The sequence below is a fragment of the Mesobacillus foraminis genome (assembly GCF_004340465.1).
GTDB classification, from domain to species: Bacteria; Bacillota; Bacilli; order Bacillales; family Cytobacillaceae; genus Mesobacillus_B; species Mesobacillus_B foraminis.
Genome location: NZ_SLVV01000002.1, coordinates 115344 through 172223, shown reverse-complemented (window position 1 = coordinate 172223; position 56880 = coordinate 115344). Strand labels below are relative to the sequence as shown.

Sequence of the window (56880 nt, the reverse complement as noted above, 5' to 3'; positions counted from 1 at the left end):
TGGGCCTCCTGACTGGGGATCATACCTTTCCGGGAATTCTGGGGGTACTTCTTTGTATTGGAGGTATCATTCTTCTATTTAAAAAAAGCAAAGGATTTGGAGAGGCTTCCATGCCAAAAGGTAAAATAAGACTTAAAATGTTACTTTCGATTATGATTCTCCTAATCTATTGCTTTCTGATTGGTATATTGGGGTATTTTCTCAGCACCTTGGCAGCTTTTACCTGTTTGTTCCGCCTTCTTGGGAGCTATCGATGGATAATTTCTCTCTTCTTTTCTGCCACCCTGACCGCTGTTCTGTATGGGTTATTTATTGTTTTGCTAAAAACACCATTCCCGGGCGGTTCTTTATTTTTTTAGAGAGGGGGAAAGCTTTTAATGGACACAGTCGTTTATCTATTCAATGGTCTTACGGAAGTTTTAACCCCAAATAATTTAATGATTGTGCTCATCGGTTCTTTGCTGGGGACCATGGTGGGAGTTCTACCTGGCCTAGGCCCCACATCCGCTATTGCGATCCTTTTGCCGCTCACCGCTGTCCTTGAACCAACTCAGGGAATCATCATGCTGGCAGGAATTTATTATGGTGCCATGTATGGGGGTTCCACGACAGCAATTTTAATGAACATTCCTGGGGAATCCTCATCTGTGCCGACAACACTGGACGGCTATCCACTAGCAAGGCAAGGAAGGGGAGGGGCAGCACTGGGCATTGCAGCAATCGGATCATTTATAGCCGGAATAATCGGGCTCATCGGTCTTGTAGTATTTGCTCCACTGCTGGCAGACCAGGCATTAAAATTTGGTCCCCCCGAATATTTTATCTTAATGCTTATTGCCTTTCTGGTCCTGTTTAATCTGACTGGATTTTCCTTTGTAAAATCCATGCTGATGGGGGTACTGGGTTTCTTGGTTTCACTCGTCGGTATAGGAGTTTCTACGGGGATTCCCAGATTTGATTTTGGCTGGAGCGCTCTGGCAGGCGGATTTGAAATGATCAGTATCATTATTGGCCTTTTTGCCATCTCTGAAGTACTGAAAGGCCTGGAAGAGAACCGCACAACCATTAAGCAGGAGGAAATTAAGAGTATTTATCCCACGAGAGCTGATTTAAGGCAATGTGCATTTCCGATTTTAAGAGGGAGCATTCTTGGGTTTTTTCTCGGAATTCTGCCCGGGATATCAGCTACCATCACTTCTTTTCTTTCTTATGACCTGGAAAGGAAGGTATCGAAGCGGCCGGAAAGGTTTGGAAAGGGGGCGATCGAGGGTGTTGCCGGTCCTGAATCTGCAAACAATGCGACCAGCTCGGGTGGCTTTATTCCCTTATTGTCACTCGGGCTGCCATCTTCGCCTCCATTGGCCGTTTTATTGGCTGCACTGATGATCTATGGCCTGACACCAGGACCCGTTCTGTTTGAACAAAACAGCCAAATGGTCTGGACAGTCATTGCCAGCATGTTTGTCGGGAACATTATTTTATTGATCTTGAATTTACCTTTGGTTGGATTGTGGGCAAAGCTAACCGAGGTGCCGTTTGGAATTCTTGGCCCGATCATCCTGATGATCAGCATTTTAGGGGCCTACTCGGTCAGGAATTCAATGTTTGATGTGATTGTCGCCATTCTTTTTGGGACACTTGGTTATTTATTCCATAAGTTCCATTGGCCTATTATCCCTTTTATTTTATGCCTGGTATTAGGGCCAAAAATGGAAAGCTCATTTATCCAATCCTTAGAAATATCATCCGGGAATGTAATGATCTTTTTAGAACGGCCAATCTCTTTGACTCTTTTAGTTTTAGCTGTTGTCCTGCTGTCCATTTCCCTCTTTTTAATGAAAAGAACCAGGAAAAGGATCGTACAGGAAACAGGAGACCACATGGAATTTTCATAAAAATGGGAGGTGGCTTTTTATGAAAACGTATATTCGTGGAATTGCAGCGGCCTTATTGCTCGTGGTTCTTACATTAGCTGGGTGCTCAAATAACTCTGATTCTGATGGAGACAATAAAGATGAAGCAAAGGTTTATCCTGCGAGACAAATTGAGCTGGTTGTTCCATTTGCTGCTGGTGGGGGAGTAGATTTGGCCGCAAGGGCGGTGGCAGATTACTTAAGCAAAGAGTGGAATCAGCCTATTGTCGTAACCAATAAAACGGGAGGCGGGGGGATTATCGGAGCCCAGTATGCACTCAAAGAATCCAGAGCGGACGGATACACTGTCCTGGTTAATAATAATTCATCCACTACAATGTATGAAGCAGGAAACTCGAATCCTACATTAACGATGAAAGACCATATTCTTGTATCCAGAGTTGCTGAGGGTTCGCTGGCCTATGCTGTGAAGGCTGATGCAGAGTGGAATGATTTTAAAGAATTAACTGAGTGGGTAAAAGCTAATCCGGATAAACTTACCTGGGCAAGTGTGGGCCCCGCTGGTTTTTCTGCATTTGGAGTCGCTGAATGGCTTGATGCTGCAGGAGTGGATTATAAAAAAACGCGTATGGTTTCTTCTGAAGGAGCCAGCGATTCAGCGGCAAAGGTTGCAGGCGGCCATGTAAATCTGGCTGTCCATACGGTTGGAGAGCTTTACCCGCTTCTGGAGGCAGGAAAATTAAAAATCCTCGGTGTTCAATCTCCGGAGCGCAGTTCTCTCCTGCCCGATGTTCCTACGGTCGAAGAACAAGGCATCAAAGGCCTTACAGTGAAATGGTGGACGGGATTGTCATTTCCTGCGGGGACACCGAAAGCGATTGTCGAAAAGTGGGATGAAGCGGTTGCTAAAATGGAAAATGACCGAGGGTTCATAGAGCAAATTGAAAAAATAAAGCTGGAACCCGCCTATCTTAACTCAGGTGATTTCGCTGATGAAGTGCAAAAGGAAACGGAGAGATACACAAAATTGGCGGAAAAAGCCGGGATACGAAAATAAGGCGCAAAGGCTACAGTAAATGTCCTGGAACCTGGCTGATCCCCAGGTTCATTTTTTTATTCTAAAAATTCGTGCTAAGTCACTTTTCCCGGACAGTCATCCGAAAGGACATAAACATCCGCAGGCTGCGAAGCGACTTATGTGATAGGGATGGAGATTTTGATGAAAATAGGTTGTGGGAGTGGGAGTGTTTAAGTAGATATTTCGTCGATGCCAATTCTTTATGTATTCCAATTGGGCCGGACCTAGAACAGAGGCCAAGTTTTCAGCACCAGCCTATTGAGTAAAGGGGATGGATTGTTGCGAGCTTAAAGCATCGTTTCATATTCCATATTGTGGTAAAATTTACAAGGGAACCATTTTCCTTATTTAACATCTGACTTGTCAGAAAACCTGGGGTTGGTTCGATAGCTGAAAATATTGGTTAAATATGTCTGAATGGCAGGGTTAATTCTCGCATGGATAGCGAAACAGTTTGTACAAAGCATAGGGCCTTTTCCATTCAGATTAGGAGTCCATAAATATAATAAAATATGAATAAAAAAGAAACCTTTAGAGGCCGGGGAATGAGGGAGGAGCATATACACTATGGAACAGAAGGGAAAGAACATTTTTATAAGACTGCTTGAAATACATGATGCAGAGATGGCGCTTGCTTTAGAATTGAGAAATCGGGAATTTTTTCAAACCTTTGCAGCATTGAGGAAAGACGATTTTTATACCCTTGAAGGCCAAAGGGAAAGAATCAGGATAGCCAGGAAAAGGAAGGAACTCGATGAATATTATCTATTTGGCATTTTTCTTCATGACTCCAAAGAATTAATCGGGACGCTGATGCTGTCAGAAATTTTAAGAGGGGCCTTGCAGAGCTGCTACATAGGCTATTTCCTGGACAAGGAGCATAATGGGAAAGGCTATATGACGGAAGGTGTTCAATTAGCAGTTAATTTTGCTTTTAATCAAATGAAGCTTCATAGAATAGAAGCTGGCGTTATGCCACATAACTTAGGATCAATTTCGGTGCTTGAAAAATCAGGTTTTCTGAAAGAAGGTATTGCAAGGAAAAATGTTAAAATCAATGGGAAATGGGAAGATCACCAAATTTTGGCTATCATTAACGAAAGTTTGTAATAACACATATGAGTTTTGTTATAAAAAAGACATAAATTAACAATTCCGAATAGTTGATAAAATGTTAAGATAGAAGAAAGGATATACAAGGAGGCGTTACCAATGAGATGGGACACTTACGAAGAAAGGTGCCATCAAGGGAAAAGCTATTTTCATGTTTTGACTACACCTATGGGGCTATATGGAGTTAATTTAACAAATGAAGCCAGTATCTACATCCCTACCGTCGGCGTTTGGTCTGATGACGAGAAAAAGCATTTGTTATCCCTGGTCCAGGAAAGGGTGAATGAAGTCGACGCCTCGGCAACAACGGAATATATCGGAAGACTAAGTGTATTTGTTATTAAAATGGAAGATGAGAGATTTGCGGAAGGCATGCTGGAGGAAGTCAAAGAAGTTGTTGAAGGATATGCGATCGCTAAGCTCCAGCATAACTGAGATACAGAGCCAGAGGCGATTAGGGCTGCTTAACCTAGTGGCCTTTTTATTTTGATTTAATTTACATCTTTCCGCCTTAAAAACTAAATAATAAAGGATATTAGTTAAAGTCAAAGCAGGGGGTTCGATAATGGGTAAACAGGCACGGAGAAACAACCAGACGGAAGCAAAAAGGGAGCCTGAAAATGGTTTCTATGGTGTGGAAGCGAAGGACAGTCTGCAATCTGTTAATTTTGCTACGACTGAAAACCCATACTTAAACGAGCATTACCAGGAAGAGGCGGAGGACTGACCGCCTCTTTTGTGTTTGTCTTTGTACTGCTTCGATTCATTTTTGTCCTTTTATGTTCATAATTAAAAAGGAGGATCTGTGATACACTTAAAGAGTCTAATTTCAGAGAAGATGCAGAGGTGTCAATAGTGAGAACAATTCTTGTAATCGGCGGGGGCATTACAGGCCTGTCGGCGATGTATGAATTACATAAATGGAAAAAAGAAACTAAGTCGGATGTAAGGCTTATCCTGGCTGAAGCATCAAGTGAGCTTGGCGGAAAAATCAGGAGTGTCAGAGAAGGGAATTTTATCATGGAAGCCGGGGCAGATTCCATAGTTGCCCGCAAGGCAGAGACGATGACTTTTATTAAAGAGCTGGGGCTGGAAAAGGAGGTCGTCTACAATGCGACTGGCCGTTCGTTTATTTATACAGAGGGAGAGCTAAAACCGATCCCGGCGGATTCTGTTTTTGGAATTCCTGCAAGTATTGAATCCCTGGCTAGAACAACTCTTGTTTCACCAGAAGGAAAAGTCGAGGCTTTAAGGGATTTTTATTCAGGAATTGGCCAGTTCACGAGCAATGATTCGATTGGGGCATTCCTTGAACATTGTTTCGGCAGAGAATTGGTTGAAAAACAGATTGCTCCTGTTCTGTCAGGAGTCTACTCGGGCCATCTCAGGGATTTAACCATCGCCTCGACCCTTCCATACCTTCTGGGCTATAAAGAGCAGTATGGCAGTATTATTAAGGGATTTGAAGCGAACAAGGATAAATTTAAAGGTGGAGAAAGAAAATTTCTATCTTTTCGTTCCGGTTTAAGCCGATTGGTTGAAGCTTTTGAAAGCCATCTTGAAGACGTTGAGTTACTTAAGAATTCTAAAGCTCTTTATATAGAGAAAAAAGGCGGCCGTTATAGGGCAGGCTTCGAAAACGATCGCATAATCGAAGCCGATCATATCGTTGTAAGCATCCCTCACAGTGCTGCGGAAAAGCTAATTGTCGACAGTGAATTGAAAAAAGAGTTCAGCAAGCTGAAAAATAGCTCACTCATCTCCGTCTATATTGGTTTTGATGTTCCGGACAGTGATTTGCCGGCTGAGGGAACGGGTTTCATTGCAGCCAACACAGAGGAGCTGTCATGCAATGCGTGTACATGGACAAGCCGCAAATGGGATCATACCTCAAAAAGCGGCAATTTACTAGTCAGGCTTTTTTATAAAAGCAGCCACCCCGACTTTGCCGGGATAAAAGGGATGAATAAGGAACAGCTGCTTCAGGTAGCGCTAGGTGATATTGAAAAGAGCATGGGGATTAAGGCCCGTCCTCTTGTAAGTGAGATTACAAACTGGTCCGATCAAATGCCGAATTATTTAATTAGCCATCCCAAAAGTGTAAAAGAAATGGAGAATAGGCTTGCTGCTGCCTTCCCTCAAATCTACCTCGCCGGCAGCTCTTACTATGGGGTAGGAATCCCGGACTGTATCGAAAGTGGGAAACGAACATCAGAGAAAATAATTGAAGCATTAACCAAATAATTTTGCAAAGAAAGACCAGTGATTTCATATGGATCACTGGTTTTTCTTTTGATTTTATTTGGAAGAATGATTAAAAGCGGATTTACCAAGGTAATCAACATTAATTATGCTTTGTTTTAGTTTGACTTTCTGTTTTTGTGTTTGACTATTTGTGTTAAATCTATTAATATAGTTTTTGTGAAAGCGATAACAGTTTACAAAACTGAATGTAAAGAAGGAGGGATGAAAATGGTCAGAAAAGCTTTTGTTATGTCTGTTTACCCTGATAGGCATGAGGAATATGAACTTCGTCATAAGGAGATATGGCCGGAGCTGGTCGCAGAATTACGCAATCACGGGGCAAGCAATTATTCTATTTTCCTGGACAAAGAGACCAGTAAGCTGTTTGGTTATGTGGAAGTCGAAGACGAAGAGAAGTGGCTTAAAATGGCATTAACGGAAATAAACCAAAAGTGGTGGGCCTTCATGGAGCCGATAATGCAAACGTATCCAGATAACAGTCCGGTCTCCATTGATCTAAAGGAAGTCTTTCATATGGATTAACCGAAAATGGGAATAAAGGGGGAGTAGTGGATGGCACAGAACAAAATCGGTGCAAAAAAAACAACTGGCTGGAAAGCGACTATATCGGTTGCGATGGCAAACTATATTGAAGCAGGGTCCATTATCGCGGCCGCCAGCAGCCTGACACTTTGGCAAGCCTATCTTAATATCGATAATATGGGTGTGGGGCTTTTAAGTGCTTTGAGTGCAAACGCTTTCGGCGCTGCGATTGGAGCTTTAATAGGGGGCCCCTTAACGGATAAGTTTGGAAGGAAATTTATTTTTACATATGATTTATTAATTTATATGCTGGGGGTTTTGCTCATTGCCGTATCGGTCAACTTTCCGATGCTGCTGATTGGAACCATCATTACTGGCATTGCCGTAGGTGCGGGAGTGCCCGTTTCCTGGACATACATTGCCGAGGAGTCTCCGACTGATAAAAGGGCAGCCCATGTTGGTACTGCCCAGCTAGCCTGGTCGTTAGGACCTGCTATTACCTTCTTGCTGGCTGTGCTGGCTGCTCCATTAGGGTTATTAGGCTCGAGGCTTATCTTTTTCCATTTACTGATTGTGGCGTTTATTACCTGGTACCTCCGGCAGGGGCTGGATGAGTCGAAGATGTGGGAAGAACAGAAGGCTAAGGATGACCGTGATCACGCTGCAGGTATTCAAAAACGGAATGCGTTTAAAGATCTCTTTACTCTTAAAGTTAACCGACAGTCCTTGTTTCTCTTAATTGGCATTTATCTATTTTGGAATTTAACGGCCGGAGCCATGGGTTATTTCATGCCTTATATTTATGAAAATGTTGGCGGATTAAGCACGATGCAGGCGAACTTGCTTCAGGTTTTCCTATGGTCTTTCACTGTACTGACCACGTACTTTGGATTTATGAAACTGGGTGATAAGGTCAGCCGGAGGGCCCTTTTCGGAATAGGTGCCGGAATGGGGGTCGTTGCCTGGGTGATATTAACCTTCATGCCAATGACCTGGCCAACCCTGATTGCCTTTGTTATACTTTGGGGATCATCTGCTGGGATAGGCGCACAAGCCTTCTATGCATTGTGGACCAGTGAATTGTTCCCAACCATCTACCGGGCAAGCGCACAAGGAACCATGTATTTTATCGTTCGTACCGGTATTGCGGTATGGTCGTTTGTGTTGCCGACCATCATGATGACACTTGGATTTAAAGTAGCGGGAATAGTGATGATTGTTTTCCTTGTTGTTCATATGATCATTGGAATTGCCATGGCACCAAATACACAAGGGAAAAACTTGTCAGAAATTGAAAAAGAACGGTACGGAGACCTGGAGGGATTCGAACATTTAAAAAATGTAAATTAACTGCTATCTTTTTTAGATGTAAGAAATTTCTTGACACAAGACACCAGAATATTGGTTGTCTTGTTTTTTTTTGTGGTTGTTTTAAACAAGTAATAGAGGAGGGTGTAACACTTGTTCAAATTAGTGCTACCTGGTGCGCTCCATTCCGAATCCAAGGGCCCATTTTAAATGGACGAGCATAAGAACTGGGATTAAGAATCAGGTTTGCAAAGGAAGATGTCGATAAAGAGCCTGGGGTGACAAAGCAGTCAGATATACAAGGCCTCCCTGCATTATTGTTAATCGAAGAAGGAGCGTTAAACGGGACGATGAACTGCGGAAAAAATTAGAGAAAGCCTTGGTGGATGAGTAACGGTAGTAAAAAGCTCTAAAGAAGGAGAACTGTCCTTTATAAGGGATTTAATAATGCAATCGAAAGAAGTCTTGACCGGTTTAATCTTTCGTTTGAACGTTCTATGAGAGGGAACATGGTAGAAAAGTAATATTAACCGGGAGGGACTTATGTTTTTTCTCAGCTGGGACAGTATAGTAAGATTGTTGATTGTCGGTGTACTCGCATATATTGGATTGGTTTTTTTATTAAGAATTTCCGGGAAGAGAACCTTGTCCAAATTAAATGCGTTTGATTTAGTGATAACTGTTTCAATTGGTTCTACTTTGGCTACTATACTGCTTAACAAAAAAATCTCATTGCCTGAAGGGATACTGGCCTTTTTCATTTTAATTGGTTTGCAGTATGTTATTACCTTGTGTTCTGTAAAGTCAAAAAAATTTAGTAAGTTAATTAAATCGGAGCCTGTGATCCTTTACGAACAAGGGAATTTCATTGATCATGCCTTACAGGCTGAGCGTGTTCTTAAAGAGGAAATCTTGCAAGCCGCCCGTTCAAATGGGCTGTCAACAATGAAACAGGTTAAGGCAGTAGTACTTGAAACCGATGGCAGCCTGTCATTAATTAAATCTACAGAATCGGAGTTTTCGGATACTTTGGGAAATGTCAAGTGTACAAGGGTGAATAAACGCGAATAAGGTTCTTCTGTCAATCTAACACGGCACCGGAAAGAAAGAAAAAAACCTTGTAAGATAAGTTAACAAGTGAAATGACATCAAGCCACTCATCTACTATTATTCTAATTAATCAGAGATTTTTTCACATGAGGGTAAAATCAGCGGAAGAGGAGAGGACTTGATGGTTATTAAAAAAGCGGATATAGGAGATAAAATCGTTTCAACAAGGGGAATAAAAGGCAAAGTAGAAAAAGTTAATGAGAATTCTGTCATTGTCGAGATTCTTGAAAATTTATCCGGAAATGAATTCACAAATAATAAAACAGTGGTGTCTCATAAGAACTATCAAATCATCTAATTTGAGAGATACATACTTATAAACGAAACAAAACTTAAGCTAGCGGAATCGCTAGCTTAAGTTTTGTTTGCCGATAATAAGGACAGGTTATGTAAGTTAATGCATAAAATATACAATAATTGTTTGAAAATTCTGTCCGCTTTATAAAATGGGGAAAGTAATAAAGGCAAAAATATCAAAAAATATTAGTGTTTTTTAGCTATTGTACAAAATAAAATAATATTTAAAAAAAGTATTGCGGAGAATAATATATGTGTTAAAATACATTTAGATGAATAAATATTAGTTTTCTACGAAAAGTTGTAAACTAACACCAGGGGGACGAAAAAGATGAAGAAAAAATATTTATTGGGCGCAATCGCTGTTGTCGTTATAGGCTTGTTGGCTGCCTGCGGACAAACTGATCATTCAACAGCAAATGGCGAAGAGAAGAAAACAATCGTTATGGGAACATCTGCTGACTTCCCTCCATTTGAGACACGCGATAATAATGGGGAAATTATTGGTTTCGATATAGAATTGGCGAAACAGGTTACAAAAGAATTAGGCTATGAACTGGAAATAAAAGATATGAACTTTGATGGGCTGATAGGTGCTCTCCAAGCTGACACGGTTGATTTTGTAGCATCTGGAATGTCTGCAACCGAAAAGCGGAAACAAAGTGTCGATTTTTCAGCTGAGTATCATCGTTCTGGTGAAATGTTTGTAACTTTGAAAGATTCAAAGATTAAAAGCATGGAAGACTTAAACGGGGCAAAGGTCGGTGTTCAGCTGGGAACCATTCAGGAAGAAGGCGCAAAGAAATTGGCTGAGAGCACAAAAATTGATATTAAAACCTTGAATAAAGTACCAGAACTTATCCAGGAATTAAAATCAAAGCGTATTGATGCAGTCTATCTCGATCGCACAGTTGCTGAAGGGTACGTAAGTGAACTTGGTCTAGCAGCATTTAAGGACGAAAGCTCTGGTACTCCGGGGATGGCCATGGCTTTCCCGAAAGACAGTGAAATTGTGGATAAATTCAGCAAGGTCATTGAAGAAATGAAGAAAAACGGAGAGCTTGAAAAACTTGAGAAAAAGTGGTTGGAAAAAGAATAACATCAAGAAATGAGGTGTAAGGCATGGATTTGGATTTCCTCCGGATCGTGCCTTCTATTCCCTTTATATTAAATGGAATATGGGTCACGTTACTATTCGTACTGGTTTCAGCAATTCTGGGATTTTTAATCGGAACAATTCTTTCATTATTTAAAATTGGAAATATTCGCGGGCTAAAGTGGTTCGCAGATGCCTATACATCAATTTTTAGGGGAACACCCTTAATCTTGCAGCTTATGCTGATCTATTTTGCGACACCTCAGCTCATCGGCTACGATATTCCTGCTTTTCTAGCTGGAATCCTCGCCTTTGGATTAAACTCGGGTGCTTACATATCCGAGATTATCCGCGCCGGCATCCAGGCTGTTGACAAAGGGCAGCGTGAAGCAGCTGAGGCATTGGCCATTCCATACAAGCCTATGATGAAGGATATTATACTGCCGCAGGCTATGAAAAATATCCTCCCCGCTTTATTGAATGAATTTATTACATTAACCAAGGAATCCGCCATTGTCGCCACAATTGGTTTCATGGATATAATGCGCCGTGCCCAGGTCGTCAGTGCAAATACTTATACTGCATTCGAACCGTTAATTTTTGCCGGACTGATCTACTACATCCTGGTCATGGGACTGACGCTCCTTGGCAGAGCTGTTGAAAGGAGGCTGCGCCGCAGTGAGTAATCCATATATTAAAATCAACAATCTTCATAAGTCATTTGGCAATCTGGATGTCTTAAAAGGAATATCGACTACAATTGATAAAGGTGAAGTAATTGCGATTATCGGACCTTCTGGCTCCGGGAAATCAACTTTTCTGCGCTGTTTGAATCTTCTTGAGACTCCGACAAGCGGACAAGTATGGATAGGCAGCGATGAACTGACTGCAAAAGGAACGGATATTATGAAAGTTCGTCAGAATGTTGGCATGGTCTTTCAGCACTTTCACCTTTTTCCTCATAAAACGGTCCTTGAAAATGTAACGTACGCACCGATCACTGTTAAAGGCGTGGAAAAAAATGTCGCCGAGAAGCAGGCAATTAATTTGTTAAAATCAGTGGGCCTTTCCGATAAGGCAAATCAATATCCCAACCGCCTTTCTGGAGGGCAAAAGCAGAGGGTGGCCATTGCCCGGGCACTTGCAATGGCACCGGATGTTATGCTTTTTGATGAACCAACTTCTGCTTTGGACCCTGAAATGGTCAAGGAGGTTCTCGATGTAATGAAATCACTAGCGCATACTGGCATGACGATGGCCATTGTCACCCATGAAATGGGTTTTGCGAAAGAAGTTGCTGATCGTGTCCTTTTCCTTGACGGCGGTGTACTTGTTGAAGATGTTCCGCCTGAGGAGTTCTTTTTAAATCCGAGTAGCCAGAGGGCAAGGGACTTCCTGGATAAGGTTCTTTAGATCACAAAAAATCGAGCCGCCGAGGACATTTCTCCGGCAGCTCTTTTTTACATACGGATCAGAAAGGAATGAATGTGATGAAACAGATTATTATAGAGGAAATCGAACGAAATCAGAAAGAATTTTATGATATCAGCATTTATATTGGCGAGAATCCTGAGCTGGGCCATGAGGAATTTAAGGCGAGCGAAATTCTTACCAGGACATTAAGGAAGCATGATTTCTCTGTGGAGCCTGGGACTTGTAATCTGCCTACAGCTTTCACGGCTACATTTGACAGCGGCAAAGAAGGTCCTGTGGTTGCTTTTATGGCTGAATACGATGCATTGCCCGAGGTAGGCCATGCATGCGGCCATAATCTAATCGGAACAATGGGCATCGCGGCCGGTATCGGACTGAGTAAAGTGGTGTCAAAAACAGGCGGAAAGGTGATCGTTTTTGGTACACCTGCGGAAGAGACCAGTGGCGGAAAAGTGACTATGGCTGAAGAAGGAATTTTTGACTCTGTAGATGTTGCATTGATGGTTCATCCCTTGGACCGTTATACAAAGAGCGGCCCATCCCTTGCAATGGATGCGATACAATTTGAATTCTTCGGAAAATCAGCCCACGCTGCAGCAAGTCCACACCAGGGAATCAATGCACTTGATGCAGTTATTCAATTGTTTAACAGCATTAATGCATTACGCCAGCATATCACGCCTGATGCGAGAATCCATGGGATCATTTCGGAAGGGGGGAAGGCAGCAAATGTCGTCCCTGATTATGCTGTAGCCCAGTTTTATGTTCGTGCCGCTAAGAGATCCTATGTAAATGAACTGGTTGAAAAAGTAAAACACTGCGCGGAAGGTGCTGCCCTGCAGACAGGCGCCACGGTAAAGTCTTCATTTTATGAGTTTTCTTATGATGATATGATCACCAATAATGAACTGTCTGAAGCTTTTACAAAAGAGTTAATTTCCTTGGGAGTTGATGAGGCGGAAATCTTGGACCAACGCGATGGAACAGGATCCCTTGATATGGGGAATGTCAGCCAGGTTGTCCCATCCATCCATCCTTATATTAAAATCACAAACGAAAACTATGCCTGCCATACCAATGAATTCAGGGAGGCAGCCATGAGCGAGCAGGCGCGGGAAGCAATGATACGGGGGGCGAAAGCTATGGCCCTTACCGGGTATGAAGTACTGACAAATCCTGTACTTCTTCGCAAAATAAAAGCGGAATTCAAACAGGGAAAACTATGAGTGAAATTTAAGTTTAAGTTGAAAATGAAAATAATTACCGATTCCATTATGTGGGAAAATGGCTATGGAAACGGGTTAAAAGAACTGCCAGTTAATTGGCAGTTCTTTTGCTTTATGGGTCGAATATTCCTATAACTAATTGGTCAGCGGAAATATCTTGCATCAGCTCTTTAGGACAGAAAAGGAGTGTGAAAAGGAGGGGAACACATTGGAGAGAAGTGTCATTCGTGAGGGATCAAAGGAACAGAAACGGATGACATGTGAGTAAAGAGGTAAATATCGGCTTAAGAGAGAATGAGAAGCGGGTATTTGACAGGTAAAAGGATCTTTCGGGCAAGGAAAAGAAAAAACAGGAAAGACAAGGAGCAATTAAGAACTCTCTTCGATTCATATACTCAATACCTTTCGCATCAGAGGAAATGATGCATATAATATTGTTAGTAATGATGACACCTAATCTTCAATTAAAGGATGTACATAAATAATGGAATGGAAATATCGGCCACAGAAAAAAGACCCATTCTCGGATTGCTTAATGAAATGAATTAAAATGAAGGGCTTTGAGATAAAATTATTTAAACCCGTATCTTTTTCCTCTGGTCCATTCGTTTAAAGGCCAGAGAGGTTTTAAAGGAGTGAAACGAATGACTGCCAGCAAAGGAGCAGCTGTCAAACAGATGAAATCCGTAACTAATAAGGGACTGGAGGAATTGTACCCTGGGCTGAAGCGCTATTGCCGCTTTCTAGCTCAAAACTCATGGGACGGAGATGATTTGGCCCAGGAGGTGGCTTCAAAGGCATTTGACTTTTACAAGGCGGGGGAGATAAGTGCCGCTTTGTTAAACAAAATCGCCTATCATCAATGGATTGACACCTTAAGGAAAAGAAAATATGAGATGGTCGGCATTGATGGGGAAATATCCGTACATGACGAAAAAAGCCGACAGGATACCATACTGGATACGGTTAAAATACTAATTGAAAGACTGACGCCAAAACAATCCGTCATTTTTGTCCTAAAAGAAGGATTTTGCTATCAGGCTAAGGAAATTGCGGAGATCCTTGGAACAAATGAAACCGCGGTCAAGTCTTCCCTTCACCGGGCGAAAAAGAGATTGGAAAAATCCCATACATTCCATACGGTGGATTCATTTTGGCAAGAGGATGAACAACGTCTGCTGTGTGACCTAATGTATCAATCCCTCCAGGAAGGGGATCCTGAAATACTCCTTGAATGGATTTCGACTGTACGATCGGAAGCTGGCACCTTAAAGCTTGCAAATTCGAAACCTTCCTATTCGCCTCTCGGAATGATGTGCATTGCAGCCTAAATATAGGGAGGATTAACCAAATGAGTACAGTTCCTTATGTCATTGAACAATCCAATCGGGGAGAACGGTCCTATGATATTTATTCCAGGTTGTTAAAAGATCGAGTTATCATGATTGGAGATGAAATCAACGACCAAGTGGCGAATAGTGTAATCGCACAGCTGCTGTTTCTTGAAGCTGATAATCCAGAAAAAGATATTTCAATTTATATAAATAGTCCGGGCGGATCGATTACAGCAGGTTTTGCTATTTTTGATACAATGGAGCATATTAAGCCGGATGTTAGTACCATCTGTATCGGTATGGCTGCTTCCTTTGGTGCTATGCTGCTTTTGGCAGGCACTAAAGGGAAAAGATACGCCCTGCCAAACAGTGAAATAATGATTCACCAACCGCTTGGGGGAGTAAAAGGGCAGGCAACCGAGATTGAGATTTCTGCACGAAGAATCCTGAAGCTCAGGGAGCAAATCAATGCGATTATATCAGAACGAACTGGTCAGGCAGTTGAAAAAGTCGCCAGGGATACAGACCGGGACTACTTTATGACTGCTGAAGAGGCTTTGGAATATGGAATAATTGACAAGGTAATCAGCCGGAAAAAGTAATACAAAATGGATTAAAACCAAAAGCGCAGCATAAGCTGCGCTTTTGGTCTGAAGCGGACTTGGTGGGATTTGAACCCACAAGATGTCCAACAGTTATCATTAACCGCTGACTGCTCTGTCCATTGAGCTACAAGTCCATAAACCTATTATTGCCCGTTTCGCTGCTTTCATACATATTTTTCAGTATAGTATGGGGAATGAGTAAAACCTCCATCCATACTAGAAAAACGCCAAATGAATGGCGTTTTTTCATTACTGATTGTCTTGATTATCGTTGTTATTTGTCAGGTTGGTAATAGCGTTTTTTGTTTTGTCCACGGCCGTCATTGCCGCATTTTCAGTGGCTTCAAGTGCGTTATGGGCTGCATGGAATGCCGCTCCAGCCGTATTTTTAATACCCTCAGTAATATTACCCTGATTTTGCTGATTATTTCTTTGTTCAGCCATTATTTCTCACCTCCTAAACAGGATTAGGTTTTGCAGTAACCATGAAAATATGCGGTGAATATTCTGGTATCAGGTTAAGTAGTGAGGTTACTGACAATAATGGTTGACAAAGAATTGTGGGAGGCAAAGCAATGAAACAGACATTTGAATATAGTCAAATTCACTATAATGAAGCAATTTACCATTTGGAGCAAAAATGGGGCAGAAGGCTGAATGAGCATGAGAGGCATGTCTTGATTGAAGGATATAAATTCGGCCGCTTAGTTGAATCAGAAAACCATTTAGCAAAGGAATTCTTGTTTAGTGAACTTGAACGAAAGTCAATATAACAAAAGGGCCAATGGCCCTTTTTCTGATGGCTGGCAGCCGTCATAAGTTCCTCCTATATCTGTAAAGGGTGCCTCCTTCTATGAATTTGTTTTTTGCCTTGAGGATTTCGTACTCAAAAGGTAATCAGGTAGAGTGCCATTCTCTTTTTTTTTCTGAGTGATCCAATTCTTCCATATCATATGATGTGATGATTGAAAGGAAAGAGCCTGGACTAGTATCGTCCATTTGTTTTCACTCCATTTTTTTGTTTAATTGCTTAAGTATTAAAAATTTCTCGATTTGTCCTTTAGTGTGAACAGCTGCTTTTCTTTTTTGCCAAAGGTTTCAAGATGGCTTTTCAAAGAGCTGGAATTAGAGATGAACGCAAACATAGTAATCGTGGAAACCACGGATATCAATGCTCCGGTTACGACATCGAATGGGTAATGGACCCCTACCCATATGCGGGAAACTCCGACGGTTACAGCGAGTATCATCCAAATGTATCCTGTTTTCCTGCTGAAAAGCCAAAAGGTCGTACAGAAGGCGAAAAAGACCATCGTATGGTCACTTGGGAAGGAGTTTCCGACTGTTTTATCGATCAATTGGTTGACATTTGATAGTTCAGCAAACGGCTGTTGATTTGAATGAAGCATTCCCGCAAGTTTGCCGGCAACTTCAGCAAAAATAAAAGAAAGAAAACCGCAGATCACCATCATTCTTTTCCTCAAGCCACGCGACAGCCAAAAGAAAATAACAGCCAGGGCTAAAAAGTAAATTGCATACTCAGTTATAAAAATCATGATTGGATTAATGCCTGGGTATTCCTTCCCCAAGTCATTGATCATTCTAAATATCCTGATGTTTTGTTGAAATAGCTCCATTTTTATCCTCCCTGCTTTTATTTCTGCTAGGAACATTATAGTGAGACCGGAAAATTTACCACAATCGGTTCACATTACATCAGCCTTACAAATTTGAAAGATTGAATCTTCTAAGGAGGCATTTAAGATAATCTTTCCTTCAAAGGAGCACCGAAGGTACAAGATTCACGATGAAGGGTCTGTATAAAAAACAAACGGCCGTATACACAGCCGTTTCCTTTAATGAACTTGTCCATAAACTCCTTGTTTAATCTTTGCTTCCAAGAATTCCTATTATGCGCAAAATGTTAACAAACAGGTTAAGGAAATCGAGATATAGGTTTAAGGCCATCAGCGGGATTTCTTCTGCAGTGATACCATGCTGTTTCATTCTATTAAAATCGTAAAGAACATAACCGCTGAAGACCATGACGCCAACAAAGGAAAATGCAAGCATTCCCGCAGAGCTCAGGGGCCAAAACATATTAAAAATGGAAATGGCAATCAAGGCAATTAAAGCGGCGAACAGCATCCCGCCTAAAAAGGTTAAATCCCGTTTAGTAGTCGATGCATAAATCGCAAGGCCGCTGAAAACAGCCGCAGTTGTCCCAAAGGCCATAATTACAGTGCTGACACCCCCGATTGCCAAGTAATGAGCCACAATCGGATAAGTTGTCATTCCCGAAATAAAGGTAAATAGATATAGAAAACTATAGGAGATTGCTTTTCGCTTTCTTAGGAATAAGGCTCCAATAAGCAATGCAAGCTCAAGGATGACAAGTGGAAGAAACATCGCTGGCGGTATATACACTCCAAGCATTGTACCAATAAATGCTATCCCAAGTGAAAGAGCGAAGGTTTTTTTCATGACTGAAGGCATATAGGAACCGGCTGTAGTTGCATACATAATTTTTTTCTCACCTCTGTAATTTTGGTTATAAAGATTTCTGCCCACGGCAAAATTTCCGATCTTTTCATCAAATAGTGAGTAATACAGGAGCAGGGTGTGGCATTAACATTGTTCCAGCTATTTATACGAATCTCATGTCGAAAGGTTTCGGTTTGGATAAAAAAAACCTCACACTGAGGTCACGGATTGATCATCTCGGTTACAATGCAGGGACGACACTGTTTTTCGGCTGCCGGGGAGTTGACTCTGTATCCAGGGATTATTTTCGGCTAGGGGGAGATCCTGATCATATAGCAGCAGAAAGGAAGTCATAATAATCGTTTTTAACTAAAAATAATGGATTTACTACTGGTAGTGGAAGAAACTGGGGTACCCAAAAAAGGGAGAAAGTAAAAAACACCTTGCTTGAGGTGTTTTTTGCTTTTGGCAGCCATTATAAAAATCAGAGGACCAGGGAATTTAAGCATTCATCTGTTCTTAATCAGCAAGCTTGAGCGCTGTATCAGATACTGTTATATCCACCTGCAGCTGTTTGGTTAAATCATGAGGATGATAGTATCCTTTTGCAACCATATAATTGGTGATTTTTTCATGTGTTGCGATTGCCTCCCGGAGCTGTTCTCTTAAAGCTGCCCTTAATTCAGGCGTCCCAGCTTCTGTGATGGCAACGGCATAATTCCTTACACCAGACTTTGCGGAAATCAGGAAATCCGTGGCGATTACCTGGTCGGTCATACCGCCCATCCCGGTCAATTTTTGGATTAGCTGGTTCATTGATGATCCTCCCGTTTTGTAATGAATTGTTTCAGCTCCAGGATATGCTTTGTGCCGGTTTTCACGTCATCTGCGAGAATATTTTTAAGCTGTTCATCTGTCGCCAAAACACCCATGGTGGCTGCTTTAGTTAAGCATAGATTCTTAAAGGTTAGCAATTCATGAATATCGAGGGTTTCATGTAGACCTAAATACTTTGTCATATACTCACTCCATTTTGCATTTTTCTTTAATTATCGTTTCATCTGTGTTTGAGATTTATTCATTCGGTGTTTTTCATTGTTTTTACATAAAAGTAAAGGCTATTTGGAAAAAATATCTCTGTTGATTATAAACGGAGGTGCAGGAATGGAGAAAGAAACCCTAGCGTTGCATGAGACACTTGAAGCGCATGAAATCCTCAATTTTAAAACCGTTTGCCTGTTGCGATCTAAACTAATGCAGGGAATCTGCTTTGATAATGAGTTAAAAAGATTGATGGAAAAGGACGTCCAGCAATCCATTATGGATGTGAATGAGCTGCTGAATTTTTACAAGAATACTCAATTGCTGCAGTAGGAGGAGTAAACATGGAAGATTATCTTGATCCCCGCAATTCGGAAGGAATGCCAAACCTGGCCGATTCCGCATTTGCAATGGATTTTTTATTAAGTGTGAAAAACGGAATCCGCAATTATGGCTTTGCTATTACTGAGACAGCCAATCCAGAATTAAGATCTGTTCTTTATAAACAAATGGAGGCCGCCATTGACCTTCATGGGGAAATAGCTGAGTTAATGATCAAAAAAGGCTGGCTAAACCCACATGATTTTAAGGAACAGTATCAGGTAGATCTGAAATCGGCTGAAACGGCTGTACAAATTGCTCAAATGAACTTGTTTCCAATCGATACTGACAGGCAGGGAATGTTTGCAACACCCAATAAGTGAGGAGGTGCCAATGTGAAAGCAGTTACCTACCAGGGAATTAAAAACGTCCAAGTAAAAGAGGTAAAAGATCCTGAAATTAAAAATCCTGATGATATTATCATCAAAGTAACATCTTCGGCCATCTGTGGATCCGATTTGCATTTAATCCATGCCATGATTCCAAACACGCCAACCGATTTTGTAATAGGTCATGAACCGATGGGGATAGTGGAAGAGGTTGGACCTGAAGTCACAAAGTTGAAAAAAGGGGACAGGGTCATCATTCCTTTTAATGCTTCATGCGGACACTGCTGGTATTGCACTCATGACTTGACAAGTCAATGTGATAACTCCAACCCGCATGGAGAAATGGGCGGTTTTATGGGGTATTCCGAAACCACCGGCGGGATTGCTGGCGGGCAGGCCGAATATATGAGAGTTCCATATGGGAATTTTACTCCTTTTAAAATACCGGAAAATTGTCAGGTTGAAGATGAGAAATTAGTCCTTCTGGCTGATGCGGCGGCAACTGCTTACTGGAGTGTAGACCACTCTGGTGTAAAAGACGGGGATACTGTTGTCATCCTTGGATGCGGGCCTGTCGGGCTTCTGGCCCAAAAGTTTGCCTGGCTTAAAGGAGCAAAAAGGGTAATCGCCGTCGATTATATCGATTATCGTCTACAGCATGCCAAGCGGACAAATAATGTGGAAATCATCAACTTTGAGAAATACGACAATACAGGGGAATATCTTAAAGAAATCACCCAGGGTGGTGCAGATATTGTCATTGACGCTGTGGGAATGGACGGAAAGTTCACACCGATGGAATTCCTGGCAACAGGATTAAAGCTTCATGGAGGTTCAATGGGGGCCATTGTCATGGCAAGCCAGGCTGTACGCAAAGGAGGGACGATACAGGTAACAGGGGTATATGGCGGCAGGTACAATGCCTTCCCGCTGGGCGACCTATTCCAAAGGAATATTGATATTAAGACAGGTCAGGCGCCGGTCATCCCTTACATGCCATTCCTTTATAATTTAGCCAACGAGGGGAAGGTCGATATGGGCGATATTATCACCCATGTCATTCCATTGAATGAGGCAAAGCATGGATATCAGGTATTTGATACGAAGACGGAAGATTGCATTAAGGTTGTTTTAAAGCCTTAGACAGGAATTTGGCCAATCTTTAATCATGATGAGAGTGAGGAGAGCAAGGATGGATAATAAGGAAAATCTTGATATATTGCTGCGTGAGTATGGGTATCCTGATGAAGCCATTAACCGATTTCTGAGTGAAACGTCTGAAATGGATTATGAAGAGGCAAAAAAGCTGATTATGCCTTATCGGGATATTACTGCAGACCGGAGGCCAGACAGCAGGGATTTATTTGAAGGCCAGGAATAATCTGCGACATTGGTACTAGATCATCTAACCAACAACGGTTTCCAAAGGGGGCCGTTTTTTTTGGGGGAAATTGAAGTATTTTTTTATGTGACATAAGTCATGGGTAAAAACGTCCAAATCAGGCTTGGGAAAATGGTATATTGCAAGTTTCTTAGGATGAATGTTCGATTTTAATCATTAATATCATACTTCCGTAGTAAAACAAGAGTGTAATTTGGTACGATGGATAAGGAAATTTTATCTATCTGTGTTTAATAATGGGAGGTATGAATAACCTATGAGGAAAAATTATTACTTTTTTATTTTATTATTAGCAGCTCTATTCCTTGCAGCTTGCGGTTCAGATGAACAAGTGTCTGGAGAGAATAAGAACAATTCCCGGGAAGAGCAGGAAAAAAAGGCTGATGATGAATCTGAGAAAGCGGAAGAAGAGGTTAAGATTTCATCGACAGTTCCGGAAATTTTAGAAGAAAATCCAGGTCAATATGCTGGAACTAAATACAATACCGCAATTGTACATAAGGAATTGAATGAAGATAATTTTCTAGAAAAAGATAGTTTTGAAATTTACGGCACTTTATTGGGATTAATAGCTGAAGGAGAAAATTATAAACCTCATTACGACTATTTTAAAGATTTCAATCCGAGTATTGAAACGGTCATTAGCCAGGCTCCAGGAGGAATGCAAATTGATGCGAACGGTGAAGTCGGCGTAAATGCCAATATCTCCATCCTGCTTGATGCAAGCGGAAGCATGGCACAGAAAATCGGCGGTAAAACAAAAATGGAACTCGCTACCGATGCAATCAATGAGTTTGTCTCCACAATGCCTGAAGATGCCAATGTGTCACTTCGAGTATATGGACACAAGGGGAGCAACAGTGACAGCGACAAAAAGATTTCCTGCGAGAGCACGGAAATGATATACGATTTGAAGCCTTATAATGCCAGTGATTTTGAAAAAGCATTAGATGCAGCCCAGCCTACCGGCTGGACACCGATTGCAAAAGCGATTAATGAAGCGAAAGCGGATTTTGAAAAAGCAAATAAACCAGGCAAGAATATCATTTATGTAGTAAGTGATGGAGTCGAAACCTGTGATGGAGATCCTGTAAAGGCTGCTAAAGAGCTGCATGATTCGAACATTGAAGCCGTTGTTAACATTATTGGGTTCGACGTTGATAATTCCGGGCAAAAGCAGCTTATTGATATTGCCAATGCAGGAGGGGGACAGTTTGAAACGGTTCAATCGGCAGATGATTTTAAAAAATTATGGGAAGATGAACGAAGAAGACTGTGGAATGAATGGTGGAATTGGAGCAACAAAAACTGGAATGAAATATGGACAGAGCAAAATAAGAAAACGAATGAATTATGGGATGCAAAAAGTAAATTCAACACACTTCATAACGATGAACGGAGCCGTCTGAAAGAAGCATCCTCCTATTTGCAGAGCCAGGAACAAATCAGCTGGGAGACGAGAACTGAAGTAGACAGTCTGATTGATCAGCGCTACGATATTTTAAAAGAGCATTTCGACCCAGTTTATGAGGAACTAAAGGAGGCGGTTGTCAATGAAGGAGAAACAATGAAGGAAGCTGTTAAAGCAAAAGGGGAAGAAATGAAGGAAAAGTATAAGTTTTAGAGACTGATAGCCTTTCATAGGTATTAAGACATATAGAGTGTTAAGAGCGTAAATCAAATAATGGTAAGAGCCGAACTTTTGATTATAAAGGAGTGTCCCTTTAACGGTGGACACTCCTTTTTTTTAGAAATTCTTAAAGAGTCACCGACTCATCCTTTGTGCTGCCAAGGTGCTGTTTTTTTGATGTCTTAAAGTGCAGCAGTTCATAAATCACTGGAATGACAACCAATGTAAGCAAGGTTGCGACAGCAAGGCCGCCGATGACCACCACGGCAAGATTTTGAGAGACTAGAACCCCTGTTTCTGCTTTTTTAAAGAGAAGAGGAAGCATCGCACTGATGGTGGCAACAGCGGTCATGAGTATTGGCCGCATCCGGACTGCTGAAGCTTCCACGATGGCATCACGGATGGTCATTTTTTCTTCATTTTGTTTAATGCAGTCCAATAGTACAATGGCATTGGTGACAACAATGCCAATCAGCATAAGTGCACCCAGCAGGGAAGTCTCGTTAACGGAAATTCCTGATATGAGCAGTCCAAGAATGGCTCCAATAGCTGCCAGGGGCAATGAGAACAGAATGGCAAAAGGTGCACGAATGGTTTTAAAGGTTATAACCATGATAAGAAAGACGATCCCGACAGAAGCGATCATGGTTATGAATAAATCTGCAAAGTCATCTGCTTGCTGAACGCTTGCTCCCCCGACAAGGACCTCGACATTATCAGGAAAGTCCATTCCGTCAGAATCTTTATTGCCAAAAAGGGTTTCATTGATATCTTTGGAAATTTGTGAAATATTCCCGGAATCAATGTTTGCTGTAACCCTCACATATAAATCACCATCTTTGTGAAATTCACTGGTTGACTCTTCGCTTTTATTTAACTTGGCAAGCTCCGAGGCTGGACGTAGACCTGATTGGGTGAGGATTGGGATACCCTTCAGATCCCCGGCAGATTTTGCATCAACGAGTGGCTCAAGGAATACTGAGGTTCGCTGGTTATCAAGCAAAACAGAGCCCAAAGGCGAACGATTAAGCATCATCCCTAACTGCTGTGCTACTTGTTCAGAGTTGGCCTTAGCTGGATCCACTGCAAGGGAGTAGACCGTCTTTTTCTCTTCGAAGTTGGTTGTGACTTTTTCAATACCTGACAACTCGCTTAAATTCTCTTTAATCTCCACGGCTGTGTCTTCAAGGTCCTCAATTGAGTCGCCCAAGATATCAATCGTAATCTGGGTGGATGCAGAGCCCATCATACCCGAAGCTGAAACCATAAGTTCTGCTCCCGGGTAATTTTCTTTTTGCCTTGCAATACGGTCAATAATTCTGTCAGTATCTTCTTTATCCTTCAAAATTAAAGAAAAGCTTGTTTCCGTAGGGGAACCAACTTCCCCGTACTGGGCGGTCTCTGCAGAATTCCCCATTTGGGTGATGGTGTATTTTACTTCTTCCTGATTTAAAATAAAGTCCTCGAAATGGAGTGAGCTTTCCTTTACCTTTTCTATAGGAGTATCGTTGGGATAGCTCAATGTTGCTAGAACAAAATCTGAAGTTGAATTGTCGATTGCGCCTTTGGGCATTATCACATAGGTGCCGATTGATCCAATAAACAATAGAAAGGAAACAGTCAGGACTACCCATTTGTGGTTCAATGACCAAGTAACAAATCTTGTGAAATGACGTGCGGGCTTGTGTTTTGGCATCTTTGTATTTTTAAGCAAGCCTGCACTCATTAATGGTACAACTGTCAGAGCGACAATGAGTGATGCAAGCAGCGAGTAGGTAATTGTGAGGGCAAAAGGCAGGACAAACTCCTGCAATGAGCCACTGACAAGCCCTATTGGAAGGAAGACAGCTACGGTGGTCAGCGTTGAAGATGTAATGGCAGCGCCTACCTCTTTTGTTGCTTCGATAATCATTGGAACTGAAAATTTTTCGTGCTGCATTTTTCTGAAGATGTTTTCAATGACGACTATGCTGTCATCCACAAGCCGGCCGACAGCGACTGCTACACCGCCGAGTGTGAGAATGTTTAGCGTAATACCTGAACGGGATAGCAGAAACAAAGTAAAACATAGTGATAATGGGATCGAAACAATGGTAATAAACGTTGTCCTGAGGTTCCGGAGAAACAGCATAATGACGATGGTGGCAAATAGGGCACCTAGAAGAACTTCTTTGATCATCGAATGGACAGATGTTTCCACCATATCAGAAATATCCATGAGAACCGTTGTTTCTGATTGAGGGTACTTTTTGTTCAGGTTTTCCACAGTCTGATCCATTTCTTTGCTTATGGTTACTGTATTGGAGGAACTGTCTTTTGTAACGATGGCAAATAATCCTTCTTCGCCATTCACATGGTTTACAGTATTTTCTGGCTCCTTGATTGAAATATCAGCAATATCTTTTAATGCGACCTCAGGAGCAACTGGCAAGGATTCCAATTTGTCGAGGCTGTCAATATTGCCGATGACCTTAATGTTACTGGACTTTCCGTCAATGGTTGATTCTCCAATCGCAAGGGAAGAGGTATGACCCTGTAGGATGGCTATTATGGTTTGAAATGGAACCCGTTGCTTTTCAAGTTTTTGATCATCCACCTTGACGGAAATATAAGATGCTGATGTGCCCATCAATTGGACACTTGCAACTCCGTCTATGTCTTTGAGCGCAGGAACAAACTCTTCCTTAGCCAATTCAATATTGCCAGGAGTCAATCCATCCTGAAAGGTTACAGCAATCTGGGATACTGGAATCATCGAGGTATTCAATTGCACTACATTGGGTTTTGAAACATAGGAAGGAAGCGTTATGGCATTGAGAGCTTCCTGTACCTCCTGCTTTGCCTCCTTCATTACAGTTTTTGAATCATAAAAGATATCGATTTTTGAATAACCATCTCCCGTAGTTGAAAAGACATTCTTTTTTCCCTTTACTCCGGCTACAGCATTTTCAATTGGCGAAGTGACTTGTTCCTGCATGGTATCAGAGTCGGTTCCCTGGCCAAGCACAACAATGGTCACTTGCGGATTATCAGCTGCAGGCATAAATTCCATGGGCAGGCTGGCATAACTGAGAACACCCAGACCCAGGATCAGGATTGACATGATGGTAACAGCAGCTTTGTTGCGAAAAGCCCATTTAGTAAACCAAGACATAAAATGATCCCCTTTCAAAATGGAAGAAAATACAAAAGCAGAATTAGCATATCACGGTTGTTCTTAAAAAAGAACGGAAGGGCAAAAAAATTAAAACAGAATTTACAAAAGAGACATTTAAGGCCGCTTCAAAAAGGTGATTTCGTGTCTGAGGAAGAAATTATCCTTGACGAAATGCTGAAAAGCCCCAATCCAAAGTGAATTGGAGCTTCTTGAATACTAATGTAAATGTGCTAAATGAAGGATTCGCCTATACGAAGGGCCCTTAATTTTTCCATTGGCAGCTTTTTACTTTTCCATTCTTTCACTAAGCGATCAAGAGCCTCAGGCCCTGTGTCGTCTGCCAGACGGTAGGCTCCATAATGCATCGGGACAAAGGTTTTGGCCTTTAATTCAATGAAGGCTTGCACGCTGTCTTCTGGGGAAATATTCGAGTCAGCCATGAACCATTCAGGTTCATAAGCGCCGATTGGCATGAAGACCGTATCGATGTTAAATCTCGACCCAATCTCCTTAAAGCCGTCAAAATAGCCCGTATCACCAACAAAATACATGGTATTAGAAGGAGTAGTGCCCTGAAGGATCCACCCGCCCCAATGTGATGTATTCATATCTCCTAAACTTCTTCTCGTCCAGTGCTGGGCAGGAACAAAATGAAAAGTCATGTCTTTGTACTGCCGGTATTCCCACCAGTTCATTTCTGTGACATTCTGATAGCCTTTCCTGTTAAATAGCGTTTTTAACCCGGCCGGTACAAAATAATGCGGAGTTCCTTTCAATTGCTTGAGAGTAGGAAAGTCCAAATGATCATAGTGGGCATGGGAAATGATCACTGCGTCAATATTTGGCAGTTCCTTCAAAGGGATGCCTGGCTCAGTGAGTCTTTTTTGGACACCCATCCTCTTTGCCCAAACAGGATCTGTCAAAATATTGAGTCCGTTCATTTGGATCAGAAAGGTTGAATGGCCAATCCAGGTATAAGAAGTCTTTTCCCTGTTTTCCTTTATCTCGGCGATCTTTTTTTCGGGACATTGTTCAATACTAAAAGCTAAATTCTTCACCTTGCCTCTTCTTTCTTTCATCCATTTCAACATGTCCCTGAAGTTTTTTTTATTTGAGACATCGTTAAGATTGGTATATCTTCTTGGCATCATCCAATCACCTTTTTAAGGAATTTTTATTAATTATAACGATTCCCTTGAGATTTTTAAAATAAATAGACGTTGTGAATACAAATAATGAAGTGGGTTTTGTACCGAGAGTTACTGTGGGGAGGAATATTGGTGAAAGATTTAGAAATCTTAAATCGTTAAGAAAAAATAGAGTATGGAACCCAAAGATTATGCAAGCTTTTTAATGTCCTAAATTTGAGAAATGAATAGCAATAGGACGTCCTGAATGCGTATGATGCCCTAATCGAAGAAACAGATAGGAAAGGGTCGTTATGAATCCGTTTATGATTCCCCAGCTAAAGAGCAAACAGGGAAACCGGTCATTAAGACAGAATGGGATGAAGAAAGAGGAAACATCACGTAGAAAAGATTAAAATGAAAAAGAGACTTTATGTTTAATATAAATATATTATGTAAACATAGTAACACCGAATAAGAAAATAAAAAGGGGAAGGATACTCCCCTCCTCCTTCATCTACGTTTCATTTTCTCCCAATTATGAACGCTGGATAGTGGAAGTCGAGAAGTTTTTCACCATTCTTTGTAAATTTCGATGTCCTTCTCTTAATTTAACCGTTTCTTCAATGATTTTCTGAAATCCTTCCAAATCTCGATCAGATGCATTCAACAGGGATTTAGGTAAATTTTCAACGAGCTGCTGCAGGGTTAAATCCATAGCCACGATCTTTTCCACCTTTCAACATTTTCGTTAGACATCTGATTCGTCTTACTTATTAATTTTCGAAAGGGGAATTTTTTTTCCTGCTGCAAATAGTAAAAACTTCTCTACAATTACCACCATATTCTTTAATAAACCTAGTGTTTTTTTACATTTTACGACGCGGTGCTGCTAGTGTTCGAGCAAAAGGTAAATGGCTCGAGACTTTTTGCATTTAACTTATAAAAATATAGGAGGTTTAAAAACAGGATTTATGATTATGAGATCATATAAACATTAACATTAGGTGGAACCCGTGGCACATTGAAAAGCCTTGATGGAATGAATGTTCAGAGAACAACGCACCGATGTTGGGGCCTTAGCCATTCAGCAGCTTAATGAGCCTTCTATGCATAACACCAATAAAAATGAGAAGATTGGCTTTAAATTTCTGTGTTCTGTCGATCCTGAACAATTGCAGCTCTGCTTAATGGCATTAGCCAAGGCTGTAAGCGGGTCAGCAAGGTTGTGCAAAACAATCCTATGGGAGTTTGGTACGTCCCTTCCGATAGATGTTAAAGCTTCCTTGTCAACAATGTTGGAATATCTCCATGGGAGCTGATAGGCCATTTATGTATGGCAGAAGAAAAGGAAGTATGCTCCGTTAATGCACAAGTACTTCCGTACAAAAACCAACTCTTAATGGTGACTTCACATCCTTTTAATATATTTATGCTACTTTTAACATGTAACGATTGTAGGAAACAATTCTGAGAACAGGATGTGTTGATTAGATGGTTACAAAAGTTTGCATTAATTTTATCCTGATCACCTTACATTTATATATTTTGTAAGGGGGCACTTCTTTGAGGGTTGGTTGCACCGCTAATAATGGGGCATAATAAGGCGGCGTTTCCTTAAAAAAAAGAGGTGATCCCAATGAAAAAGAAATATGACTATCCTTTTACGCCAAGTCCTTTTTTGCCGGAGCTTGATGCATTAACAAATCGGGAAGAACGTAGTTCCGGTTTTACAAAGGCTCAGGATTCAGCAGATTATCCCGAACGGTCATCTGAAAAGGAAAGCCGGGAGGACGTTTTGCTGAAACCAAATGATTCAAGTTTTCCTGAATAGATGGCATGCGTTTTAGAAATACTGCAGAACTTTAATTAATCTTTCCCATCTATCCTTCGTTAATGGAGCCTATCGCTCCTTTTTTTTGTTTTCAAATTTAAGGAAATGTTATAAAATGTAACATATAAAGTTAAAAAATCTATTTTTTATTGTTAGACACATACATATAGGGGGAAAGTAAGTGGAGGAAGTTGGATTGCTTTCGATTTTAAGTCTTGGTTTTATTTTGGGTATTAAACATGCTGTGGAACCTGATCATGTGATCGCTGTGTCAACAGTTGCTGGGCAAAGCAGAAAATTGTCTACTTCGGCACTGACCGGGGTGTTTTGGGGTATTGGCCATACGGCCACTCTTTTTCTGGCAGGAGTTTCGATTATTCTATTGAAGGGGGAAATTCCTGAGAAGTGGGCAATGTCCCTGGAATTCCTGGTGGGGATTATGCTTGTTTATTTTGGAGTTTCTGCTTTCCTTTCACTAAATAGCCGGCATCCAGAATCCCAAAGCCATCATGTAAAGTCTCCAAGGGTCCCATATGGAAAGTCTATTTTTATGGGGTTCATTCATGGATTAGCAGGAAGTGCAGCCATGATCTTGCTGACCATGAGCACTGTCAGCAGCATTTGGGAAGGTGTGCTATATATTATGATATTTGGCGCCGGCACAATCATTGGAATGCTGTGCTTTACCACAATAATTGGCATTCCATTCATATTAAGCACAAAAAATATAAACCTGAATACAGGTTTTGCAAGACTCACAGGCCTGATCAGCGCGGTTTTCGGATTTTACTATATGTACAATCTCGGCGTCACGGAGGGCCTGTTTAAGCTTTGGATTCAGTAGGTAATAAAGGAAATAGTAATCATGATGAAAGGGAGCCACCCATACTCCAGGGGCCAGGAGCAAGAACAATTTACGGGTTGTACTGCTGGTGTCCGTGATTAAATGTTGTAATATTTCGTTTATTATGTATAATGTGATATGACAATTAAAATCACTAGGGGAGCCTTTGATAAGGGCTGAGAGCAAAGTAGGTACTTTGAAACTCTTATCACCTGAACAGGTTAGAACCTGCGTAGGGAAGTGGAGCGGTATTTTCAAGCGCCAAGACAGCCTTTAATTTCCAGTCCACTTTTCTATTATAGGGAAGTGGTTTTATTTTTGAAAAATACGTTTATACAGAAGGGCTGGAAAATACTTATGAAAAAATATTATGACGCAGCCATAATAGGCGGCGGAATCATTGGCTGTTCAATTGCATACTATCTGGCGAAAGAAAATTTAAAGGTTGGTTTATTTGAGAGTGGAGAACTTGGCGGTAAGACAACAAGTGCAGCTGCTGGTATGCTTGGTGCTCATTCGGAATGTGATGATATGAATATATTCTATCCTTTTGCAAGAAACAGTCAACTGGAGTATTTCAAGCTGGAAAAGGAGATAAGAGAGCTTAGCAAGATAGATATCAGTTTGTGTAAAGGGGGGATTTACAAACTGGCCTATACGGAGAAGGAGAAAAAAGAAATGGAATCTTTATGTGCTTTGCCAACTGTTGACTGGCTCGACGCAAATCAAGTAATTTCGAACGAAAGTACCATTTCGCCCTTAATATTGGGAGCAGCTTACATAGAAGACGACGTCAGCGTAGTTCCAGAAGCAGTCTGTAAAGGCCTTGGTATATCCGCAAGTGTGCTGGGAGCTGAGTTGCATGAGTATACACAGGTTTATGATATTCAAAAACAAGAAAGCACCTATTTAATCAAGACCCCGGCAGGAGAGGTAGAAGCGCAATACGTTGTGGTTGCAAGTGGGCTGTGGAGCAATTCATTTTTTGAGTCAATGGGTCTCTCAAACCGGATAGTCCCGGTAAAAGGCGAATGTTTGTCAGTTTGGAATAGAGGAACGGTCCTGAATCATACACTTTTCCATGAACACCAATACATCGTGCCAAGGATGAACGGTAGTCTTGTCATAGGTGCAACGATGGTAGAGAACGATTGGAATGAAAGACCTTCGCTAGGCGGTATAGAAAAATTAATTGTACACGCTAAGAAAATGATGCCTGAAATCGGTGAAATGGAGATCGGTTCCACATGGGCCGGCCTTCGTCCCCAAACATTTGACAAGAAACCATTTATAGGCCGCCACCCGGAACAAGAGGGTCTATTATTTGCGGCAGGACATTTTAGGAATGGCATACTCCTGGCACCTGGAACAGGGAAAATGATTAGTAATCTAATCCTTGGAAAAGAGGTAAATAAAAAATGGAGAGAAGCATTTAAAATCGAACGTAGGCACGAGGTCTTTGCTTAACATAGAAAACCTTTGAAGTGCTTCAAGAATTCGACCTGAATATCCTGAAACAATAAGCATTTCCTTTTTATCAAATAGCCTTGGTTAATGTCTTCTGCCAGGGCTATTTTGTATCCAGTTATGTTAAATCCCAAACAAGAAATTAAGCATATTTGGAAGCTTTTGAAAGAGGGAATAGACAGGGTTGTTTTGAAGTAAGTAAGCCCAAATGGAGTTTAGGTCTGCAGCTGTATTTGATGCCGGTTAGCACTTTGAACATACCTGGAGAAACAATTCAGAAAATATTTGATATTCAGTTTATACCTATGGTAAGATACGACTCAAAGGATGATGAAAATGAAAAAAACCCTTAAAGAAAGAATTATTGAAAGCGCTATCAACTTATTTGAAAAGCATGGATATCACGGAGTGAGTGTCGGCCAGATTGTTGATGATTCGCAAACGTCGAAAGGGGGCTTTTACCACAATTTTAAATCCAAAGATGAGCTGCTGTTTTATATCCACGATCTTTTTATCTCCTATGTTCTCGATAAGGCAAGGGAAGCATATGATAACTTTGATACACCAGTTTCCCGTTTATGCGCAATCATCCAATCATTTACAAAAGTATTTGACCTCTACAAACCACATATAACCGTTTTTTATCAGGAAAGCGCCTATCTTGCAAGGGAATATCAACAGCTGATTAATGAAAAACGAGACGAGTACAGGAAAATTATTCTTCAGGTAATTAGCGAGGGTCAATCCAACGGAGATTTTCGCTCTGAAGTTCCTGCCGAGATATCCACAATGTCGATTATCGGCATGATTAATTGGACCTACAAATGGTATAAAAAAGACGGGGCTCTATCAATTGATTCTATCGCCCTCATTTTTAATGATTTAATCCTTCATTCTCTTATAACGGAAAAGGGTATGAAGGATATAGCAGCAGAAACCTATTTACTCAAAAGTCAGCGTCAATAAAGCAGCTGGCTATTTAAAAACAGAGGACAGACCGACTGGTCGGTACCAAATATAGCCTTTATTTAAGAGGAGGAAAAACGATGAATTTCGATTTGACTCAAGAACAAAAAATGCTGCAGGAAATGGTAAGAGATTTTGCCGAAAAAGAAATTAAGCCATATGCACGAGAAGTGGATGAAACGTCGAAAATGCGAGATGTAACCTTTGAGAAATTAGGGAAGCTTGGGCTGCTGGGCATTCCGTTCTCGGAAAAATATGGAGGTGCCGGAGGAGATACCATTTCTTATTGCATTGCTGTCGAAGAGATTGGCAAAGCGTGCGGCGGAACAGGCTTAAGCTACGCAGCCAATACAAGTCTGGGGGCCAGCCCAATTTATTACTTCGGAACGGAGGAACAAAAGCAGGAATGGCTGGTGCCTATGGCGAAAGGGGAAACAATGGGGGCATTTGGATTGACAGAACCCAATGCGGGATCAGATGCAGGTGGAACCAGGACAAAAGCCGTGCTGGATGGCGACGAGTGGGTCATCAATGGAGAGAAGTGCTGGATCACCAATGCAGGATTTTCCCGCCAAATTATTGTAACCGCTGTCACAGGGAAAAAGGGGAATGGCCGCAATATTGTATCGGCCATCATCGTTCCTGCAGATGCCAAAGGGGTTACCATTTCCTGTAATTATGACAAAATGGGGGTCCGAGGTTCGAATACGTGTGAAATCGTACTTGAGGATGTCCGGGTGCCTCGGGAAAACCTGCTTGGTGATGAAAAAAAAGGGTTCAGCCAGTTTTTGTACACTCTTGATGGCGGCCGGATTTCAATTGCAGCACTTTCCGTTGGGATTGCCCAGGTTGCTTTTGAAAAGGCGCTTCAGTATTCAAAGGAGCGCCAGCAGTTCGGCCAATCGATTTCCAGTTTTCAGGCCATTCAATTTAAGCTTGCAGACATGGCAATGGAAATTGAATTGGCGCGCAATATGGTTTACAAAGCGGCATGGCTGAAGGATCAAGGAAAGCCATTCGGAAAGGAATCTGCGTATGCGAAACTATTTGCTTCGGAAGCTGGATTCCGAGTGTGCAATCAGGCTATTCAGATTCACGGGGGATATGGTTATATGAAGGAATATGATGTAGAACGTCATTTGCGCGACATGAAGCTGATGGAAATAGGTGAAGGGACATCTGAGATCCAGCGTTTAGTGATTGCACGCCATTTAGGATGCTAAAGGTGGGAGGGATTTAGGATGACCGGAATAATCCGTAAAACAGTAGGAGGGCTGTTGGCTGACAGGGCACAAGAAATACCAGACCATGAGGCCCTGGTATACACCGACCGCGGTCTCCGTTATACGTACAGAGAATTCAATGATCTATGCGAACAAGTAGCCAAAGGCTTAATAACGTTAGGAATTAAAAAAGGTGAAAATGTGGCTGTCTGGGCGTCAAATGTCCCAGAATGGGTCAGCCTGCAATTCGGTACAGGTAAAATGGGGGCAGTCCTAGTCACAGTAAATACGAACTATCGATCTTCCGAATTGGAGTACCTCTTAAGGCAATCTGAAAGTACGTCCATTTTCTTAATTGAAGAATACAGGGGCAACTCCTACATCGATACGATTTATGAACTCTGCCCTGAATTGAAAACAGCGGAACCTGGAAAGCTGCAGTCCAAAAGGCTGCCGATGTTAAAAAATGTCATCATTCTCGGTGAAACGAAATACAATGGAGCGTTTAACTGGTCCGACGTTATCAAGATGGGTGAGCAAGTTTCGACTTGCGAACTCCAGGAAGTATCGGCTTCATTGGAACCGGATGATGTCATCAATATGCAATATACCTCGGGAACTACCGGTTTTCCAAAAGGTGTCATGCTAACACATACCAATTTAACGAATAATGCTTTTAATATCGCCTCATGTATGAAACTGACAGATGAAGACAGGCTTTGCATACCCGTCCCTTTCTTTCATTGCTTCGGATGTGTGATAGGCACACTTGCAGCTGTAAGTGTAGGGGCAACAATGGTGCCCGTACAGGAATTTGAACCTGAAACTGTGCTTCGCACGGTTGAAAAAGAGAAATGTACGGCTCTCCATGGGGTTCCAACAATGTTCATTGCTGAATTGAACCATCCAAATTTTGAAAAATACGATGTATCAACCTTGCGCACAGGAGTGATGGCTGGTTCCAATTGCCCTGTTGAAGTAATGAAGAAGGTTATGTCCAAAATGAATATGACTGAGATAACCATTTGTTACGGACAGACCGAATCCTCTCCTGTCATAACCCAGACACGTACGAACGATCCGGTTAACCTGCGGGTGGAGAGTGTTGGCAGGGCGCTCCCTAACGTCGAGGTTAAGATTGTGGAACCAGGAACAGATCAAGGGCTGCCACCGAATGTCCAAGGAGAGCTTTGTACAAGAGGCTATCATGTAATGAAAGGTTATTATAAAAATCCTGAAGCAACCAGGGAGGCAATAGATGAGGAAGGCTGGCTTCATACCGGAGATTTGGCTGTAATGGATGAAAAAGGCTATTGCCGAATAACCGGGCGCCTCAAAGATATGATCATCCGCGGCGGAGAAAACATCTATCCACGTGAAATTGAAGAGTTTCTTTACACACATCCGAAAGTTTTGGATGCGCAAATAGTAGGCGTCCCAGATAAAATTTTTGGCGAGGAAGTCATGGCCTGGATTATTTTGAAAGAGGGAGAAACGGCTACGGCGGAGGAGATAAAAGACTATTTTAAAGGAAAGATCTCCCGGCACAAAATTCCAAGTCACATTTTCTTTACAGATGCTTATCCAATGACTGCATCTGGAAAAATTCAGAAATTTAAGCTGCGTGAGCAGTCTATCAATCTTTTAACCTAATCGAAGAGAGGAGAATTTCCTTGTTCTCGAAAATTTTAATTGCAAACCGTGGCGAAATCGCCTTAAGGGTCATTCGAACTTGTAAAAAAATGGGGATAGAAACAGTTGCCGTTTATTCAGAAGCAGATGCAGACTCTCTTTTCGTGCGTGAAGCTGATGAAGCCTATTGTATTGGGAAGCCCCCTGTCCACCTAAGCTATTTGAATGTGGACGGGATTATCGCCGCTGCCAAAACTAGCGGAGCCGAAGCCATACACCCAGGTTATGGCCTTTTATCGGAGAATGCAGGCTTTGCAGCAAGGTGCAAGGTCGAAGGGATTGTATTTATTGGTCCGGAACCAGAAATTATTGCTTCAATGGGCAGCAAAATAGAAGCCCGCAAAACAATGAAGGAAGCGGGAGTACCAATCATAGAAGGAATCAATACCTCTCTTGAAAATGAAGAAGAAGCCAAATTGGCTGCAAAACAAATTGGATATCCACTTATGCTAAAGGCTTCAGCAGGCGGCGGGGGAATCGGTATGCAGCTTGTTCGATCTGAGGAAGAGCTTGGTAACGCCTTTGCCGGCAATCAGAAGCGTGCCCAATCTTTTTTTGGGAATGGAGCCATGTTCCTTGAAAAGTACATTTCTGAGCCACACCATATTGAAGTGCAGATTTTAGCCGATTCATATGGAAATATCGTCCCGCTCTTTGAAAGAGAATGCTCAATCCAGCGCCGCAACCAAAAAGTAGTTGAAGAAGCCCCTTCTCCGTTCATCAGTATGGAGACACGGGAAAAAATGCTAAGTGCTGCTGTTCAGGCAGCCCGGCATATAGGCTATTCAAATGCGGGTACAATCGAGTTTTTAGTAGATAAAGAACAAAATTTCTATTTTCTTGAAATGAATACAAGATTACAGGTGGAGCATCCAGTTACCGAGGAGATTACCGGACTCGACCTGGTCGAAGAGCAGATAAAGGTGGCTGCTGGAAATCCGCTTACACTTACTCGCGGGGATGTTTACCGAAAAGGGCATGCGATTGAAGTCAGAATCTATGCTGAAGACCCAAAAACCTTTTTGCCTTCACCAGGGAAAATAACCAATTTTGAACTCCCTAAGGGTGAGGGGATCCGCAATGAATGTGCAATTGAGGCTGGTACACAGGTAACTCCCTTTTATGATCCGATGATTGCCAAGCTCATCGCCTGGGGCGAGACAAGGCAGGTGGCTTGTTCTAGGGTGAAAGCAGCCTTGGAAGACTATAAAATTGACGGAATTAAAACGAATATTCCGATGCTGATTAAGACGGTCAGTCATGAACAGTTTTTAGCTGGAAAAATCAATACCAACTTTGTCAATGAATATTACCTACCCCTTTTACCATCTTTATAGAATAGGAGGAGAAAATCATGAGCAAAATAGAAGCCGGAATGGCAGGAAGTGTCTGGAAGATTTTAGTGAAGGAAGGGGACGAAGTCAAAGCGGGACAGGAAGTTGTTATTCTTGAATCCATGAAGATGGAAATCCCCGTTGCTGTTGAAGCAGATGGAACGGTCACAAAGGTACTTGTGCAGGAAGGGGACTTTGTTAACGATACTGACGTCCTTTTGGAAGTGGAATAGGAGGCAAATCTATGAAACTCCCAAAAAGCGTCACCATTAAGGAAGTTGGTCCCAGGGACGGTTTGCAAAATGAAAAACACCTTGTGGCAACAGCTGATAAAATTTCATGGATCGACTCATTATCCAGGACGGGGCTTTCGTATATAGAAGCAAGCTCATTTGTTCATCCAAAATGGATTCCCCAGCTGGCAGACGCACTAGAGGTGCTAAAGGGCATTAAAAGGAATCCATCTGTTACCTATGCTTCGCTTGTGCCAAACATCAAGGGACTTGACCGCGCCCTGGAAAGCAATGTCGATGAAATCAGTGTTTTCATGTCAGCCAGCGAGGGTCACAACGTGAGAAATATTAACAAAAGCATTAATGAAACCTACCCCATTCTCGGTGAAGTAGTAAAAGAGGCGAAAATGGCGGGGAAAACAGTCAGGGGATATATTTCGACCGTTATCGCCTGCCCTTACGATGGACCGGTAGCTCCCGCTGAGGTAAGAAAGGTGGCTGACCACTTATTTAACATGGGCATTGATGAAATTTCCCTGGGGGATACAATTGGTGTGGCTGTCCCGAATCAGGTTGAGTGTTTACTTGAAGAACTATTGCCTCATTTCGGCCCCAATCGTCTGGCCATGCATTTTCATGATACGAGGGGAACGGCGCTGGCCAATATCGTGAAGTCGCTTGAAATGGGAATTACTATTTTCGACAGTTCCTTGGGAGGTTTAGGGGGGTGCCCCTATGCCAGAGGAGCTTCAGGCAATGTTTCTACTGAAGACTTGCTCTATATGCTGCATGAGATGGGGATAAACACAGGTATTGATTTCAATGCGATTATTAAATCCGCTCAATATATAGAAAGGAAACTTGGCAAAAAGCTCAAAAGCAAACAGATGGAGATCAAACGTGCGGAAGGAAAGGAGTCCTTTTCATGAATGATGGTTCAGCTAAAAACGTATTGATAGAAAAAATGAGCAGCAGCGTCGCCATCATTACCTTGAATCGGCCAGAAGCAGCAAATGCCTTGTCAAAAAAACTGCTTTTTGAGTTCCATGGTATCCTTCAGGAGTTAAAGAATGATGGGGATATTCGGGCAGTAATTCTTACAGGAGCAGGGGAAAAGGCCTTTTGTGCCGGGGCAGATCTAAAAGAACGAAAAGAAATGAGCGAAAATGAAGCTAGGCGGACAGTTCGATTAATTGCTGGAGCTGTAAGCGAGCTGGCCTCATTGCCGCAGCCAGTGATTGCGGCACTTAACGGTGCTGCTTTCGGAGGAGGCATGGAGCTTGCATTGGCATGTGACTTACGCATTGGATCACTGAATGCCCAAATGGGATTGACAGAAACCTCTTTAGGCATCATTCCGGGTGCAGGCGGGACACAGAGGCTCCCGCGGCTGATTGGGCCCGGAAAAGCCAAAGAACTGATTTTTACAGCCAAAAGGCTAAATGCGAGGGAGGCAGAGTCCATAGGACTATTGGAATATGCTGTCCCGGCAAATCAGCTGCAAGAAACTGCATTAAAATGGGCGGCAGATATAGCCAAGAATGCTCCGCTTGCTCTTATTCAGTCCAAAGTCGCGATCAATAAAGGGCTGGAAGTGGACCTTGAAACCGGGCTGAAAATAGAGGAACTCGCATACAGTGCCCTTATACCCAGTCAAGACAGGCTGGAAGGATTAAAGGCATTTGCAGAAAAGCGTCCGCCGGTATTCAAGGGCAGGTAACCCATTTTAATGATTACAAACCTTTATAAAAATTCGTGAGTGACTGTAAAAATTTAATATAAGCTAAAACTTTCAAAGAGATCGCTATACAGCTATCCAAATAGGCTTTTTCAGTTTTTAAAAGGAGGAAACGCAATGACCGACACGCATACAAAATCTGACTACGAGTCTAAAAGAACATCAATCTTACAGGGCGGCAACGAGAAATACCACCAAAAAAACCAGGAACAAGGCAAGCTTTATGTAAGAGAACGTCTGAAAAAGCTGCTGGATGACGGCCTGCGTGCAGAGGACGGTTTGTTTGCGAATTCGCTCACTGGTGACCTTCCCGCAGACGGAGTCGTAACCGGAATCGGAAAGATCCATGGACGTACCGTTTGCGTCATGGCAAACGATTCTACGGTTAAAGCAGGCTCCTGGGGAAAGAGGACCGTAGAAAAAATCATCCGGATTCAGGAAACTGCAGATAAGCTCCGCTGCCCAATGCTTTACCTTGTCGACTCTGCGGGTGCCAGGATAACCGATCAGTTGGAGATGTTTCCGGGGCGCAGAGGGGCGGGGCGGATCTTTTATAACCAAGTTAAGATGTCGGGGAAAGTGCCCCAAATATGCCTCCTTTTCGGACCTTCTGCTGCCGGGGGCGCTTATATCCCCGCATTTTGCGACATCGTGGTCATGGTTGAAGGCAATGCCTCCATGTATTTGGGTTCACCTAGGATGGCTGAAATGGTCATTGGTGAAAAAGTGACGCTGGAAGAAATGGGCGGTGCAAAAATGCATTGCTCCGTATCAGGATGCGGGGATGTCCTGGTGAAAAACGAAGAGGAAGCAATTGATTATGCTCGTGAATATTTAACATATTTTCCTGATAACTTTTCAGAAAAGCCGGCGATTGCCGAACCTCAAGCTCCAGCTTCATCTGATAAAACGATCGCTGAACTGATCCCCAAGAACCAGAACGCCCCTTTTAACATGTATGATTTGATCGAACGTCTTGTGGATGGGAACTCCGTTTGTGAAATCAAGAAGCTGTTTGCTCCTGAGCTGATTACCTGTCTAGCACGGATCAACGGCCAGCCTGTCGGGATTGTTGCCAACCAGCCACGTGTAAAGGGGGGAGTTCTGTTCCCGGATAGTGCCGATAAGGCTGCCAAGTTCATTACTCTCTGCGACGCGTACCATATTCCGCTGTTATTCCTTGCCGATGTTCCTGGTTTTATGATTGGAACAAATGTAGAAAAAGCGGGGATAATCCGGCATGGGGCCAAAATGATTTCTGCCATGAGCGAGGCTACCGTGCCCAAGCTGACGGTCATTGTCCGTAAAGCATACGGTGCAGGATTGTATGCAATGGCCGGCCCGGCATTTGAACCTGACTGCTGTATTGCCCTCCCGACGGCCTCCATTGCTGTAATGGGTCCTGAAGCTGCTGTAAATGCAGTATTTGCGAATAAAATCGCTGAACTTCCAGAGAAGGAAAGAGCCTCATTCATAGCGGAAAAACGTGAAGAATACCGGGAAGATATAGATGTTTACCGCCTTGCGTCCGAATTGGTCATAGATGACATAGTAGAGCCGAACTCCTTAAGGGAAGAGCTTGCCGTCCGGCTGGAAGTTTATATGACAAAACACCAGATCTTTACAGAAAGAAAACATGGAGTTTATCCCGTTTAAAAAGGAGGGGCCTTGATGAAAAGGATCTTTTCGGATTTTCTTGAAGCTATAGAAGGGATACAGGATGGCATGACGCTAATGGTAGGGGGATTCGGCTTGTGCGGGATTCCTGAAAACCTGATCAAAGCCCTGGCGGAAAAGGGGGTAAAAAACCTTACAATCATTTCCAATAATTGTGGTGTTGATGACTGGGGGCTTGGGCTTCTTCTGAGAAACAAGCAAATAAAAAAAATCATCGCCTCCTATGTTGGGGAGAACAAAGAATTTGAGCGGCAGCTTTTGAATGGTGAAATTGAGGTTGAACTTACGCCTCAAGGTACTTTGGCAGAAAAGATCCGTGCTGGAGGTGCAGGCATCCCTGCATTCTATACTCCTGCCGGGGTGGGCACCCCAATTGCAGCAGGGAAAGAAACAAGAATCTTCAATAACAGAGAATACCTTCTTGAAGAATCATTGACTTCGGACTTCAGCCTGGTCAGAGCCTGCCGGGCAGATAAAATGGGCAATCTTGTCTACCGGAAAACAGCACGCAATTTCAACTCCATGATGGCGGCGGCAGGCAGGACAACAATTGCCGAAGTAGAAGAGATTGTTGAGACTGGCGAGCTTGATCCCAACATCATCCATTCACCCGGAATTTATATTCAATCCTTGATTCAGGGGACCCAGGAAAAACGAATTGAACGCAGGACCATACAAGCTTAAGGGGGGGGATCGGATGAACACAAGGGAAAAGATTGCAAGGCGGGCAGAGAAAGAGATTAAAAATGGTGATTACGTAAATCTTGGAATTGGCATGCCCACGATGGTGGCCAATTTTATCAGTGACTATAAACAAGTGGTCCTCCAGTCTGAAAACGGCCTTCTGGGAATCGGTCCTTATCCGTCCGAAGCGGAGGTCGATGCCGATTTGATCAACGCAGGCAAAGAAACCGTGACTGCGATTCAAGGTGCCGCCTATTTTGACAGTGCGGAGTCTTTTGCCATGATCCGTGGGGGACATATTGATGTAGCCATTCTCGGAGGCATGGAGGTTTCCCAGGAAGGAGATCTTGCCAACTGGATGATACCTGGAAGGATGGTAAAAGGGATGGGCGGAGCAATGGATTTAGTTCACGGAGCACGAAAAACAATCGTCATAATGGACCATGTTAATAAAAAAGGGGAATCAAAAATCCTGAAAAAGTGCAGCCTTCCCCTGACAGGAAAAGGAGTTGTAGAACGGATTATAACGGACCGGGCCGTAATGGATGTAACAAAGGATGGGCTGAAGCTTATTGAAGTCTCCGTGGGTTTCACTCTTCAGCAGATCCTTGACTGTACGGAAGCAGAACTAATTGTTGGTAAAGATGTGAAGTTTGACGCCTATTAAGAGAGCTGTTCATTCAGCTGGATTAGTTGAGTGTTCATTTTAATAGTGAAAAAAAGAACCTAAGTTTCTTGAAATACTTCAGAAACTTAGGTTCTTTTTTAATGAAAACTGCACGCCTGCATATTCCCGCAATGACCAGCATACCATGGAAGCAGAAAACCTGAGGGTAGAGTCGCAGCCAGAGGTGTTCTTTTATAGTAAAAATCGTTAATAGCCATAAAGAACATCTGGTCTTAGAAGGAGTGCGGGCGAATGGAGGAAAAATATTATGTGTTCGTATATGGAACACTGAGAATGGGTCAAAGAAACCAACATGTCTTGCAGAACTCAGTGCGTGGTGCCGCACAATGCTATACAAATGGCAAGCTCTATGATTCGCCATATGGCTATCCATTCCTGAAAGAGGATGAAACAGGGAGAGTCTACGGTGAGTTATATGAGGTAGATCAAGAGCTTTTAAAAAAGCTGGACGATTTTGAGGGTTATTGCGGTCCAGGAAAAAATAATCATTATAACCGAACTATAAAAACAGTTACAACTGATATCGGCACTGTTCAGGCCTTTGTATATGTACTACCGGAAGATGGAGACAGGCATAAGCTTCAGCATATTGAAGGTGGAGATTGGAGCGTATATTCTTTGCTTAAAGTCAAAGAATCATTCCTTTATTTTGCCTATGCAAGCTGTATGGATGATGAAAGGTTCATACGCTCCGGAGTTAAGCACTGTTTCCTGAAGGTAGAGGGTCGGGGTACTTTGAGAGGGTACAAGCTCCGCTTTGCCAAAAAATATTCTGACGGGGGCAGAGCAGACATAGTAGAAGAAGGTGGAATCGTTGAAGGCAAAATCTATGAGATCACAAAAGAAGGCCTGGCATATTTATTCAAGCGAGAAGGAGTAAAGGAAGGGTGTTATCGGCCAATTGTGCTGGAGCCTCAGCTAAATGGCAAAAAGGTCATGAATGTACTGAGCTTTACAGTGGTAGAAAAAGACTCGGAAACATCCCCTCCAAAATCTTATTTACAGGAGATTTTTCGCGGGGGAAGCGATGTTCTGAGCCCGGAATATCTTGAAAACTTAAAAAAAGAAATTAGCGAGAAATTTGGACTCCAATAGGGCAGGGAGAATGGCTGTGGTATTTGGCCAGGGGCAGGCTCCCTGCTGGGCTGGTATGGACAAGAGCAATTTGTTTGACTATTGGGGAATCGCATTTTCATGAGCACAATAATATTTTACTTTAATAGTAGATTGTCCATGCCTTATTGACCGGCCCTCTCATAAAATAGTAATGAAAATCTGAATGATTGCCGTTAAATGGGGTGAGGGAGTGGGCAATGAAAATTATGAGCGTTTAGCCGTAGTTGAAGAACAAATCAAGCAGCTTGAAGTGGTCATTAGTGATTTGAGGAATGATATCAGGGAATGGCAAAAAAAATCAGAGGGTGTTTATATTCCAAGACAAGAACTAACAGAGATGTTTCGAAGCCGTGATCGAAGTATCTCTGAACTTCGTGAATCATTAAAATCAGCCGCCAACCAGTCTGATATTGTTGATATCAAAAATTCTTTGAAAGAGCTGAAGGATGAAAATGCCAGTAAGAGACCATTATATGCTGCTTGGGCAGGAGTCGGTGTATCAGCATTAGCTGTCATCGTTACCATTATAACTTTGATTGCAGGTTGAAAAACAGGAGGCAAACGCCCTCCTGTTTTTCGTTTCTTACATCAAAGTAAAACTGAAAAAGTCCGTAAGCAAATGTGACAAAACACATGATGCCACAAAAAAATTGCCGTACTATCTTTGTAAATCAGTCTATTATTCCAAACGAGATGGGTATTAAAGGACATCCCTAAAAATTTGCAAAGGGGTTGAGCAAGATGAAAGTGAAAGTTGCACATGTAGGTGATCAAGTCGTTTCAATGCATGGAATTAAAGGGGTAGTTGAAAAAGTAAAAGAAAACTCGGTTATTATTGAGATTCTTGAGAACTTCTCAGACCGGGAATTTTTGAATAACCGGACAGTGATCGCACATAAAAATTATGTCATTCTTTGATGGGGAGTGGTGGGGCAAAAGAGGTTTTTATAGAGGGGATGACCCAAAATCATATGGAATTCTGCAGAAAAGTAAAATGAAATACAGAGTAGGGCATTACTAGGCTGGTCTACGTTTGCCAGCCCGGTTAATGCTGGTTATATAAGACGAAGTTCCAGTTATTTTTGCTGTTTTTTGTTTTCCTGCTCCGATTGTTTCCTGATTTTTTCCGTCTTGGTTCCAAGTGTCTGCTGATAGGAAACGGGCCTTTTTTTATTTGGCAGGTTTCTCACCTCCTGATATCAGATCGAATGCCATTTATTAAGATTTGTAACTTAAGCCTGTATGATTCATATAATTTTAAGAAAGCAAAGGAAAATATCAATAATTTTGTTTGTCAAGAAAAGAGGCGGGAATATTAAAATAAAGTTTGACAATTTTGTGAACTAGAGGAATAATATATAAAAAGGAGGCTGATTCGTTTGAAGTCTTATTCTAAAATGTTAAACGCTGTAAGATATGTAGGGGGAACAATCCTCACAATCGGAATCGCCATTTTCATGTACGGGTTCCTTGTAAGCGATTACAGTCCGGTGACCGGGATAGGCATCGGTACAATCATGGGAGCTATCTTTATTTTCTTGATGGGCGTGTTCCTGGTCATTTCTGAAGAAATGGTTACTAATACAAAAAAAGGCAGCCGGTCTTTGCAATAATACGGTTTTTAATACAAGAGTTAAAATAAGAAATAAATGATGGTCACGGATATTGTCTTCAGAGCATGGAGTTCATAGGTTTTTAAATCTATCCATAAAAAAGAGGGCGCCGAATTGACGCCCTCTTAGTCTGTTTAAATATATCCCCATGTCATACATAGCAATGTGCCAAATATCGTAACTAGAGCAATGATGACACCATAATAGATATTGGTATAAATCGCTCCTTTATCTTCCGTTTCGCCAGCATGCATAAACAATACCAGCTGAACGGCAGCCTGGATAAAAGCTGTTACAAGCAGCACCGTCATGCCAGCCTGGAAGGAAAGATCCAAAAAGTAGACTGTCAGGGCTGCTGCGGTAAGAATCAGCGAAAACACAAACCCTATTACTTGATTGCGTGGAAACAATTCTTTCAAATTCATGTTTACATCATTCCTTTCAGGTAGACGAAGCTGAAGATAAAGATCCAAACGACGTCCAGGAAGTGCCAGTAAAGAGAGAAGATGAAGGACTTATTCGTTGTTTCTGGTGTCAAACCACGTTTTTTAACCTGAAGGAGGATGGCTAAGCCCCAGAAAAATCCGAATGTAACGTGCGCCCCATGAGTCCCTAGGGTAGTCAGCAGCATGGCTGTAAAGGCACTTGTTTGAAGTCCGGCACCAACATGAACATAATGAAAGAATTCGAAAATCTCAAAGCCCAGGAAGGCCAATCCAAGCAGAAGGGTGACAGCAAAGAAAGTCATCATGGCTTTCTTATTACCGATCCTCATGGCATGGATTCCAAGGCCAATGGTAAAGCTGCTAGTCAACAGCAGGATGGTTTCAATCAGAACTGGTGTCAGCTCAAAAATTTCCGAGCCGGCAGGTCCGCTTCCTGTACGATCCGCCAGAACAAAATAGGATGCGAAAAGGGTAGCAAAAAGCATGATTTCGGCACCAAGGAAAATCCAGAAACCTAATATTTTTAAGCGGTTTTCTTCGGTACTGTATTCAAGAGGAAGCGAGTGATCTATTTTCATTATTTAGCACCTCGCAATTTTGTTTCTGTTTCTTCAATTTCTTCTACAGAGATATAGTGGCCATGATCCTTTTCAAAGGAACGGAGGGCCATGCAGACCAAAATGCCGATAGTCGTGATGATGAGAGGGATCCACATCGCAAATACAAATGAGAAGCCCCAGGCAAAAAAGATACAGCTCATAATAAATGGCATTCCGCTGTTATTTGGCATGTGAATCTTTTCATAGTCACCCTTGAACATAATATGGCCTTTTTTCTTTGAATCCCAGAATGTCTCGATCGAATCGATTTGCGGTACATTTGCAAAGTTGTATTCTGGAACGGGACTGTGTGTCGCCCATTCAAGTGTACGTGCATCCCAAGGATCTGCACTTATATTTCTAGGCGAGTATCGGACACTGTAATACACGTTATAGACAATCAGTGCAAATCCGATTGCAAGCCCCGCGGCACCGATAAATGAAATCATGTTCCAGATGCCGAATCCAGTCGATTCTGAGTATGTGTACATTCTGCGCGCCTGACCGTCCAAACCGGAGAAGAACATTGGCATAAAGGCAACCAGTGTGCTGATGGCGATGGTCCATGCAGCCGATTTACCGATTTTTTCATTTAGCATAAAGCCAAACATTTTAGGCCACCAGTAGGTAAGGCCTGCAAGCATCGCGAACACGACACCAGGAATAATAACCATGTGGAAGTGGGCAACCAGGAACATGGTATTATGATACTGATAGTCAGCAGCTGACATCCCCAGCATTACTCCGGTAACTCCGCCGATAGTGAAAAGCGGAATAAACAGGATGGAGTACAGCATTGGAGTAGTGATGACAATTTTCCCTTTCCAGAGGGTAAGCAGCCAGTTGAAGATCTTTACCCCGGTCGGTACGGCAATTGCCATTGTTGTAATCGAGAAGATGCTGTTGGCTAATGCGCCTTGACCCATTGTAAAGAAATGGTGGGCCCATACTAGGAAAGACAGCAGTGAAATGATGACCATTGAAGCAACCATAGATTTATAGCCATATAGATTTCGGCGAGCAAACGTAGAAATAACTTCACTGTATACACCGAAAGCTGGCAGAACAAGAATGTACACTTCAGGATGTCCCCATACCCAGAAAAGATTGGCCCAGAGCATGTCCATGCCGCCATTATCAGTTGTGAAGAAGTTGGTTGCAAACAAACGGTCCATTGTTCCCATGGCAAGAAGAACAGTCAATACCGGGAATGCGAACACGATAATCGCATTCGTAATCAGGGCAGACCAGGTAAACATCGGCATTTTCATTAACGTCATGCCAGGAGCTCTCATTTTAAGAATCGTCGTAATGAAGTTAATCCCTGTCATTAAGGTACCAAGACCTGCAATCTGAATCGCGATCATAAAGTAGTTCGAGCCTACTGATTCACTGAATTCTGTTCCTGCAAGCGGGAAATAGGATGTCCAGCCGGCATCAGGTGATCCCCCGACTACGAATGAAATATTGAAAAGCATTGCACCCATAAAGAAAAGCCAGAAGCTAAGGGCGTTTAAGCGGGGAAATGCAACGTCCCTTGCACCAATTTGCAATGGTACGACAAAGTTCATTAATCCCATGATGAAAGGCATCGCCATAAAGATAATCATGACAACCCCGTGGGTGGTGAATATTTCATTATAATGCTGTGCATCAAGCAGCTGGTTTTCTGGAACAGCAAGCTGGGCACGCATCATAATCGCATCGGCGCCTCCGCGGAACAGCATCAGCAATGCCGAAATCAAATACATAATTCCAATTCGCTTGTGGTCGACAGTCGTTAACCATTCACGCCAGAGATAGCCCCATTTTTTAAAATAAGTCAAGCCTGCGAGAATGGCAATAACGGTCAGTCCGATTGCAACCATTGAAGCATAAATTGCCGGACTAGGATGAGGTACGGCAAATCGTTCAAAAAATTCCATACTTAGTGACTCCTTTCGGGAAATCGCCGCCTGCCTATGACGCAGGCAAGGCGACGTGCATCAATCTTAATGATGGCTATGATTTGTATGTTCTTCTTCTGAATTCTCGGAATCAGAATGTTCTTCATGTGAATCTGAATCAGTTGAACCGTGGTTATGTCCACCATTTTCTCCTTCCGGAGGAGGAAGGAATTCCAGATGGGTTCCAGTGAATGTCATTTGTCCAAGATGTCCTGGTTCGAGCAGTTCGTTAAATTTCTCCTCAGTCAAAGGCTTGGCCGTTTCCTTTACTTCTTTCACCCAGTCATCAAATTCGTCTTCAGGCATAGCAGTCACATTGAAAGTATTCTCGGCAAACCCTTTCCCGCTGAAGTTCGCATTTCTGCCCATGAATTCACCAGGCACATCAGCTGCTAAATGAAGAGTGTTGACCATGTCTGCCATTGCATATTTCTGGCCGCCAAGCTGCGGAATCCAGAAGCTTGTAATCGGGCCGTAAGAATAGAGCTTGAACTCCAGCGGCCGGTCCGTTGGTATATATAAGTAGTTGACTGTTTCAATATCTTCTTCCGGATAGCTGAAATGCCATTTCCAGTTCGATGAAGATGCGTAGACAACCAAAGGTTCTTTATCTTCATATCCTTTTGGCGTTGCTTCGACAATATAGTTACTTTGTACAGAAACAAACGATAGGAATGCAACGATAAGAACTGGAATTCCTACACAAATTGCTTCAACAATTACATTGCCTTCGATGTGTGGAGGTTCATAATCCTTGCTTTGTTTTGAAGCCCGGTATTTTATCAGCATGAAGGCCAGGAGACCGAATACGACCAGGACAATGAACATCATGATTCCTGCTGATAAAATAATGTCATTTGCCTGTCTTTCTGCTTGCGGCCCTTTTGGATCAAGAACGGTCAATGGTTCACAACCAGTAAGCATCATGGCAATCGTAAAAATGGCTGATAGTAATGTCCATTTAAATTTCATACAAGTACCCCTTTCTTTTATTCGGAAAAACTTTGATCATTATATCACAAACCTTGATCATTATATCACATACTTTGCTCGGGCGTTCACAAAATAATCGATTTTTGTTCCTAAACCTGTGGAAACTTGTGGAACAAAGTGTGATAAAAATCACAGAAGGTCCTTTTAAAATGATTTTAACATAGAAGTTATTTCGATTAACGGGGCTAATTGTGACTAATTTATGAAAACATTAATTGTAAATTTCCTGTAAACACTTTCCTTGAGGTTATAATTATTTTTTCTGGGTAAAACAAAAAAATGAAACCTTTGTCCAACTAATTCGTATTTATAGAATCCGGAATAAAATCTAATAAAAAAAGCATCAAGGAGGAAGCTATGTTAAAAAAAGTATTATCAGCGGTAGTTGCAGTCACCATTGTCTTTTCACCAATTGGCAACTCAGTGTTTCAGGAGCTGCAGCAGCAGACAGAGGTAAGTGCAAAGCGATATAAATCGGGAACAAAACGGTACAATAATAACAGCCGGGTGACTAATCCAGATAACAACCAGAACAATACGGTCAACCGTAATACAAATACAACCAATCGTACGGCAACTAGAAACAACGGAGGAATGATGAGAGGACTAATGTATGGAGGTCTTGCCGGACTGCTGTTTGGAGGTCTTCTGGCCGGAATGGGCGGTCTTGCACCGATCTTAGGAATGGCAATCAACATAATTGGTATATTGCTTGCTTTCATGCTCATCAGCCGTATCATATCTGCCTTTAAACGAAACAGGCAACAAGAGGATCGAGACCAATGGCGCCGTTAAAAATTGACGAGCAGGATGTTGTCAATGCCATCTGTCTTTATATTGCTGATAAAAAACAAGTGACACCCGAGGATGTTGAGGTCGAACTGATGTTTGATGATGATTATGGCTTCTCTGCCGAAACATATGTAAATGGCAGAAAGCAGATACTGGTCAAGCAAAATATGATTGAAGCGTTAAGAATGTGGCTGGATCAAGTACTTGGCCGTGATCCTTTTTCAGGAATAGAACTGGTCCTGGATGATGAAGAAGGGATTATCGCCTTTATAAGATAACAATCGAGCCTGTCCATAAGAATTGGACAGGCTCTTTCTATATAGAGAATATTTGACTTTTACAGGAATAAGATTTGAGTTAAAAGGAAGAGGGAATGAACATACTATAATTAGCGATAAGAACATATATTCCTTTTTCTTCCTTTTTGAAAGGATATTCATACAGCCTGGTTAAAATAGAGAGAAAGCATGGAAAGGGGACGCAGATGAGTAAATTAGAAATGATACACCCCGCAGCAATACAGCAAACCAAACAAAAAATTGTTCAGGATATTGACCGTTTTTTGGAGGAGCACGAGAATGTTCCTTCTTATCAGGATTATATAGATGAAAGAAAAGTGTATGTAGAACAGATCTGGAGAAATGTCTGGCTGAATAAGGCATCAAATGATGTTCCAAAGAAAGAAAAAAAAGCATTCCTTAAGGAGAAAGGCTACGTGACTGAAGGAGTGGACAAAAAAATCATCAACAAGCTATTCCGTGATGAAATACGGGATTACAAGCCTTTTGATGCGGTTGGCTGGGTAGAAAAGAGATACTCAGGAGATGAAGCCGACTGGGAAACCCAGTACCGAAGGGCAAGAAAGGGTTATTTTAAAAGACAGCAGGAGGCAAAGCAGGCTGAGGAACGGATTGCATTGCATTTAAAACTCCAGGAATATTTTAATGGCTATGTTAACAAGAACTTTTCCCTTCTTTATTTGTATGTCAGGCATTTTGTTTCTCGGCAGATAAAGGCGGACTTTCAAGATAAGACTAGATACGAATACATTGATCCCAACCGGTTGGAAGAGCGGCTTCTTGAACTGGGGAATTTTAATCGAAATGATTACTCTCTTGTCGCAGAGTTCTTCGAAGAGTTAACCGGCGGTGTACAAACCACTTTTGATTGGGGCAAACGGCACTTTGAATATGAAACGTATTACGACCTTTATGAAAGGAAGGTAATTGAATATATTTTTGGATCCATGCCTGATTTGCTGATGGAAGGCATTCCTGGTGATCTAAACGATATTTATCTGGATACTGCAGGTGAACATTTGACAAAACAGCACTTTAGTGACGCTTTTGACCAGAATATCATTGACGTGGCCATAGAACTTTTTCAGGAACTGCAGGACGAGTATCTAGATGATCTGCTCAGCCTTGCCATTATCCCCTTTGATCCAGCAGTTCATAAGGAAATATTTGAAAAAGATGTTGCTGACCGTGATAGAAGGAAAGCGGAAGAACAGGCAGAAATTGAAAGGAAAATGGCTGAGGAAGCGCGGATTATCGAGGATATTTTTGGCCGCGCCTATACTCCTTCGCTCGGCATGGATGTACGGTATGTATTGCATATCGGGGAAACAAACACTGGCAAGACACATCATGCGCTGCAAAAAATGAAGGAAGCGGACAGCGGTTTATACCTTGCGCCTCTTCGTCTTCTCGCTCTGGAGGTATATGATCGATTAAATGGTGATAACGTGCCATGTACATTAAAAACAGGGGAAGAAGAAAAAATCGTTACGGGTGCAAAACATATATCGAGTACAGTCGAGATGTTTCATGAAAAGGATTTTTACGAGGTTGTTGTCATTGATGAAGCCCAGATGATTGCAGATAAGGACAGAGGATTTTCCTGGTATAAAGCCATTATGAAGGCTAATGCCCGCGAAGTTCATATTATCGGAAGCCGAAATAGTAAAATGATGCTTCTGGACCTCCTCGAAGGGGCAGAGATTGAACTAAAAGAATATTCACGGGATATCCCCCTGGAAGTGGAGCACCGGGAATTCAGTTTAAAATATACCAAAAAAGGCGACGCACTTATCTGCTTTTCAAGGAAACAGGTATTAGAAACGGCATCAAAGCTAAAAAGGAGCGGCCATACTGTCTCGATGATTTATGGAAGCATGCCTCCGGAAACCAGGAAAAGGCAAATTGAGCTGTTCAACCAAGGACAAACAACCGTCGTAGTTGCCACTGATGCAATTGGCATGGGGCTGAATCTTCCAATCCGCCGAATTGTTTTTCTGGAAACGGAAAAGTTTGATGGCACGAGAAGAAGGCGGCTTACTTCCCAGGAGGTCAAGCAAATCGCAGGCCGGGCTGGACGGAAAGGCATCTATGATATTGGGAAGGTCGCTTTCGCAAAAGATATTAAAATTATGTCCAGACTGCTGGAACAACAGGATGAGTCCATTCAAACATTTGCCATTGCACCGACCTCTGCCGTTTTTGAACGTTTCCAGAGGCATTACCGCCACCTGGGCACATTCTTTGAACTATGGGAAAAATTCATCCCTCCTAAAGGGACAAAGAAAGCTTCACTGTCGGAGGAAAGGGAGCTCTACGAGTTAATCCGTGACAGTGATATTGAGGCGCGATTTTCCATGATGGATCTATACGGCTTCCTCCACCTTCCTTTTTCTTCCAAAGAGCCTGCGTTGATCCGCCAATGGCTTGAAACCATCATGGCGATTGCAGATGGGCGGGAACTTCCGGAACCCGTTATTAAAAGGAAGAATCTTGAGGATTTCGAATTGTCTTATAAGGCAATCGGCCTCCACCTTTTGTTTTTATACCGGCTTGGAAAGAAAACGGAGGCTATTTACTGGGAAAGGGCAAGAGAAGAAATCAGCCTCGAAGTTCATCACCATTTAAGGGATGAAGTAGAAAACTACCGTAAAAAGTGTAAACGGTGCGGAAAGCCGCTTCCTGACCGTTCCGAGTTTCCAATATGTGATTCCTGTTATCAGGCTAAATATCGAAAAGCGAATCGAAGGCACGAACGGTGGGCTTAGAATATACCCTTCAAATCATGCGTGAATAGAACAGATCGTTTCCTCAAACCATAGAGGGAGAAATGTTTGGATAATAAAATGGATCAGGATGGTGAGGGATATGAGAAATATTCGCTATTTAATTAAGGGTGATTACTCTGCTGAGCAGCTTGCTGAGGATTTAAGAGTGCAGCTGGATATAAACCGGCAGAACAATGTCCGAATAACTCCCGTTAAAAACCGTAATGAAGTGATCGTACAAGTCCCAGAGGCAAGCGGAAGCCTGGAAGAAATAGTTGGCAGCTTCATGCAGGACTATCATTCAGGAGTCATTTTGGAATAGTTCCTGGAACGTAATTGTGTGCAAAGCCCTCGATCTAGCTAGGAATGAACAACGGTCCCAGTCGAGAATCTTTTTAAGTGAACTTGTTTATTGGCATAATTCTAGTGAGATCCCCCATAAGATGGTTACAAAGACTCTGTAAAGGTGTGTGTTTATGGCCATCCATGTCGTCAAAAACGGGGATACTCTCTGGGCGATTTCCCAAGTTTATAATGTACCTGTTCCCACGATCGTTGCGATTAATGGATTAAGCAATGTTAATGTCATTGTACCCGGCTTGGCCCTATACATCCCTTCCCGGGAATTACAGCAGCGAACTTATAGAATACAGCCTGGGGATACTCTTTGGAAACTATCCATTCGATTTAATTCAACCATTGCGTCCATTCTCCAGGCAAACCCGGATCTGAATCCAAACAGGCTGTTAGTAGGTCGGCTCGTTACCATTCCTACTGAGCTCAAACAGGATATAGCAACTTTAGGTTTTATTGTCCCATACTCTCAAGAGGCTGTTATTCAAATTCTCGACAGCCTTGCTCCACAGCTCACCTATCTTGCTGTAACGGCCTATTCATTTACCAGGGAAGGCTATGCTTACGTGCAATTGGAGGACAGGCGAATTGTAGAAAGGAGCAATCAGCTGGGAGTCTTACCCCTGTTAATGATCCGAAACCTAATTGACAGCACTTTCAGTCCGGAACTGGCCGGTACAGTGCTTGGCAATCCATCATACAGGCGCAACCTTGTTTTAAGTATTGTTAATTTGGCAAGACAGAGAGGGTATAAAGGGGTAAGCATTGACTTTGAGTTTATTCCTCCGGAAAGGCGCAATGATTTGGCCACTTTTCTATCAGAGTTAAAAACGGCATTAGGGAATCTTTTATTGCATGTTAATGTCCATGCTAAAACTAGGGATATACCTGCCAATCCAATAATCGGAGCCTACGATTATCAAATGATCGGGAAAATAGCAGATATCGTAGCTGTGATGACGATTGATTATGGATATCCCGGTGGACCGCCTGATCCAATTTCTCCTGCCTGGTGGATAGAGCAGGTTGTTTCGTATGCCGTTTCATTAATTCCGCCTCAAAAACTTCAAATAGCCATGCCTCTGTATGGGTATGACAAAGTCGCAGCCACCAATCAGACCACCGGGATATCGGTTCTTGCGGCGCAAAACCTGGCGATCTCAAAAGGGGTAGCCATCCAGTACGCACCAGAATCTGAATCCCCATTCTATCGTTATTGGACAAATAACACAGAACATGTTGTCTGGTTTGAGGATGTAAGAAGCTATAAAGCTAAATACAAGATTATTGATGCTTACAAACTCCTGGGAACAACCTATTGGCAGCTTAATCTGCCTGCACCTCAAAATTGGCGGTACCTGGCAGACAATCTCATTATAAAAAAAGCAGTCATTTGAAGAGACCTGCTCTTATCTGAGTGGGCTCTTTTAGGTTCTGGCTTTTTTAAATAGTTTTTTTAACATTCCTAACATCCACTTTAGTATTAAGTATCCTGCGAAAAAAAGGATGAAACCCCACAAGCTGATAACAGCATCCTGAAACTCCATATTTCCCCTGCCTGTTATCTTCTGCTGAATTTCCACAGCGAATACAATCACCAGAAGGACTGTGAACGTATAGATGAAGGAAATGGCCGTGATACTGAGTTTTGCCAACGCTTTAAACACCCGGTGTACAATAAAAAAAGAAACAATTCCAAGAATGCCGAAGACCCAAAGGTGCAGGTCCTTATCTGACAGATTAAGGCCGAAATTGTTGCTCAATTGCCACAGCTTATCATGAAAATAATTAACCAACTCTGATATTAATAATATGATCTCTTTCAAGAATTGCCTCCCGTCCCTCTCCTTAAAATTGACATTAGCTCCCTAATTCAAAAGATTCATCTTTTTTATCTGCTATTTTATCTTATATCGTTTGGAGTTTGAAAGAAAACATTTTTTGTAAATTCCTGATTAATTAACAATTTAGATTTAAATAATTGCTCAAAGACCATCCAAATGATAAGATGACAATAATAATTAAATAGTAAAGGACCATATCATTTACTGATGTGGTCGCCTTCGGGGTCGGGTGTAATTCCCAACCGGCGGTGATGAAGCATAGAGCTTCTTAGTCCGTGACCCGGTTAACAGCAGTTAAACGGTGGATCTGGTGAAATTCCAGGGCCGACAGTAAAAGTCTGGATGGGAGAAGGAAATTTTTAAAATTCAGGAGTGACCAACAGGGTGAAGTCTGCCCTTTTTTAGCCCCTTTGTTTCCTTATGCCAAAAATGACCCTAAAGGCCTTAGCCTTAGGGTCATTTTTTGTTCTGCCATCCATGTTTATGTCCCAATGCTTGAATTAACTCCTATAAAAGAGGGCATTGGGCAAACTAATGAAAGCTGGGTGATAGCGAGGGACAGTTAGTAACAATTCTATTGAAGTAGGACATAAAAGAATGGGTGGTCAGTCCCAAACCATATTCTAAAAGCTAGATAACCATAAGCGGGTGATGAAATGTTTACAGGAATTATTGAGGAGATTGGAAAGGTGAAAGGTATTCGTAAAACAGGCAATGCCTTTGAGATTTTTGTTGACGCAGATAAAATTCTTAAAGATGTAAACTTGGGAGACAGTATTTCGATTAACGGAGTCTGCCTGACGGTGACCTCTTTTACAAGCCAGACCTTTACATTGGATGTAATGCCAGAAACATTGAAGGCTACCAATATAGGCAGCCTGAGCCCCGGGTCCAGTGTAAACCTTGAAAGGGCGATGGCAGCCGGCGGAAGATTTGGCGGACACTTTGTTTCAGGCCATGTGGACGGGACGGGGAGAATTGTCCAAAAAAAACGCGTCGAAAACGCAGTATATTATGAAATAGAAGTGGATGAGGAGCTGGCAGGCAGCATGATTGTAAAAGGGTCAGTCACCGTGGACGGGACAAGCCTCACCATCTTTGGCATTTCTGACAAGACCTTTACCATCTCTTTAATTCCACATACGTCAGTGGAAACCATTCTCGGCAAAAAGGGAGTGGGTGATATTGTCAACATTGAAACAGATATGATTGGCAAATATGTCAGTCATTATTTAAAGGAAACAGGCAAACAAAAAAAGCAGTCGTTATCACTCAGTTTTTTAGAAGAAAACGGCTTTGCTTAAGGGGGTTAGAAAATGTTTGACAAAATCGAAGAGGCGATTGAAGATTTAAAAAAAGGAAAAGTGGTTATTGTATGTGATGACGAGGACAGGGAAAATGAGGGTGATTTTATTGCTCTGGCTGAAAAAACCACTCCGGACGTTATCAATTTTATGGTTACATATGGAAGAGGCCTGGTCTGTGTCCCGATTGAGGAAGAATTAGCTCAGAAACTTGAACTAAATCAAATGACTTCACTTAATACGGATCCTCATGGGACGGCCTTTACAGTCAGTGTTGACCACAAAAGTTCAACTACAGGAATTTCTGCCTTTGAACGGAGCCTGACAGTACAAGAGCTAATCAATCCCGAGTCAAAGCCGTCTGATTTTAAAAGACCTGGTCACATGTTCCCCCTAATCGCTAAAAAAGGCGGTGTCTTAAGAAGGGCGGGGCACACGGAAGCTGCTGTCGACCTGGCAAAAATGGCTGATTCAGCTCCTGCAGGGGTAATTTGCGAAATCATGAATGAGGACGGGACAATGGCCCGTGTCCCTCAGCTTCGCGAATTGGCTGATACTTTACAGCTAAAACTAATTACCATTAAAGATCTAATCCGTTACCGAAACCAAAAGGAAAAACTTATTCATAGGGAAATTGAAGTGGAACTCCCAACGGAATTCGGTGATTTCAAGGCAATAGGCTATTCAAACAGTGTTGATGACAAGGAACATATTGCGCTTGTTAAAGGTGATATCACGACAAGTGAACCAGTGCTTGTCCGTGTTCATTCAGAGTGCCTGACTGGAGATGTTTTTGGATCCTATCGGTGTGACTGCGGTCCGCAGCTTCATGCAGCATTAAGCCAGATCAATAATGCGGGCCAGGGTGTTCTTTTATACATGCGTCAGGAGGGCCGCGGAATTGGTCTTCTGAACAAACTAAGGGCATATAAGCTTCAGGAACAGGGCTTTGATACCGTCGAGGCAAATGAGAAGCTGGGTTTTGCAGCTGATTTGCGCGAGTATGGAATTGGAGCCCAGATTTTAAGAGACCTTGGCATCTGCAAGATGAAGCTCTTAACCAATAATCCGAGAAAAATTAATGGACTTGGAGGATATGGGCTTGAGGTTGTGGAGCGGGTTCCTCTCCAGATGGAAACGAAAATAGAAAATGAGAATTATTTAAAAACAAAAAAATCAAAATTGGGGCATATGCTTCATTTTTAAAATAAGGAGGAATTTAATAATGGGAATGACATTTGAAGGAAATTTAGTTGGATCTGGTTTGAAAATCGGAGTGGTTGTAGGCCGGTTTAATGAATTTATCACGAGCAAACTCCTGAGCGGAGCAGAGGATGCATTGAGAAGACATGGTGTCAACGAAGAAGATATTGACATAGCCTGGGTACCGGGGGCCTTTGAAATCCCTTTGGTTGCACAGAAGCTGGCAAACAGCCAGCGTTATGATGCCGTGATTACTCTTGGAACGGTTATACGGGGAGCAACACCACACTTCGACTATGTGTGTAATGAAGCCGCAAAAGGAGTTGCGGCTACTGCAATGAATAGCGGCATTCCGGTTATTTTTGGAGTTCTAACAACGGACTCAATCGAACAGGCTATCGAAAGAGCTG

General features: G+C 42.3%; 62 protein-coding genes, 1 tRNA gene and 2 riboswitches (2 of these 65 running past the window's edge). Of the genes, 49 read left to right on the top strand and 14 right to left on the bottom strand.

The genetic code is table 11. The annotated features are described in order from the left end of the window. From EV146_RS03295 to clpP, 17 genes are all read left to right on the top strand, one after another. Positions 1 to 359: the 3' portion of a tripartite tricarboxylate transporter TctB family protein gene (locus EV146_RS03295; RefSeq protein WP_121613185.1), read on the top strand. The gene continues 103 nt to the left of window position 1, outside the view; 359 of the gene's 462 nt are visible here — the last part of the coding sequence; its start codon lies beyond the left edge, outside the window; the stop codon is at positions 357 to 359. An 18-nt stretch (positions 360 to 377) separates the two neighbouring features. Next, positions 378 to 1895, top strand: a complete 1518-nt coding sequence (locus EV146_RS03290; protein WP_132001829.1) for a tripartite tricarboxylate transporter permease — start codon at positions 378 to 380, stop codon at positions 1893 to 1895. Positions 1896 to 1914: 19 nt separating this feature from the next. Further along, positions 1915 to 2931, top strand: a complete 1017-nt coding sequence (locus EV146_RS03285) for a tripartite tricarboxylate transporter substrate binding protein (protein ID WP_132001826.1) — start codon at positions 1915 to 1917, stop codon at positions 2929 to 2931. A 588-nt stretch (positions 2932 to 3519) separates the two neighbouring features. Further along, entirely contained in the window at positions 3520 to 4062 is a 543-nt protein-coding gene (locus EV146_RS03280) for a GNAT family N-acetyltransferase (protein WP_132001823.1), read from the top strand. A 102-nt stretch (positions 4063 to 4164) separates the two neighbouring features. Continuing rightward, positions 4165 to 4500, top strand: a complete 336-nt coding sequence (locus EV146_RS03275; protein ID WP_121613181.1) for a hypothetical protein — start codon at positions 4165 to 4167, stop codon at positions 4498 to 4500. Positions 4501 to 4630: 130 nt separating this feature from the next. Next, complete coding sequence (locus tag EV146_RS27385; RefSeq protein ID WP_181215811.1) at positions 4631 to 4792, top strand: hypothetical protein; 162 nt, start codon at positions 4631 to 4633, stop codon at positions 4790 to 4792. Positions 4793 to 4920: 128 nt separating this feature from the next. Next, positions 4921 to 6309 (top strand): protoporphyrinogen oxidase, encoded by a 1389-nt coding sequence (hemG, locus tag EV146_RS03270; protein ID WP_132001820.1) that lies wholly within the window; start codon positions 4921 to 4923, stop codon positions 6307 to 6309. Positions 6310 to 6537: 228 nt separating this feature from the next. Further along, on the top strand, positions 6538 to 6852 hold the full coding sequence (gene rhaM / locus EV146_RS03265; protein WP_132001817.1) for an L-rhamnose mutarotase: 315 nt from the start codon (positions 6538 to 6540) through the stop codon (positions 6850 to 6852). Positions 6853 to 6882: 30 nt separating this feature from the next. Next, entirely contained in the window at positions 6883 to 8202 is a 1320-nt protein-coding gene (locus EV146_RS03260; RefSeq protein ID WP_132001814.1) for an MFS transporter, read from the top strand. 501 nt (positions 8203 to 8703) lie between these two features. Further along, positions 8704 to 9231, top strand: coding sequence for a DUF421 domain-containing protein (locus EV146_RS03255; protein ID WP_121613177.1), 528 nt, complete (start codon positions 8704 to 8706; stop codon positions 9229 to 9231). A gap of 166 nt (positions 9232 to 9397) precedes the next feature. Continuing rightward, a complete protein-coding gene (locus tag EV146_RS03250; RefSeq protein ID WP_121614059.1) occupies positions 9398 to 9568 on the top strand; it encodes a DUF2187 family protein in 171 nt (56 codons plus the stop codon). A gap of 330 nt (positions 9569 to 9898) precedes the next feature. After that, positions 9899 to 10666: a basic amino acid ABC transporter substrate-binding protein gene (locus EV146_RS03245; protein WP_132001811.1), complete on the top strand. Its 768-nt coding sequence runs from the start codon at positions 9899 to 9901 to the stop codon at positions 10664 to 10666. Between the two features lie 23 nt (positions 10667 to 10689). Next, the gene (locus tag EV146_RS03240; RefSeq protein ID WP_121613175.1) at positions 10690 to 11349 is read left to right on the top strand and encodes an amino acid ABC transporter permease; all 660 of its coding nucleotides are present in this window, start codon (positions 10690 to 10692) and stop codon (positions 11347 to 11349) included. Beyond that, positions 11342 to 12076 carry an amino acid ABC transporter ATP-binding protein gene (locus EV146_RS03235; RefSeq protein ID WP_277873201.1) on the top strand — a complete coding sequence of 245 codons (735 nt, stop codon included), beginning with the start codon at positions 11342 to 11344 and terminating at the stop codon, positions 12074 to 12076. Before EV146_RS03240 ends, EV146_RS03235 begins: the two co-directional genes overlap by 8 nt. Before the next feature lie 77 nt (positions 12077 to 12153). Then, positions 12154 to 13323 carry a M20 family metallopeptidase gene (locus EV146_RS03230; protein WP_132001808.1) on the top strand — a complete coding sequence of 390 codons (1170 nt, stop codon included), beginning with the start codon at positions 12154 to 12156 and terminating at the stop codon, positions 13321 to 13323. Between the two features lie 644 nt (positions 13324 to 13967). Then, on the top strand, positions 13968 to 14654 hold the full coding sequence (locus tag EV146_RS03225; RefSeq protein WP_241993790.1) for a sigma-70 family RNA polymerase sigma factor: 687 nt from the start codon (positions 13968 to 13970) through the stop codon (positions 14652 to 14654). A 20-nt stretch (positions 14655 to 14674) separates the two neighbouring features. Next, positions 14675 to 15259, top strand: a complete 585-nt coding sequence (clpP, locus tag EV146_RS03220) for an ATP-dependent Clp endopeptidase proteolytic subunit ClpP (RefSeq protein WP_132001805.1) — start codon at positions 14675 to 14677, stop codon at positions 15257 to 15259. Between the two features lie 54 nt (positions 15260 to 15313). Here the strand turns inward: clpP and EV146_RS03215 are convergent. Together EV146_RS03215 and EV146_RS03210 are read right to left on the bottom strand one after the other, a co-directional pair. Then, positions 15314 to 15396, bottom strand: a tRNA-OTHER gene (locus EV146_RS03215). A gap of 115 nt (positions 15397 to 15511) precedes the next feature. Further along, the gene (locus tag EV146_RS03210; RefSeq protein WP_121613172.1) at positions 15512 to 15706 is read right to left on the bottom strand and encodes a hypothetical protein; all 195 of its coding nucleotides are present in this window, start codon (positions 15704 to 15706) and stop codon (positions 15512 to 15514) included. A 131-nt stretch (positions 15707 to 15837) separates the two neighbouring features. Between EV146_RS03210 and EV146_RS03205 the strand changes: the two genes are divergently transcribed. Next, positions 15838 to 16035, top strand: coding sequence for a hypothetical protein (locus EV146_RS03205; protein ID WP_121613171.1), 198 nt, complete (start codon positions 15838 to 15840; stop codon positions 16033 to 16035). A 264-nt stretch (positions 16036 to 16299) separates the two neighbouring features. On the opposite strand, the gene EV146_RS03200 is transcribed toward EV146_RS03205, so the two are convergent. From EV146_RS03200 to EV146_RS03185, 4 genes are all read right to left on the bottom strand, one after another. After that, positions 16300 to 16899 (bottom strand): undecaprenyl-diphosphatase, encoded by a 600-nt coding sequence (locus EV146_RS03200; protein WP_132001802.1) that lies wholly within the window; start codon positions 16897 to 16899, stop codon positions 16300 to 16302. A gap of 247 nt (positions 16900 to 17146) precedes the next feature. Further along, on the bottom strand, positions 17147 to 17785 hold the full coding sequence (locus EV146_RS03195) for a Bax inhibitor-1/YccA family protein (RefSeq protein WP_132001799.1): 639 nt from the start codon (positions 17783 to 17785) through the stop codon (positions 17147 to 17149). 480 nt (positions 17786 to 18265) lie between these two features. Beyond that, on the bottom strand, positions 18266 to 18562 hold the full coding sequence (locus EV146_RS03190; RefSeq protein WP_121613169.1) for a spore coat protein: 297 nt from the start codon (positions 18560 to 18562) through the stop codon (positions 18266 to 18268). Beyond that, positions 18559 to 18765 (bottom strand): hypothetical protein, encoded by a 207-nt coding sequence (locus EV146_RS03185; protein WP_121613168.1) that lies wholly within the window; start codon positions 18763 to 18765, stop codon positions 18559 to 18561. The genes EV146_RS03190 and EV146_RS03185 overlap by 4 nt, the downstream gene beginning before the upstream one ends. Before the next feature lie 145 nt (positions 18766 to 18910). Between EV146_RS03185 and EV146_RS03180 the strand changes: the two genes are divergently transcribed. The 5 genes from EV146_RS03180 (at position 18911) to EV146_RS03160 (ending at position 22523) form a co-directional block, all read left to right on the top strand. After that, on the top strand, positions 18911 to 19120 hold the full coding sequence (locus tag EV146_RS03180; RefSeq protein WP_121613167.1) for a spore coat protein: 210 nt from the start codon (positions 18911 to 18913) through the stop codon (positions 19118 to 19120). A gap of 11 nt (positions 19121 to 19131) precedes the next feature. Then, positions 19132 to 19491 carry a spore coat protein gene (locus EV146_RS03175; RefSeq protein ID WP_121613166.1) on the top strand — a complete coding sequence of 120 codons (360 nt, stop codon included), beginning with the start codon at positions 19132 to 19134 and terminating at the stop codon, positions 19489 to 19491. Between the two features lie 12 nt (positions 19492 to 19503). Continuing rightward, complete coding sequence (locus tag EV146_RS03170) at positions 19504 to 20640, top strand: zinc-dependent alcohol dehydrogenase (RefSeq protein ID WP_132001796.1); 1137 nt, start codon at positions 19504 to 19506, stop codon at positions 20638 to 20640. Positions 20641 to 20689: 49 nt separating this feature from the next. Next, complete coding sequence (locus EV146_RS03165) at positions 20690 to 20878, top strand: hypothetical protein (protein ID WP_121613164.1); 189 nt, start codon at positions 20690 to 20692, stop codon at positions 20876 to 20878. Between the two features lie 277 nt (positions 20879 to 21155). Then, entirely contained in the window at positions 21156 to 22523 is a 1368-nt protein-coding gene (locus EV146_RS03160) for a VWA domain-containing protein (RefSeq protein WP_132001793.1), read from the top strand. 133 nt (positions 22524 to 22656) lie between these two features. On the opposite strand, the gene EV146_RS03155 is transcribed toward EV146_RS03160, so the two are convergent. The 3 genes from EV146_RS03155 to EV146_RS03145 all read right to left on the bottom strand — a co-directional run bounded on the left by EV146_RS03155 (position 22657) and on the right by EV146_RS03145 (position 27537). Beyond that, on the bottom strand, positions 22657 to 25683 hold the full coding sequence (locus EV146_RS03155) for an efflux RND transporter permease subunit (protein WP_132001790.1): 3027 nt from the start codon (positions 25681 to 25683) through the stop codon (positions 22657 to 22659). A gap of 233 nt (positions 25684 to 25916) precedes the next feature. Beyond that, the gene (locus EV146_RS03150; protein ID WP_132002582.1) at positions 25917 to 26834 is read right to left on the bottom strand and encodes an MBL fold metallo-hydrolase; all 918 of its coding nucleotides are present in this window, start codon (positions 26832 to 26834) and stop codon (positions 25917 to 25919) included. Between the two features lie 517 nt (positions 26835 to 27351). After that, positions 27352 to 27537: a hypothetical protein gene (locus tag EV146_RS03145; RefSeq protein ID WP_121613160.1), complete on the bottom strand. Its 186-nt coding sequence runs from the start codon at positions 27535 to 27537 to the stop codon at positions 27352 to 27354. 322 nt (positions 27538 to 27859) lie between these two features. Between EV146_RS03145 and EV146_RS26755 the strand changes: the two genes are divergently transcribed. The 18 genes from EV146_RS26755 to EV146_RS03060 all read left to right on the top strand — a co-directional run bounded on the left by EV146_RS26755 (position 27860) and on the right by EV146_RS03060 (position 43922). Next, positions 27860 to 28135 (top strand): hypothetical protein, encoded by a 276-nt coding sequence (locus EV146_RS26755; protein ID WP_158286982.1) that lies wholly within the window; start codon positions 27860 to 27862, stop codon positions 28133 to 28135. A gap of 317 nt (positions 28136 to 28452) precedes the next feature. Continuing rightward, complete coding sequence (locus EV146_RS03140) at positions 28453 to 28647, top strand: hypothetical protein (protein WP_132001787.1); 195 nt, start codon at positions 28453 to 28455, stop codon at positions 28645 to 28647. A gap of 181 nt (positions 28648 to 28828) precedes the next feature. Next, positions 28829 to 29491 (top strand): urease accessory protein UreH domain-containing protein, encoded by a 663-nt coding sequence (locus tag EV146_RS03135; RefSeq protein ID WP_132001784.1) that lies wholly within the window; start codon positions 28829 to 28831, stop codon positions 29489 to 29491. 146 nt (positions 29492 to 29637) lie between these two features. Further along, a riboswitch (TPP riboswitch) is annotated at positions 29638 to 29747 on the top strand. A 101-nt stretch (positions 29748 to 29848) separates the two neighbouring features. Beyond that, entirely contained in the window at positions 29849 to 30958 is a 1110-nt protein-coding gene (gene thiO / locus EV146_RS03130) for a glycine oxidase ThiO (RefSeq protein ID WP_132002579.1), read from the top strand. 336 nt (positions 30959 to 31294) lie between these two features. Beyond that, the gene (locus tag EV146_RS03125) at positions 31295 to 31924 is read left to right on the top strand and encodes a TetR/AcrR family transcriptional regulator (RefSeq protein ID WP_241993789.1); all 630 of its coding nucleotides are present in this window, start codon (positions 31295 to 31297) and stop codon (positions 31922 to 31924) included. 80 nt (positions 31925 to 32004) lie between these two features. Beyond that, complete coding sequence (locus tag EV146_RS03120; protein WP_132001781.1) at positions 32005 to 33147, top strand: acyl-CoA dehydrogenase family protein; 1143 nt, start codon at positions 32005 to 32007, stop codon at positions 33145 to 33147. Between the two features lie 27 nt (positions 33148 to 33174). After that, the gene (locus EV146_RS03115) at positions 33175 to 34800 is read left to right on the top strand and encodes an AMP-binding protein (RefSeq protein WP_132002573.1); all 1626 of its coding nucleotides are present in this window, start codon (positions 33175 to 33177) and stop codon (positions 34798 to 34800) included. Between the two features lie 20 nt (positions 34801 to 34820). Then, positions 34821 to 36176: an acetyl-CoA carboxylase biotin carboxylase subunit gene (locus EV146_RS03110; protein WP_132001778.1), complete on the top strand. Its 1356-nt coding sequence runs from the start codon at positions 34821 to 34823 to the stop codon at positions 36174 to 36176. A 17-nt stretch (positions 36177 to 36193) separates the two neighbouring features. Continuing rightward, a complete protein-coding gene (locus EV146_RS03105) occupies positions 36194 to 36406 on the top strand; it encodes an acetyl-CoA carboxylase biotin carboxyl carrier protein subunit (protein ID WP_132001775.1) in 213 nt (70 codons plus the stop codon). Positions 36407 to 36417: 11 nt separating this feature from the next. Continuing rightward, positions 36418 to 37335 carry a hydroxymethylglutaryl-CoA lyase gene (locus EV146_RS03100; protein WP_132001772.1) on the top strand — a complete coding sequence of 306 codons (918 nt, stop codon included), beginning with the start codon at positions 36418 to 36420 and terminating at the stop codon, positions 37333 to 37335. Beyond that, on the top strand, positions 37332 to 38126 hold the full coding sequence (locus tag EV146_RS03095; protein WP_132001769.1) for an enoyl-CoA hydratase: 795 nt from the start codon (positions 37332 to 37334) through the stop codon (positions 38124 to 38126). Before EV146_RS03100 ends, EV146_RS03095 begins: the two co-directional genes overlap by 4 nt. A 135-nt stretch (positions 38127 to 38261) precedes the next feature. After that, on the top strand, positions 38262 to 39800 hold the full coding sequence (locus EV146_RS03090; protein WP_132001766.1) for an acyl-CoA carboxylase subunit beta: 1539 nt from the start codon (positions 38262 to 38264) through the stop codon (positions 39798 to 39800). Positions 39801 to 39815: 15 nt separating this feature from the next. After that, entirely contained in the window at positions 39816 to 40505 is a 690-nt protein-coding gene (locus tag EV146_RS03085) for a CoA transferase subunit A (protein ID WP_132001763.1), read from the top strand. A gap of 13 nt (positions 40506 to 40518) precedes the next feature. After that, positions 40519 to 41172 carry a CoA transferase subunit B gene (locus tag EV146_RS03080; RefSeq protein WP_132001760.1) on the top strand — a complete coding sequence of 218 codons (654 nt, stop codon included), beginning with the start codon at positions 40519 to 40521 and terminating at the stop codon, positions 41170 to 41172. A gap of 252 nt (positions 41173 to 41424) precedes the next feature. After that, positions 41425 to 42288, top strand: a complete 864-nt coding sequence (locus EV146_RS03075) for a gamma-glutamylcyclotransferase family protein (RefSeq protein WP_132001757.1) — start codon at positions 41425 to 41427, stop codon at positions 42286 to 42288. Positions 42289 to 42499: 211 nt separating this feature from the next. Continuing rightward, the gene (locus EV146_RS03070; protein WP_121613145.1) at positions 42500 to 42856 is read left to right on the top strand and encodes a hypothetical protein; all 357 of its coding nucleotides are present in this window, start codon (positions 42500 to 42502) and stop codon (positions 42854 to 42856) included. A gap of 194 nt (positions 42857 to 43050) precedes the next feature. Further along, positions 43051 to 43227, top strand: coding sequence for a DUF2187 family protein (locus tag EV146_RS03065; protein WP_219916223.1), 177 nt, complete (start codon positions 43051 to 43053; stop codon positions 43225 to 43227). 461 nt (positions 43228 to 43688) lie between these two features. Further along, complete coding sequence (locus tag EV146_RS03060; RefSeq protein ID WP_241993788.1) at positions 43689 to 43922, top strand: hypothetical protein; 234 nt, start codon at positions 43689 to 43691, stop codon at positions 43920 to 43922. Positions 43923 to 44056: 134 nt separating this feature from the next. Here the strand turns inward: EV146_RS03060 and qoxD are convergent, their stop codons facing one another. The 4 genes from qoxD to qoxA form a co-directional block, all read right to left on the bottom strand. After that, positions 44057 to 44341, bottom strand: coding sequence for a cytochrome aa3 quinol oxidase subunit IV (qoxD, locus tag EV146_RS03055; protein WP_121614052.1), 285 nt, complete (start codon positions 44339 to 44341; stop codon positions 44057 to 44059). An 8-nt stretch (positions 44342 to 44349) separates the two neighbouring features. Next, a complete protein-coding gene (qoxC, locus tag EV146_RS03050) occupies positions 44350 to 44946 on the bottom strand; it encodes a cytochrome aa3 quinol oxidase subunit III (protein ID WP_132001754.1) in 597 nt (198 codons plus the stop codon). Then, entirely contained in the window at positions 44946 to 46892 is a 1947-nt protein-coding gene (gene qoxB, locus EV146_RS03045) for a cytochrome aa3 quinol oxidase subunit I (protein ID WP_132001751.1), read from the bottom strand. Before qoxB ends, qoxC begins: the two co-directional genes overlap by 1 nt. A gap of 66 nt (positions 46893 to 46958) precedes the next feature. Beyond that, a complete protein-coding gene (gene qoxA, locus EV146_RS03040; protein WP_132001748.1) occupies positions 46959 to 47885 on the bottom strand; it encodes a cytochrome aa3 quinol oxidase subunit II in 927 nt (308 codons plus the stop codon). Positions 47886 to 48263: 378 nt separating this feature from the next. Between qoxA and EV146_RS03035 the strand changes: the two genes are divergently transcribed. The 5 genes from EV146_RS03035 to EV146_RS03015 all read left to right on the top strand — a co-directional run bounded on the left by EV146_RS03035 (position 48264) and on the right by EV146_RS03015 (position 53516). After that, the gene (locus tag EV146_RS03035) at positions 48264 to 48701 is read left to right on the top strand and encodes a hypothetical protein (RefSeq protein ID WP_132001745.1); all 438 of its coding nucleotides are present in this window, start codon (positions 48264 to 48266) and stop codon (positions 48699 to 48701) included. Further along, on the top strand, positions 48689 to 48976 hold the full coding sequence (locus tag EV146_RS03030) for a YxcD family protein (protein ID WP_132001742.1): 288 nt from the start codon (positions 48689 to 48691) through the stop codon (positions 48974 to 48976). The genes EV146_RS03035 and EV146_RS03030 overlap by 13 nt, the downstream gene beginning before the upstream one ends. A gap of 206 nt (positions 48977 to 49182) precedes the next feature. Further along, on the top strand, positions 49183 to 51765 hold the full coding sequence (locus tag EV146_RS03025) for a helicase-related protein (RefSeq protein WP_132001739.1): 2583 nt from the start codon (positions 49183 to 49185) through the stop codon (positions 51763 to 51765). Positions 51766 to 51865: 100 nt separating this feature from the next. Further along, complete coding sequence (locus tag EV146_RS03020; RefSeq protein WP_121613136.1) at positions 51866 to 52087, top strand: hypothetical protein; 222 nt, start codon at positions 51866 to 51868, stop codon at positions 52085 to 52087. Between the two features lie 154 nt (positions 52088 to 52241). After that, complete coding sequence (locus EV146_RS03015; protein WP_132001736.1) at positions 52242 to 53516, top strand: glycosyl hydrolase family 18 protein; 1275 nt, start codon at positions 52242 to 52244, stop codon at positions 53514 to 53516. 30 nt (positions 53517 to 53546) lie between these two features. Here EV146_RS03015 and EV146_RS03010 read toward each other — a convergent pair whose 3' ends face one another. Continuing rightward, positions 53547 to 53945 carry a hypothetical protein gene (locus EV146_RS03010; RefSeq protein ID WP_132001733.1) on the bottom strand — a complete coding sequence of 133 codons (399 nt, stop codon included), beginning with the start codon at positions 53943 to 53945 and terminating at the stop codon, positions 53547 to 53549. Between the two features lie 229 nt (positions 53946 to 54174). Further along, positions 54175 to 54321, top strand: a riboswitch (FMN riboswitch). A gap of 298 nt (positions 54322 to 54619) precedes the next feature. Here EV146_RS03010 and ribE point away from each other — a divergent pair. The 3 genes in view from ribE to ribH are tightly spaced (at most 19 nt apart) and all read left to right on the top strand, a layout consistent with a single transcriptional unit that may run on beyond the window. Continuing rightward, positions 54620 to 55267, top strand: a complete 648-nt coding sequence (ribE, locus tag EV146_RS03005) for a riboflavin synthase (protein ID WP_132001730.1) — start codon at positions 54620 to 54622, stop codon at positions 55265 to 55267. A 12-nt stretch (positions 55268 to 55279) separates the two neighbouring features. Next, entirely contained in the window at positions 55280 to 56473 is a 1194-nt protein-coding gene (locus EV146_RS03000; protein WP_132001727.1) for a bifunctional 3,4-dihydroxy-2-butanone-4-phosphate synthase/GTP cyclohydrolase II, read from the top strand. A 19-nt stretch (positions 56474 to 56492) separates the two neighbouring features. Then, positions 56493 to 56880 carry the 5' portion of a 6,7-dimethyl-8-ribityllumazine synthase gene (ribH, locus tag EV146_RS02995; protein WP_277873200.1) on the top strand. Its footprint extends 80 nt past the window's final position, so only the first 388 of its 468 coding nucleotides appear in the window; the start codon lies at positions 56493 to 56495; its stop codon lies beyond the right edge, outside the window.

What these genes read in the sequence shown, in the direction of transcription:
- EV146_RS03290 (WP_132001829.1), top strand. Translation starts at nt 378, where the DNA reads ATGGACACAGTCGTTTATCTATTCAATGGTCTTACGGAAGTTTTAACC.
- EV146_RS03285 (WP_132001826.1), top strand. Translation starts at nt 1,915, where the DNA reads ATGAAAACGTATATTCGTGGAATTGCAGCGGCCTTATTGCTCGTGGTT.
- EV146_RS03280 (WP_132001823.1), top strand. Translation starts at nt 3,520, where the DNA reads ATGGAACAGAAGGGAAAGAACATTTTTATAAGACTGCTTGAAATACAT.
- EV146_RS03275 (WP_121613181.1), top strand. Translation starts at nt 4,165, where the DNA reads ATGAGATGGGACACTTACGAAGAAAGGTGCCATCAAGGGAAAAGCTAT.
- EV146_RS27385 (WP_181215811.1), top strand. Translation starts at nt 4,631, where the DNA reads ATGGGTAAACAGGCACGGAGAAACAACCAGACGGAAGCAAAAAGGGAG.
- rhaM (WP_132001817.1), top strand. Translation starts at nt 6,538, where the DNA reads ATGGTCAGAAAAGCTTTTGTTATGTCTGTTTACCCTGATAGGCATGAG.
- EV146_RS03260 (WP_132001814.1), top strand. Translation starts at nt 6,883, where the DNA reads ATGGCACAGAACAAAATCGGTGCAAAAAAAACAACTGGCTGGAAAGCG.
- EV146_RS03255 (WP_121613177.1), top strand. Translation starts at nt 8,704, where the DNA reads ATGTTTTTTCTCAGCTGGGACAGTATAGTAAGATTGTTGATTGTCGGT.
- EV146_RS03245 (WP_132001811.1), top strand. Translation starts at nt 9,899, where the DNA reads ATGAAGAAAAAATATTTATTGGGCGCAATCGCTGTTGTCGTTATAGGC.
- EV146_RS03240 (WP_121613175.1), top strand. Translation starts at nt 10,690, where the DNA reads ATGGATTTGGATTTCCTCCGGATCGTGCCTTCTATTCCCTTTATATTA.
- EV146_RS03230 (WP_132001808.1), top strand. Translation starts at nt 12,154, where the DNA reads ATGAAACAGATTATTATAGAGGAAATCGAACGAAATCAGAAAGAATTT.
- EV146_RS03225 (WP_241993790.1), top strand. Translation starts at nt 13,968, where the DNA reads ATGACTGCCAGCAAAGGAGCAGCTGTCAAACAGATGAAATCCGTAACT.
- clpP (WP_132001805.1), top strand. Translation starts at nt 14,675, where the DNA reads ATGAGTACAGTTCCTTATGTCATTGAACAATCCAATCGGGGAGAACGG.
- EV146_RS03210 (WP_121613172.1), bottom strand. Translation starts at nt 15,706, where the DNA reads ATGGCTGAACAAAGAAATAATCAGCAAAATCAGGGTAATATTACTGAG.
- EV146_RS03205 (WP_121613171.1), top strand. Translation starts at nt 15,838, where the DNA reads ATGAAACAGACATTTGAATATAGTCAAATTCACTATAATGAAGCAATT.
- EV146_RS03200 (WP_132001802.1), bottom strand. Translation starts at nt 16,899, where the DNA reads ATGGAGCTATTTCAACAAAACATCAGGATATTTAGAATGATCAATGAC.
- EV146_RS03195 (WP_132001799.1), bottom strand. Translation starts at nt 17,785, where the DNA reads ATGTATGCAACTACAGCCGGTTCCTATATGCCTTCAGTCATGAAAAAA.
- EV146_RS03190 (WP_121613169.1), bottom strand. Translation starts at nt 18,562, where the DNA reads ATGAACCAGCTAATCCAAAAATTGACCGGGATGGGCGGTATGACCGAC.
- EV146_RS03185 (WP_121613168.1), bottom strand. Translation starts at nt 18,765, where the DNA reads ATGACAAAGTATTTAGGTCTACATGAAACCCTCGATATTCATGAATTG.
- EV146_RS03180 (WP_121613167.1), top strand. Translation starts at nt 18,911, where the DNA reads ATGGAGAAAGAAACCCTAGCGTTGCATGAGACACTTGAAGCGCATGAA.
- EV146_RS03175 (WP_121613166.1), top strand. Translation starts at nt 19,132, where the DNA reads ATGGAAGATTATCTTGATCCCCGCAATTCGGAAGGAATGCCAAACCTG.
- EV146_RS03165 (WP_121613164.1), top strand. Translation starts at nt 20,690, where the DNA reads ATGGATAATAAGGAAAATCTTGATATATTGCTGCGTGAGTATGGGTAT.
- EV146_RS03160 (WP_132001793.1), top strand. Translation starts at nt 21,156, where the DNA reads ATGAGGAAAAATTATTACTTTTTTATTTTATTATTAGCAGCTCTATTC.
- EV146_RS03155 (WP_132001790.1), bottom strand. Translation starts at nt 25,683, where the DNA reads ATGTCTTGGTTTACTAAATGGGCTTTTCGCAACAAAGCTGCTGTTACC.
- EV146_RS03150 (WP_132002582.1), bottom strand. Translation starts at nt 26,834, where the DNA reads ATGCCAAGAAGATATACCAATCTTAACGATGTCTCAAATAAAAAAAAC.
- EV146_RS26755 (WP_158286982.1), top strand. Translation starts at nt 27,860, where the DNA reads ATGTTCAGAGAACAACGCACCGATGTTGGGGCCTTAGCCATTCAGCAG.
- EV146_RS03140 (WP_132001787.1), top strand. Translation starts at nt 28,453, where the DNA reads ATGAAAAAGAAATATGACTATCCTTTTACGCCAAGTCCTTTTTTGCCG.
- thiO (WP_132002579.1), top strand. Translation starts at nt 29,849, where the DNA reads ATGAAAAAATATTATGACGCAGCCATAATAGGCGGCGGAATCATTGGC.
- EV146_RS03125 (WP_241993789.1), top strand. Translation starts at nt 31,295, where the DNA reads ATGAAAAAAACCCTTAAAGAAAGAATTATTGAAAGCGCTATCAACTTA.
- EV146_RS03120 (WP_132001781.1), top strand. Translation starts at nt 32,005, where the DNA reads ATGAATTTCGATTTGACTCAAGAACAAAAAATGCTGCAGGAAATGGTA.
- EV146_RS03105 (WP_132001775.1), top strand. Translation starts at nt 36,194, where the DNA reads ATGAGCAAAATAGAAGCCGGAATGGCAGGAAGTGTCTGGAAGATTTTA.
- EV146_RS03100 (WP_132001772.1), top strand. Translation starts at nt 36,418, where the DNA reads ATGAAACTCCCAAAAAGCGTCACCATTAAGGAAGTTGGTCCCAGGGAC.
- EV146_RS03095 (WP_132001769.1), top strand. Translation starts at nt 37,332, where the DNA reads ATGAATGATGGTTCAGCTAAAAACGTATTGATAGAAAAAATGAGCAGC.
- EV146_RS03090 (WP_132001766.1), top strand. Translation starts at nt 38,262, where the DNA reads ATGACCGACACGCATACAAAATCTGACTACGAGTCTAAAAGAACATCA.
- EV146_RS03085 (WP_132001763.1), top strand. Translation starts at nt 39,816, where the DNA reads ATGAAAAGGATCTTTTCGGATTTTCTTGAAGCTATAGAAGGGATACAG.
- EV146_RS03080 (WP_132001760.1), top strand. Translation starts at nt 40,519, where the DNA reads ATGAACACAAGGGAAAAGATTGCAAGGCGGGCAGAGAAAGAGATTAAA.
- EV146_RS03075 (WP_132001757.1), top strand. Translation starts at nt 41,425, where the DNA reads ATGGAGGAAAAATATTATGTGTTCGTATATGGAACACTGAGAATGGGT.
- EV146_RS03065 (WP_219916223.1), top strand. Translation starts at nt 43,051, where the DNA reads ATGAAAGTGAAAGTTGCACATGTAGGTGATCAAGTCGTTTCAATGCAT.
- qoxC (WP_132001754.1), bottom strand. Translation starts at nt 44,946, where the DNA reads ATGAAAATAGATCACTCGCTTCCTCTTGAATACAGTACCGAAGAAAAC.
- qoxB (WP_132001751.1), bottom strand. Translation starts at nt 46,892, where the DNA reads ATGGAATTTTTTGAACGATTTGCCGTACCTCATCCTAGTCCGGCAATT.
- qoxA (WP_132001748.1), bottom strand. Translation starts at nt 47,885, where the DNA reads ATGAAATTTAAATGGACATTACTATCAGCCATTTTTACGATTGCCATG.
- EV146_RS03035 (WP_132001745.1), top strand. Translation starts at nt 48,264, where the DNA reads ATGTTAAAAAAAGTATTATCAGCGGTAGTTGCAGTCACCATTGTCTTT.
- EV146_RS03030 (WP_132001742.1), top strand. Translation starts at nt 48,689, where the DNA reads ATGGCGCCGTTAAAAATTGACGAGCAGGATGTTGTCAATGCCATCTGT.
- EV146_RS03025 (WP_132001739.1), top strand. Translation starts at nt 49,183, where the DNA reads ATGAGTAAATTAGAAATGATACACCCCGCAGCAATACAGCAAACCAAA.
- EV146_RS03020 (WP_121613136.1), top strand. Translation starts at nt 51,866, where the DNA reads ATGAGAAATATTCGCTATTTAATTAAGGGTGATTACTCTGCTGAGCAG.
- EV146_RS03015 (WP_132001736.1), top strand. Translation starts at nt 52,242, where the DNA reads ATGGCCATCCATGTCGTCAAAAACGGGGATACTCTCTGGGCGATTTCC.
- ribE (WP_132001730.1), top strand. Translation starts at nt 54,620, where the DNA reads ATGTTTACAGGAATTATTGAGGAGATTGGAAAGGTGAAAGGTATTCGT.
- EV146_RS03000 (WP_132001727.1), top strand. Translation starts at nt 55,280, where the DNA reads ATGTTTGACAAAATCGAAGAGGCGATTGAAGATTTAAAAAAAGGAAAA.